The 43,120-nt window shown below is 73.0% G+C and carries 38 protein-coding genes and 1 riboswitch; of the genes, 12 read left to right on the top strand and 26 right to left on the bottom strand.

Features of this window, described 5'->3' with window-relative positions:
• Nucleotides 1–530 precede the first annotated feature (530 nt).
• The 7 genes from nadD to rplU all read right to left on the bottom strand — a co-directional run bounded on the left by nadD (nucleotide 531) and on the right by rplU (nucleotide 6,558).
• Nucleotides 531–1,136: a nicotinate-nucleotide adenylyltransferase gene (gene nadD, locus HGK34_RS17350; protein WP_201849707.1), complete on the bottom strand. Its 606-nt coding sequence runs from the start codon at nucleotides 1,134–1,136 to the stop codon at nucleotides 531–533.
• Between the two features lie 23 nt (nucleotides 1,137–1,159).
• On the bottom strand, nucleotides 1,160–1,348 hold the full coding sequence (locus HGK34_RS17345; RefSeq protein ID WP_307816046.1) for a hypothetical protein: 189 nt from the start codon (nucleotides 1,346–1,348) through the stop codon (nucleotides 1,160–1,162).
• A gap of 105 nt (nucleotides 1,349–1,453) precedes the next feature.
• Complete coding sequence (locus HGK34_RS17340; protein WP_201849705.1) at nucleotides 1,454–2,806, bottom strand: glutamate-5-semialdehyde dehydrogenase; 1,353 nt, start codon at nucleotides 2,804–2,806, stop codon at nucleotides 1,454–1,456.
• A gap of 75 nt (nucleotides 2,807–2,881) precedes the next feature.
• Nucleotides 2,882–4,099 carry a glutamate 5-kinase gene (proB, locus tag HGK34_RS17335; protein ID WP_201849702.1) on the bottom strand — a complete coding sequence of 406 codons (1,218 nt, stop codon included), beginning with the start codon at nucleotides 4,097–4,099 and terminating at the stop codon, nucleotides 2,882–2,884.
• A 153-nt stretch (nucleotides 4,100–4,252) separates the two neighbouring features.
• Nucleotides 4,253–5,770: a GTPase ObgE gene (gene obgE, locus HGK34_RS17330; RefSeq protein WP_201849700.1), complete on the bottom strand. Its 1,518-nt coding sequence runs from the start codon at nucleotides 5,768–5,770 to the stop codon at nucleotides 4,253–4,255.
• A gap of 68 nt (nucleotides 5,771–5,838) precedes the next feature.
• A complete protein-coding gene (gene rpmA / locus HGK34_RS17325) occupies nucleotides 5,839–6,099 on the bottom strand; it encodes a 50S ribosomal protein L27 (RefSeq protein ID WP_123813642.1) in 261 nt (86 codons plus the stop codon).
• A gap of 150 nt (nucleotides 6,100–6,249) precedes the next feature.
• Nucleotides 6,250–6,558, bottom strand: coding sequence for a 50S ribosomal protein L21 (rplU, locus tag HGK34_RS17320; RefSeq protein ID WP_201849697.1), 309 nt, complete (start codon nucleotides 6,556–6,558; stop codon nucleotides 6,250–6,252).
• A gap of 268 nt (nucleotides 6,559–6,826) precedes the next feature.
• On the opposite strand from rplU, the gene HGK34_RS17315 reads away from it, so the two are divergent.
• Nucleotides 6,827–7,399: a protein-L-isoaspartate O-methyltransferase family protein gene (locus HGK34_RS17315; protein ID WP_201849695.1), complete on the top strand. Its 573-nt coding sequence runs from the start codon at nucleotides 6,827–6,829 to the stop codon at nucleotides 7,397–7,399.
• A 201-nt stretch (nucleotides 7,400–7,600) separates the two neighbouring features.
• On the opposite strand, the gene HGK34_RS17310 is transcribed toward HGK34_RS17315, so the two are convergent.
• Nucleotides 7,601–11,242 carry an Rne/Rng family ribonuclease gene (locus HGK34_RS17310; RefSeq protein WP_201849693.1) on the bottom strand — a complete coding sequence of 1,214 codons (3,642 nt, stop codon included), beginning with the start codon at nucleotides 11,240–11,242 and terminating at the stop codon, nucleotides 7,601–7,603.
• Nucleotides 11,243–11,654: 412 nt separating this feature from the next.
• Between HGK34_RS17310 and HGK34_RS17305 the strand changes: the two genes are divergently transcribed.
• Both HGK34_RS17305 and cydB read left to right on the top strand, forming a co-directional pair.
• A complete protein-coding gene (locus tag HGK34_RS17305; protein WP_201849691.1) occupies nucleotides 11,655–13,154 on the top strand; it encodes a cytochrome ubiquinol oxidase subunit I in 1,500 nt (499 codons plus the stop codon).
• An 11-nt stretch (nucleotides 13,155–13,165) separates the two neighbouring features.
• Nucleotides 13,166–14,230 carry a cytochrome d ubiquinol oxidase subunit II gene (cydB, locus tag HGK34_RS17300; protein ID WP_201849689.1) on the top strand — a complete coding sequence of 355 codons (1,065 nt, stop codon included), beginning with the start codon at nucleotides 13,166–13,168 and terminating at the stop codon, nucleotides 14,228–14,230.
• Nucleotides 14,231–14,302: 72 nt separating this feature from the next.
• On the opposite strand, the gene HGK34_RS17295 is transcribed toward cydB, so the two are convergent.
• Genes HGK34_RS17295 through HGK34_RS17285 form a run of 3 tightly spaced genes read right to left on the bottom strand, consistent with a single transcriptional unit; the run spans nucleotide 14,303 to nucleotide 16,724 of the window.
• The gene (locus tag HGK34_RS17295) at nucleotides 14,303–15,193 is read right to left on the bottom strand and encodes a hypothetical protein (RefSeq protein ID WP_201849687.1); all 891 of its coding nucleotides are present in this window, start codon (nucleotides 15,191–15,193) and stop codon (nucleotides 14,303–14,305) included.
• Nucleotides 15,190–15,891: an N-acetylmuramoyl-L-alanine amidase gene (locus tag HGK34_RS17290; protein ID WP_201849685.1), complete on the bottom strand. Its 702-nt coding sequence runs from the start codon at nucleotides 15,889–15,891 to the stop codon at nucleotides 15,190–15,192. The genes HGK34_RS17295 and HGK34_RS17290 overlap by 4 nt, the downstream gene beginning before the upstream one ends.
• A gap of 2 nt (nucleotides 15,892–15,893) precedes the next feature.
• On the bottom strand, nucleotides 15,894–16,724 hold the full coding sequence (locus HGK34_RS17285; RefSeq protein ID WP_201849681.1) for a hypothetical protein: 831 nt from the start codon (nucleotides 16,722–16,724) through the stop codon (nucleotides 15,894–15,896).
• Between the two features lie 429 nt (nucleotides 16,725–17,153).
• Between HGK34_RS17285 and cydD the strand changes: the two genes are divergently transcribed.
• Both cydD and cydC read left to right on the top strand, forming a co-directional pair.
• Nucleotides 17,154–18,998: a thiol reductant ABC exporter subunit CydD gene (gene cydD / locus HGK34_RS17280; RefSeq protein WP_201849678.1), complete on the top strand. Its 1,845-nt coding sequence runs from the start codon at nucleotides 17,154–17,156 to the stop codon at nucleotides 18,996–18,998.
• A complete protein-coding gene (cydC, locus tag HGK34_RS17275) occupies nucleotides 18,995–20,911 on the top strand; it encodes a thiol reductant ABC exporter subunit CydC (RefSeq protein WP_201849676.1) in 1,917 nt (638 codons plus the stop codon). Before cydD ends, cydC begins: the two co-directional genes overlap by 4 nt.
• Before the next feature lie 27 nt (nucleotides 20,912–20,938).
• Here cydC and HGK34_RS17270 read toward each other — a convergent pair whose 3' ends face one another.
• Nucleotides 20,939–21,466 carry a mycothiol transferase gene (locus HGK34_RS17270; protein WP_201849674.1) on the bottom strand — a complete coding sequence of 176 codons (528 nt, stop codon included), beginning with the start codon at nucleotides 21,464–21,466 and terminating at the stop codon, nucleotides 20,939–20,941.
• Between the two features lie 188 nt (nucleotides 21,467–21,654).
• A riboswitch (cyclic di-AMP (ydaO/yuaA leader) is annotated at nucleotides 21,655–21,812 on the top strand.
• Between HGK34_RS17270 and HGK34_RS23630 the strand changes: the two genes are divergently transcribed.
• The gene (locus HGK34_RS23630) at nucleotides 21,810–22,679 is read left to right on the top strand and encodes a C40 family peptidase (protein ID WP_201849672.1); all 870 of its coding nucleotides are present in this window, start codon (nucleotides 21,810–21,812) and stop codon (nucleotides 22,677–22,679) included. (Overlaps the previous riboswitch by 3 nt.)
• 205 nt (nucleotides 22,680–22,884) lie before the next feature.
• Nucleotides 22,885–23,895, top strand: a complete 1,011-nt coding sequence (locus tag HGK34_RS17260; RefSeq protein WP_307816044.1) for an NAD(P)-dependent oxidoreductase — start codon at nucleotides 22,885–22,887, stop codon at nucleotides 23,893–23,895.
• Here the strand turns inward: HGK34_RS17260 and mutM are convergent.
• The 9 genes from mutM to HGK34_RS17215 form a co-directional block, all read right to left on the bottom strand.
• Complete coding sequence (gene mutM, locus HGK34_RS17255; RefSeq protein ID WP_201849670.1) at nucleotides 23,840–24,811, bottom strand: bifunctional DNA-formamidopyrimidine glycosylase/DNA-(apurinic or apyrimidinic site) lyase; 972 nt, start codon at nucleotides 24,809–24,811, stop codon at nucleotides 23,840–23,842. The genes HGK34_RS17260 and mutM overlap by 56 nt on opposite strands.
• Nucleotides 24,804–25,646, bottom strand: coding sequence for a ribonuclease III (gene rnc / locus HGK34_RS17250; protein WP_201849667.1), 843 nt, complete (start codon nucleotides 25,644–25,646; stop codon nucleotides 24,804–24,806). The genes mutM and rnc overlap by 8 nt, the downstream gene beginning before the upstream one ends.
• Nucleotides 25,646–25,840: a 50S ribosomal protein L32 gene (gene rpmF, locus HGK34_RS17245; protein ID WP_201849665.1), complete on the bottom strand. Its 195-nt coding sequence runs from the start codon at nucleotides 25,838–25,840 to the stop codon at nucleotides 25,646–25,648. Before rpmF ends, rnc begins: the two co-directional genes overlap by 1 nt.
• A 2-nt stretch (nucleotides 25,841–25,842) precedes the next feature.
• Complete coding sequence (locus HGK34_RS17240) at nucleotides 25,843–26,469, bottom strand: YceD family protein (protein WP_201849663.1); 627 nt, start codon at nucleotides 26,467–26,469, stop codon at nucleotides 25,843–25,845.
• A gap of 171 nt (nucleotides 26,470–26,640) precedes the next feature.
• Nucleotides 26,641–27,123 (bottom strand): pantetheine-phosphate adenylyltransferase, encoded by a 483-nt coding sequence (gene coaD, locus HGK34_RS17235; RefSeq protein ID WP_201849660.1) that lies wholly within the window; start codon nucleotides 27,121–27,123, stop codon nucleotides 26,641–26,643.
• A 10-nt stretch (nucleotides 27,124–27,133) separates the two neighbouring features.
• Entirely contained in the window at nucleotides 27,134–27,736 is a 603-nt protein-coding gene (gene rsmD, locus HGK34_RS17230) for a 16S rRNA (guanine(966)-N(2))-methyltransferase RsmD (protein WP_201849658.1), read from the bottom strand.
• Nucleotides 27,737–27,845: 109 nt separating this feature from the next.
• Entirely contained in the window at nucleotides 27,846–29,036 is a 1,191-nt protein-coding gene (locus HGK34_RS17225) for an endonuclease/exonuclease/phosphatase family protein (RefSeq protein WP_201849657.1), read from the bottom strand.
• 44 nt (nucleotides 29,037–29,080) lie between these two features.
• Nucleotides 29,081–31,360 (bottom strand): ATP-dependent DNA helicase RecG, encoded by a 2,280-nt coding sequence (locus HGK34_RS17220; RefSeq protein WP_201849656.1) that lies wholly within the window; start codon nucleotides 31,358–31,360, stop codon nucleotides 29,081–29,083.
• Entirely contained in the window at nucleotides 31,357–33,021 is a 1,665-nt protein-coding gene (locus HGK34_RS17215; RefSeq protein WP_201849654.1) for a DAK2 domain-containing protein, read from the bottom strand. Before HGK34_RS17215 ends, HGK34_RS17220 begins: the two co-directional genes overlap by 4 nt.
• A gap of 375 nt (nucleotides 33,022–33,396) precedes the next feature.
• On the opposite strand from HGK34_RS17215, the gene rpmB reads away from it, so the two are divergent.
• Complete coding sequence (rpmB, locus tag HGK34_RS17210) at nucleotides 33,397–33,594, top strand: 50S ribosomal protein L28 (RefSeq protein WP_192864674.1); 198 nt, start codon at nucleotides 33,397–33,399, stop codon at nucleotides 33,592–33,594.
• Between the two features lie 234 nt (nucleotides 33,595–33,828).
• Entirely contained in the window at nucleotides 33,829–34,341 is a 513-nt protein-coding gene (locus HGK34_RS17205) for a GNAT family N-acetyltransferase (RefSeq protein WP_201849653.1), read from the top strand.
• A 19-nt stretch (nucleotides 34,342–34,360) separates the two neighbouring features.
• Here HGK34_RS17205 and HGK34_RS17200 read toward each other — a convergent pair whose 3' ends face one another.
• Together HGK34_RS17200 and HGK34_RS17195 are read right to left on the bottom strand one after the other, a co-directional pair.
• Nucleotides 34,361–35,131: a TetR/AcrR family transcriptional regulator gene (locus tag HGK34_RS17200; protein ID WP_201849649.1), complete on the bottom strand. Its 771-nt coding sequence runs from the start codon at nucleotides 35,129–35,131 to the stop codon at nucleotides 34,361–34,363.
• Complete coding sequence (locus tag HGK34_RS17195; protein WP_307816043.1) at nucleotides 35,128–35,610, bottom strand: DUF3515 domain-containing protein; 483 nt, start codon at nucleotides 35,608–35,610, stop codon at nucleotides 35,128–35,130. Before HGK34_RS17195 ends, HGK34_RS17200 begins: the two co-directional genes overlap by 4 nt.
• A 149-nt stretch (nucleotides 35,611–35,759) precedes the next feature.
• On the opposite strand from HGK34_RS17195, the gene HGK34_RS17190 reads away from it, so the two are divergent.
• Nucleotides 35,760–36,800: a thiamine-phosphate kinase gene (locus tag HGK34_RS17190; RefSeq protein WP_201849648.1), complete on the top strand. Its 1,041-nt coding sequence runs from the start codon at nucleotides 35,760–35,762 to the stop codon at nucleotides 36,798–36,800.
• Between the two features lie 88 nt (nucleotides 36,801–36,888).
• Here the strand turns inward: HGK34_RS17190 and HGK34_RS17185 are convergent, their stop codons facing one another.
• From HGK34_RS17185 to HGK34_RS17175, 3 genes are all read right to left on the bottom strand, one after another.
• The gene (locus HGK34_RS17185) at nucleotides 36,889–37,428 is read right to left on the bottom strand and encodes a DUF6232 family protein (protein WP_201849646.1); all 540 of its coding nucleotides are present in this window, start codon (nucleotides 37,426–37,428) and stop codon (nucleotides 36,889–36,891) included.
• Complete coding sequence (locus HGK34_RS17180) at nucleotides 37,398–38,225, bottom strand: MBL fold metallo-hydrolase (RefSeq protein ID WP_201849644.1); 828 nt, start codon at nucleotides 38,223–38,225, stop codon at nucleotides 37,398–37,400. The genes HGK34_RS17185 and HGK34_RS17180 overlap by 31 nt, the downstream gene beginning before the upstream one ends.
• Before the next feature lie 83 nt (nucleotides 38,226–38,308).
• Entirely contained in the window at nucleotides 38,309–39,481 is a 1,173-nt protein-coding gene (locus HGK34_RS17175) for a D-alanine--D-alanine ligase family protein (protein ID WP_201849642.1), read from the bottom strand.
• 176 nt (nucleotides 39,482–39,657) lie between these two features.
• Here HGK34_RS17175 and HGK34_RS17170 point away from each other — a divergent pair, with 176 nt between their 5' ends.
• Nucleotides 39,658–41,358, top strand: coding sequence for an aldehyde dehydrogenase family protein (locus tag HGK34_RS17170; RefSeq protein ID WP_201849640.1), 1,701 nt, complete (start codon nucleotides 39,658–39,660; stop codon nucleotides 41,356–41,358).
• 125 nt (nucleotides 41,359–41,483) lie between these two features.
• The gene (locus tag HGK34_RS17165) at nucleotides 41,484–43,061 is read left to right on the top strand and encodes a 4-coumarate--CoA ligase family protein (protein WP_201849639.1); all 1,578 of its coding nucleotides are present in this window, start codon (nucleotides 41,484–41,486) and stop codon (nucleotides 43,059–43,061) included.
• Nucleotides 43,062–43,120 lie beyond the last annotated feature (59 nt).

Raw genomic sequence — 43,120 nt, 5'->3', positions numbered from 1 at the left:
GGGCTCGGAGATGTGTATAAGAGACAGGGGTACCCGGGGTCCGGGGCGTGAACGGGCTCTGCGGACCGGTCGGGCCACCAGCCGGATCCACACCACCACGACCAGGAAACGGACTCTGCGAACCCGTCGGACCACCAGCCGGATCCACACCACCACGACCAGGAAACGGACTCTGCGAACCCGTCGGACCACCAGCCGGATCCACACCACCACGACCAGGAAACGGCGACGGAGCACTTCCTGCCGGCGCGGCGCCGCCTCGTGGCGGGAACGCCGTCGGGGCGTCAGCCCCTGCCGCCCCGCCCTGCTGCTGGACGGGCGTGAGCCGGCCGGCGGCATCCACACCACGCGTGCCGGACGCCTGCGGCGGACGCGCGACCGGCGGGGGTTGCACCGGGAAACCGCCCGGCTGTGGCGCCCCGCCTCCTTGTGGCGGACCACCCGGGGCCGGGGCACCGCCCTCCGCGGTCGTCCGCGCCGCAGCCTCTCGCTCGCGGATCTCGCGCCGTGTCAGAGGCCGGCCGTTGTTGTCACTCATCCTGAAGACCTCGATACAGTCCGTGCTTCGCGATGTACTGGACCACGCCGTCCGGCACCAGGTACCACACCGGCAGCCCGGCGGCCGCACGACGACGGCAGTCGGACGACGAGATCGCGAGGGCCGGCACCTCCAGCGTGGTAACCCCATGCGGTGGCAGACCTTCCACGGTCAACCGGTGCCCCGGGCGTGTGACCGCCACGAAGTGTGCCATGTCCCACAGCTTGTCGGCATCCTTCCACGTGAGGATCTGCTGGATGGCGTCGGCGCCGGTAATGAAGTACAGGTCGGCGTCGGGTCGCTCGATCCGCAGGTCCCTCAGGGTGTCCACCGTGTAGGTGAGGCCCGGCCGGTCGACGTCCGCGCGGCTCACCGTGAACCGCGGGTTGGACACGGTGGCGATCACCGTCATCAGATAGCGGTGCTCGGGTTCGGTGACCTGCTGGTGGTGCTTGAGCCACGGCCGACCGGTGGGGACGAAGATCACCTCGTCCAGGCCGAGCTGGAAGGCGGCCTCACTCGCTGCCACGAGATGGCCGTGATGGATGGGATCGAACGTCCCGCCCATCACGCCGAGGCGAGGCCGCTGAGCTGACACCGGTACCGGTCCGACCTGTGCCCTCAGTGACCGGCGTCGTGGGTGGCCGGGACCTCGGCGTGCCGGTTGTTCACGTTGCGGAACGCGAAGGTGAAGAGGAGACCGGCCACGAGCGTGCCGAAGGCGAGCAGGCCGAACCCGATCGGGGGGAAGGGCAGCTCAGCGGCGTGCTCGGTGGTGGTCTCGGCGATCTGAACCGCAGTGTGCAGCACGGATGTCCTCCTGGTGGTTCGTGCTCAAGTGGGGCCTAGTGTCTCACGCCGGGCGCCGCCTACCGCATCCGGACCGTGTACGGGCCGGGAGAGATCCGGGGAAGACTACGGCTTGACGTGACCGTCGCCGTGCACCACCCATTTGGTCGTGGTGAGTTCGGCGAGTCCCATGGGCCCGCGGGCGTGCAGCTTCTGGGTGGAGATACCGATCTCGGCCCCGAGACCCAGCTCGCCGCCGTCCGTGAAGCGTGTCGAGGCGTTGACCATGACCGCGGCGGAGTCCACCTCGGCGACGAACCGTTCGGACGCGGCGAGATCGCGGGTCACGATGGCCTCGGTGTGTCCCGAGGACCACGTGCGGATGTGGTCGATCGCCTCGTCCAGGGAGTCGACGACCTTCACGCCCAGCTCCAGCGCGAGGTACTCGGTCGCCCAGTCCTCGTCCGTCGCGGGAACGGCCGTCGCGCCCTGCGGCGCGTACTCCAGCGCGCGCGGATCGCCGTGCAGCACGACGCCGGCTCCGGCCAGTGCCGTGAGAGCCGCAGGCAGGAACGCCGGGGCCGCGTCGGAGTGCACCAGCAGGGTCTCGGCCGCGTTGCACACGCCGACGCGCTGCGTCTTGGCGTTCATGGTGATGTCCACGGCCATGTCGACGTCAGCGGTGGCGTCGACGTATACGTGCACGTTCCCGACGCCCGTCTCGATCACGGGCACCGTCGACTCCGCGACCACGGTCTGGATGAGGTCGGCACCGCCGCGCGGGATCAGGACGTCGACCAGGCCGCGGGCGCGCATCAGGGCTCGGGCGCCCGGCCTGCCGTACGCGTCGATGGTCTGCACGAGATCCGCGGGCAGGCCCGAACGCTCCAGCGCGGAGCGCAGCACGTCCACGACGACCCGGTTCGACGACGCCGCCGCGGAGCCGCCGCGCAGCACCGCCGCGTTGCCGGACTTCAGCGCGAGCACCGCGGCGTCGACCGTCACGTTCGGGCGGGCCTCGTAGATCATCCCGACCACGCCCATCGGCACCCGGAGCTGCCGCAGCCGCAGACCGTTCGGCAGCGTCTGACCGCGAACGACCTCCCCGACAGGATCCGGAAGCCCTGCCACCTCCCGGGTGGCGGCGGCGATCTGCCCGATCTTGTCCGGGGTCAGCACCAGACGGTCCAGCAGGCCGGGCGACATGCCGCTGTCGCGGCCGCGTTCCATGTCCTGTGCGTTCGCCGCCACGATCCGATCCGCCTGGGCGATCAGGTCATCGGCGATCGCGCCGAGCGCAGCGTCCTTCGTGGCGCGGTTCGCCGTGGCCAGCGCCCGCGACGCGACCTTGGCGCGGCGCGCGATCTCACGCACGGCCGTGTCACCGTCCGACGACGCAGGCGCACCCCCGGCCGTACGGGCAGCGGACTCCTCCGCCTCGCGAGAGGCGGACCCCGTGTCAGGTGCAAGGCTCGTCATGTCCACGAGCCTACGTCTGGTCGCGGACGCGCGGCAGCGGCTATCCACAACCTGGTCGGCGGGCCGCGCTCCGGCTCACGGGGCGAACCCGTTGTCCTCCAGCACCAGGTCGTCGCGATGGACCACCTCACGGTCGTAGCCTTCGCCGAGCTCCTCGCGCAGGGCGTGCGTGGTGCGGCCGAGCAGGGCGGGCAGGTCGGCGGAACCGAAGGCCACCAGGCCGCGCCCGACGACGACGCCGTCGGGCCCCACGAGCTCGACGGGATCACCCGCGTCGAACGTCCCCTCCGCCTTCGTCACCCCTGCGGGCAGCAGCGAGGCAAGGCCTCCACGGACCGCGCGGACCGCGCCGTCGTCCAGGTGGATGCGCCCCTCGGTTCCGGCGGCATGCGCGATCCAGAGCCGCCGCGCCGTCGTGCGTCGGCCCGTGGCCGCGAAGAACGTGCCGGTGTCCTCACCGGCCAGCGCGGCGGCCGCGTCGGCCGCCCGCGTGAGGACCACGGGGATACCGTCACCGGTCGCGATCCGGACCGCCTGCAGCTTGGTGAGCATTCCCCCGGTCCCGACGGCGCTTCCCCGGGCGGTCACCTCGACGCCGGCGACGTCCGACAGCTGCGCCACGTGCGGTATCCGCCGCGCGCCGGGCCGTGAGGGCGGGCCGTCGTACAGCCCGTCGACGTCGGTCAGCAGCACGAGCGCGTCGGCCCGCACCAGATGCGCCGCGAGGGCAGCGAGCCTGTCGTTGTCGCCGAACTTCAGCTCCGCCGTGGTCACGGCGTCGTTCTCGTTGATGACGGGGACGACGCCGAGCGCCAGCAGCTTCTCCAGCGACCGCTGCGCGTTCGCATAGCGGGAGCGGCGCACGGTGTCCTCGGCGGTGAGCAGCACCTGGCCGACCCGCAGACCGTGGCGGGCGAAGGCCTCCGTGTAGCGGGCCACGAGCTGCCCCTGCCCCACCGATGCCGCCGCCTGCATGGTGGCGAGGTCGCGCGGGCGGACGGGCAGCCCGAGCGGGCCGATCCCCGCGGCGACCGCACCGGAGGTGACCAGGACGATCTGGCTGCCGTCGCGTGCGGCGACCGCCGGACCGTCGGCCGCGGAACCGGCCACCCGGGCGGCGAGCACGTCCACGAGTGCACGGAGCGCGCCCTCGTCGAGGTGCCCGTCCGGGCGGGTCAGCGAGGAGGATCCGATCTTGACGACGATGCGGCGTGCGGCGGGCAGCGCGGCACGGGACGAAGCGGGGGCCACTCCCCCATCATCACCGGCCACGCCTCCCCGACGCGCGCTCATTTCGCCAGGCGGAACCTGCCGCACTACGGTGAGCGCCCCCACTGCCACTCCCTGTCCCGGCCGCCACGGCCGGTCCGGGCCGCCGGAACCACCGCGGCCACAGGCGCGCTCGGGCCCCGGCGAGACCGGGCCCGGAGGCCCGGCAGAAGACCATCAGTCCTGGTCCGGGTCCGTCCAGATGCCCGACTCCCGTTCGGTCCACAGCTCCCGGCGCGCTTCCGCCTTCGCGTCCATGCGCTCGGTGAACTCGCGCCGCCGCTGCGCGCGGGTCGGGCGCGCGGTCTCCTCCAGGCGCAGGTCCGTCCCCCGGGCTCCGAGCAGTTCGGGCCCCGTGGTCAGCGTGGGCTCCCAGTCGAAGACCACGGCGCCCGCCGGATCACCGATCCGGACCTCGTCGCCCGCCACCGCACCGGCCTTGAACAGCTTGTCCTCCACGCCGAGCCGCTCCAGCCGGTCAGCGAGGAACCCGACCGCCTCGTCGTTGTTGAAGTCCGTCTGCTTGACCCAGCGCTCCGGCTTCGAGCCCCGCACCTCGAACCAGTAGTCGTGCTCGCCGCCCTTGCGGGCCACGGTGAATCCTGCGGCGTCCACGGGCTTCGGCCGCAGGACGATGCGCTGCGGCTCGGGCTCCGGCGCCGCGGCACGCGCCTCCTCGACGATCTTCGCCAGCGCGAACGTCAACGGGCGCAGCCCCTCGTGGCTCGCGGTCGAGACCTCGAAGACACGCAGCCCCCGGGCCTCCAGGTCCGGCCGGACCATCTCCGCCAGGTCGCGCGCGTCGGGCACGTCGATCTTGTTCAGGACCACGATCCGGGGACGTTCCGTCAGCGGCACGCGCCCGCCCTCGATGCCGAGGTCTCCCGCGTACGAGGCGAGCTCCGCCTCCAGGACGTCGAGGTCGCTGACCGGGTCACGCTGCGACTCCAGCGTGGCGCAGTCCAGGACGTGCACGATCACCGCCGTGCGCTCGATGTGCCGCAGGAACTCCAGCCCCAGCCCCTTGCCCTCGCTCGCACCCGGGATGAGGCCGGGCACGTCCGCGACCGTGTAGCGGGACTCCCCGGCCTGGACCACCCCGAGGTTCGGTACGAGGGTCGTGAAGGGATAGTCGGCGATCTTCGGCCGTGCGGCCGAGATCGCGGCGATGAGCGAGGACTTCCCCGCACTCGGGTAGCCCACCAGGGCGACGTCGGCGATGGTCTTCAGCTCGAGGACGACGTCGGCCTCCTCGCCCGGCTCACCGAGCAGCGCGAACCCGGGTGCCTTGCGCTTCGGCGACGCCAGAGCCCGGTTGCCCAGGCCACCCCGGCCGCCCTGCGCGACGACGTACTCGGCTCCCGCCCCGACCAGGTCCGCGAGGACCTTTCCGTCGCGGTCCTTGACCACCGTGCCGTCGGGAACCCCCAACGAGACGTCGGCGCCGTTGGCACCGTCACGGTCGTCACCCATGCCCTGGGTGCCGTTGGTGCCGTGGCGGTGCGGCGAGTGGTGGTAGTCGAGAAGTGTGGTCACCTGCGGGTCGACGACCAGCTTGACGGAACCGCCGTCACCGCCGTTGCCGCCGTCGGGGCCGGCGAGCGGCTTGAACTTCTCGCGACGGATCGACGCGACGCCGTGCCCGCCGTTGCCGCCCACGGCATGCAGGACGACACGATCGACAAAGCTGGCCATGGGTCCATCCTCTCAAGACAGGACGAGGGGGCGCGCCCGCCGGGCGCGCCCCCTCGTGGGTACCGGGATCAGGCCCCGGCGGGCTCGACGATGTCGATGACCTTGCGGCCACGGCGCGTGCCGAACTGCACGGCGCCCGCGGTCAGGGCGAACAGCGTGTCGTCGCCACCGCGACCGACGTTGTTGCCCGGGTGGAAGTGCGTGCCGCGCTGGCGCACGATGATCTCGCCCGCGTTCACGACCTGGCCACCGAAGCGCTTGACGCCGAGACGCTGGGCGTTCGAGTCACGACCGTTGCGCGAGGAGCTCGCGCCCTTCTTGTGTGCCATCTCTGCTGACCTCTTTCGGGGAGTTACTGGAAGTACAGACGCCGGAACGAGCCCGGCGGAAGCTTGGTCTCGTACCGACGCTCCTCGTGCTCGGCTCCGGGCGAGTGCCTCGTTCCTCGGCCCTCACCCTCCGTCGAGCACGTCGTCGCGTCAGTTGATCCCGGTGACCTTCAGGCGCGTCAGCGGCTGGCGGTGGCCCTGGCGCTTGCGGTAACCGGTCTTGTTCTTGTACTTGAGGATCGTGATCTTGGGGCCCTTCTCGTCCCGCACGACCTCGGCGGTGACCTTGACCTTGGCCAGCTTGGCCTTGTCGGTGGTCACCTTCTCCCCGTCGACCAGCAGCAGAGCGGGCAGCTCCACCGACTCGCCCGGCTGCGCCGGGACCCGGTCCATGACCACGATGGATCCGACGGAAACCTTCTCCTGCCGGCCACCGGCCTTGACGATCGCGTACACCACGTTGAACTCTTCTCCTCGTCTTGGCGTGCGCGCACGACGTCGGTCACCGGCTTTGCTGTAACTCTCACCGCCGCAGCGGTCGAGTGCGGTGCGCCATGGGCACGCGGGACAGGTGCGCAGAACGCGCACCGACGTCCAAGATTACGGGATGCGGCCACCCCGTTCAAACCACGCGGCCTGTGAGATGGCCGACGACGACCGTCCGGCCCCTCGGCGGGCGCCCCCGTCCGCCGGGACCCGTGACGGGCCACGGCCTACCCTGTGAGGTATGGCCGACGACACCGTCGCGCGCGCCATGCAGGCCGTGCCGCGCACCGGCTTCCTTCCCCATGGCCAGCGTTCCCTCGCCGGCTCCGACCACCCGCTGCCCATCGGGCACGGCCAGACGTCCTCGCAGCCCAGCACCGTCGCCGACATGCTGCGCCTCCTGCGCGTCCCGCGCCGCGCACGCGTGCTCGACATCGGGGCCGGCTCCGGATGGACGACCGCCCTCCTGGCTCACCTGACCGGCCCGAACGGCGAGGTGCTCGGCGTCGAGAGGCATCCGCGCCTGGCCGAGTGGGCGGGCGACAACGTGGCGGCGACCGGCATGGGCTGGGCACACGTGACGCGGGCGGAGCCGGGTGCGCTCGGCGTCCCCCGGCCCGGCGGCTGGGACCGGATCCTCGTCTCGGCGACGGCGAGCCGCCTGCCCCGGGAACTGGTGGACCAGCTGGCGCCGGGTGGCCTGATGGTGATTCCCGTGCGAGGCCGGATGCTGCTCGTGGAACGCCGCGGGGACGGCGAGGTACGTGTGAGCGAGCACGGCGGCTACCGGTTCGTCCCCCTGGTCGAGGACTGAGCCCGCGACGCCGCCGCACGGTTCCCGCCGCCGGGCACGCGTCCGTTCCCCGCTACCGCATGAACCCCGTGTTCCCGGCACGACACGGTTCCACGCCTGGCCACGGCACAGGGCCGCCACCCCTGGGCGGGGTGACGGCCCTGTGCGGGAGGTTCTCAGCGGCCCAGCAGCCTGGACCAGAATCCCTTCCTCTGCTGGTTCTCAGGCGACCTCGTCGCCGGCTCCTTTGGCCGGCTCGGACGCGTCACCACCGTCCGGCGTACCGTCCTCGGCCTGCTCGCCGGTGTCACCCGCCGAGCCGTTCGCGGGCACTGCCGCCGGCTCGGCCTTCAGCGACCGGTCCGGCAGCACGATCGCGTCGAGCGAGGCAGCGGGCATCGTCGTGGCCCGCTCGCCCGCGCCACTTCTCGGCTCCGGCAGGCTGATTTCGAACCTGTGCTCGGACCTGGGGGCCGGCTCGGGCTCGGCGGCCGGCACGGCGTCCGTGTCCTGGTCCGCCCGCGGCGCGTGGTCCGCACCGGCAGCCAGGTCCGTGGCGTCCTTGGCCTCCTCGCCCTCGCCCTCGTGGGCGTGCTGCGCGGCGGCGGCGATCGTCGCCAGCCGCGCCTTGACCTCCTCGCGCTGCTCGGAGCTCTCCTCGGGGAGTACCGCCGCGGCCGGCGACGCCGGCCCCGCCGACTTCGGCGGTGCCGCGACCTCGGGGCCACCGCCCGACTTGCCGCCCCGCTTGCGGCGCTTGCGTGCGCTGCCGCCGGAGCCGCCGTCGGACTGTTCGCCGCCGGACGGTCCGCGCTCGACGGGGTGGTCGTGGACCACGAACCCGCGGCCGTTGCAGTGCTCGCACGTCTCGCTGAACGCCTCCACGAGGCCCTGCCCCACACGCTTGCGCGTCATCTGCACGAGACCCAGGGACGTCACCTCGGCGACCTGGTGCTTCGTCCGGTCGCGACCCAGGCACTCGACCAGGCGCCGCAGCACCAGGTCCCTGTTCGACTCGAGCACCATGTCGATGAAGTCGATGACGATGATGCCGCCGATGTCGCGCAGCCGGAGCTGGCGCACGATCTCCTCGGCCGCCTCGAGGTTGTTCCGGGTGACGGTCTCCTCCAGCGTGCCGCCCGCCCCGGTGAACTTCCCGGTGTTGACGTCCACGACGGTCATGGCCTCGGTGCGGTCGATCACCAGCGAGCCGCCGGACGGCAGCCACACCTTGCGGTCCATGCCCTTGGCGAGCTGCTCGTCGATCCGGTGCTCGGCGAAGACGTCGCCGGCCTGGACCCACTTCGTCACGCGCTCACGCAGGTCCGGCGCGAGCTCGTCGACGTAGGAGGAGATCTCGTCCCAGGCACGATCGCCTGCCACGACCAGGGAGGAGAAGTCGTCGTTGAAGATGTCGCGCACCACGCGGATCGCGAGGTCCGGCTCACCCTGGAGCAGCACGGGCGCGGACTTCTTGGAGCGGTCCGCCTTCGTGGTGATGGCGTTCCACTGACCCTGCAGGCGTTCGACGTCGGCCCGCAACTCGTCCTCGCTGGCACCTTCCGCGGCCGTGCGCACGATCACGCCGGCGCCTTCGGGCACCACCTCGCGCAGGATCTTCTTGAGCCGGTTGCGCTCGGTGTCGGGCAGCTTGCGGCTGATCCCCGTCATGCCGCCGCCGGGCACGAACACCAGGTAGCGCCCCGCGAGCGTGACCTGCGACGTCAGGCGGGCACCCTTGTGCCCGATCGGGTCCTTGGTGACCTGGACCAGCACGGTGTCGCCGGACTTGAGCGCCTCCTCGATGCGGCGGGGCTGACCGTCCGCGATACCCGCGGCGTCCCAGTTCACCTCGCCCGCGTACAGCACGGCGTTGCGCCCCTTGCCGATGTCGACGAACGCGGCCTCCATGGAGGGCAGAACGTTCTGCACGCGACCCAGGTAGACGTTGCCGGCCATCGACACCTGCGACTGCTGCGAGACGTAGTGCTCCACGAGCACGCCGTCCTCCAGCACGGCGATCTGCGTGCGCCCGTCCTGCTCGCGCACCACCATCGACCGCGTCACCGACTCGCGGCGCGCCAAGAACTCGGCCTCGGTGACGATCTGCCGGCGACGACCCGCGTCCCGGCCCTCACGCCGACGCTGCCGCTTGGCCTCGAGCCGGGTGGACCCCTTCAGGGCCGTGACCTCGTCGGACGACCCGCGGCTGCTGCGAGCCGCCTCGGCACGCTCCGCACGGTTGCCGCGCCGACGACGACGCCGGCGACGGCTGCCCGGCTCCGCGTCGTCGTCCGCCACGTCCTCGTGGGTGTCGGAGGGCTCCTCCTCGGCCGACGTGTCGTCGGCCTGCTCGTCACCCTTGCCCTGCTCGCCCGGCTCGTCGTCCCCGCGATCGTCGCGGGTGCGCCCGCCCCTGCGGCCCCGGCCGCCGCGGCGACGGCGACGGCGGTTGCCGGAGCGCCCGTCGTCCTCGAACTCCTCGTCCTCGTCCAGGTCCGCCGGGGCCAGTTCGGTGAGCTCGACGCCCTCGGCGGCCAGTTCCTCCTCGATGACGCCGACCTCGTCCACGGCCGCGGCGTCGTCCGCGCTCAGCTCGGCGGTCTGGAAGCGCGGTGCGGGGACCGCCTCGTCGGCCACGCCGGCGGCATCGTTCTCGCCGGCGGACCCGGCCGGCTTCCGGCTCGGCGCCTCGGCGCCTCCGGGGGCGCGCTTCCCGGCGGCGGAACGGGTCGAGGACCGGGACCCCGCCGGGGCCGAGGACTCGGCGCTCTCCGGCTCGGCGACCGTCTCGGACGTGTCGACGTCCTTCGTTGCGGTGTCCGACACCGTCGTGCCCGCACCGGCCATCGTGAGTTCAGGCTCACGACGTGCACGCTGCACGGCCGTCAGGTCGGGCGCCTGGAACAGCAGCGCCGTGGTGGCCAGGCGCGGTGCGGTGCGGGGCTTGTCGTCCTTCTTCTCCGCCCGCCCGCCGTCACCGGCGTCCGGCGTCGTGCCCGACGACGCGGCGCGGGTGCGCCGAGCGGTCCGGGTGCGGGACGCGGGCTCCTGCGTGCTCGGGGCCGTGGAGGCGGCCGGCTCGCCGGACGCCGGCTCGTCCGGTGCGGTCCGCCCCCGTCGGGCACGCTCTGGGCGAGCCGGCTCGGGCGGCGCCTCCGCCGTACCGGAACCGGTCTCGGCGGTGGCCGCCCCGGCCACGACGGCGTCGCCCGCGGCAGCATCGGCCGCGACATCCTCAAAGGCGCCGGAGCCGGCGGCGGTCGCCGGCTTGCGACGCCCGGCCGTCCGCACGTTCTCCGCCGCACCCGCTGCCTTCGTGGCGCGGCGCGAACGGCGCTTCGGCGGCGCCTCCTGCTGCTCGGTGGCCTGCTGCTCGGTGGCCTCGGGACCGCTCGCGTCCCCGGCGGGGATCGCCTCGACCGGGGCCGGGACCTCGGCCGACTCGGCCACGGGGGCTGTCTCCGCCGACGAGGCGGGCGACGTCGCCTCGGGCGACGTCGCCTCGGACGGGGCCGCGTCGGACGATGCCGTCTCGGACGCGGTCACCTCGGACGCGGTCACCTCGGGCGCGGTCGCCTCGGGCGGCGTGACGGGCGCGGCCGAACCGCGTGTGGCCCGGCGCCGCGGGCGCATCGCGGAGCCTGTCCCGGCCGTCACGCCCGACACCGGCGCGGGAGCGGTCGACGTCTCCGTCGCCGGGGTGGACTTGATGACGATCGGCGCCGCCGCCTTGGCGGGCGCCGAGGTGGTACGCGTGGCGCGCCGGCGGGCGGGCTTGCCAGTCGTCACAGAGGCGGCGGCCTCGCCGTCGTGATCGTTCTGTGACCCGGCGGTCGGACCAGTGGTAGAGGGAGTCGTCACGGGGGTTGCTCCTGTGCTGGGGTCCGTCCCACATCGGCGGACCGCCAGGCGGTCGGTCGTCCTGTGACACGGCGCCTCGAAGCGCCGCGCCGGACAGAAGTCTCGGTTGCGGCCCCACGTGCCTCATCTTCGCGGACGCCTGCGACCGCGGATCCCTTTCAATCTCCGCCGTCGCGGCACCGCGGCGGACGCGGCCCTGCGGGCTCTGCAACCCTCACCAGGATGTGGTCCGGCAAGGGCAAAGCCATTATCGCACAGGGACTTCGGCCTTGGCCGGGCCGACGCGCCCGGAAGTTGCGACACTCTGACAAGTGGCCGATGTCACGCAACACGTCGTCAAGGGCGACTCCCGACGGGCATAGGCTGCTTGTGAAGAAAAGAACAAGCACCGATCCGACCCGCAGGAGCCCCAGTGGAAGCACTCGATCTGGCGCGATGGCAGTTCGCTGTCACCACGGTCTATCACTTCATCTTCGTCCCGCTGACGATCGGCCTCGCACCGCTCGTCGCGATCATGCAGACAGCCTGGGTCCGCACCGGGAACGAGCGCTGGCTGCGACTGACGAAGTTCTTCGGAAAGCTCTTCCTGATCAACTTCGCGATGGGCGTCGTCACCGGCATCGTGCAGGAGTTCCAGTTCGGCATGAACTGGAGCGAGTACTCGCGGTTCGTCGGTGACGTGTTCGGCGCCCCGCTCGCGATGGAGGCCCTGGCCGCGTTCTTCGTCGAGTCCACGTTCCTGGGACTGTGGATCTTCGGCTGGGACCGCCTGAACAAGAAGGTGCACCTGGCGTGCATCTGGGCCGTGGCCGTCGCCGTGAACCTGTCCGCGTTCTTCATCCTGGCCGCCAACTCCTGGATGCAGCACCCCGTGGGCACACGGTTCAACCCGGAGAGCGGGCGCGCCGAGATGGAGTCCATCTGGGCGGTCCTGGCGAACAACACCCTCTGGGCCGCGTTCCCGCACACCATCGCCGCCGCGTTCCTCACCGCCGGGACGTTCGTGGCGGGCATCGCAGCGTGGTGGATGGTCCGGCTCGTACGCACCGGCGAGGAGCACAAGGTGTCGCTCGCCCGCGACGTGTACCGGCCCGCCGTCGTTCTCGGCACCGTGACGATGCTGATCGCCGGGGTCGGCGTCGCCCTCTCGGGCGATGTCCAGGGCAAGCTCATGTTCCAGCAGCAGCCCGGCAAGATGGCCTCGGCCGAGGCCCTGTGCGACGGCTCGGAATCGGCGAACTTCTCCATCCTCACCATCGGCGACCTGTCCAACTCCTGCGAAGGGGTCCGGCACATCCTCGAGGTACCGGGCCTGGCCAGCTATCTCGGCACCGGCCACTTCAGCGGGCCGGAGAGCTTCCTGCCCGGGGTGAACGACGTCCAGGCGGAGTACACCGAGCGCTACGGAGACACCGACGCCGCCGGCAACCCGGTCGTCTACACCCCGAACCTCGCCCTGACCTACTGGTCGTTCCGGCTCATGATCGGCTTCGCCGTCGGCTCGGCCGCCCTGGCCGTGCTCGCCCTGTGGCTCACCCGGCGCGGACGGGTCACCGACAACAAGTGGTTCGCCCGCATCGGGATCTGGGCGATCCCCACCCCGTTCCTGGCCTCCTCGTTCGGCTGGATCTTCACCGAGACCGGCCGGCAGCCGTGGGTGGTGGCCCCGAACCCGACCGGCATCGACCAGATCCGCCTGCTCACCGAGCGCGGCGTGTCCACGGTCGTCAGCCCGAACCTGGTGCTCGCCTCCATGATCGTGTTCACGGTCGTGTACGGCGTGCTCGCCGTGGTGTGGGGCCGCCTCATGCACCGGTACACCATCGAGGGCGTGCCCGACGTCGTCCACGACGAGTCGCCGGAGGCACGGACCGGCGACGACACCGACCGCCCGCTCTCCTTCGCCTACTGAGGAACCGACACATGGATCTCGCAATCTTCTGGTTCGTGCTCATCGCGGTCCTGTGGACCGGCTACCTGGTCCTGGAGGGCTTCGACTTCGGCGTCGGCATGCTGCTGTCGATCCTGCCCCGCGGAGGCGCCGCACACGGCGGTCCGGAGAACCGCGACAAGGAGCGTCGCGTCCTGATCAACACGATCGGGCCGGTCTGGGACGGCAACGAGGTCTGGCTGCTCACCGCGGGCGGGGCGACGTTCGCCGCCTTCCCCGAGTGGTACGCCACGCTCTTCTCCGGCTTCTACCTTCCGCTGCTGATCATCCTCGTGGCGCTCATCGTGCGCGGCGTCGCGTTCGAGTACCGCGGCAAGATCTCCGACGAGACCTGGCGGCGGCGCTGCGACCTGGCCATCCAGGTGGGGTCGTGGGTACCGGCCCTGCTGTGGGGCGTGGCGTTCGCCAACCTGGTCCGCGGGGTCCAGCTGGACGACGCACACCAGTACGTGGGCGGCTTCTGGGCGCTGCTCAACCCGTTCGCCCTGCTCGGCGGGCTCGTCACGCTCGTGCTGTTCCTGCTGCACGGCGCGGTCTTCGTCGCGCTCAAGACCAGTGGTGAACTGCGCGAACGCGCGTGCCGCCTGGCCTCCGGGCTGTCCTACGTCGCTCTGGTCGTCGCGGGCGGCTGGGCCGTCTGGGCGCAGGTGGCGTACTCGGCCACGTGGACGTGGGCCGTGGTGGTGGTCGCGGCAGGGGCGCTGATCGGCGTCGTCGTGGCGACCCGGCGCTCGCGCGAGGGGCAGGCGTTCGCGCTGTCGGCAGTCGTACTCGTCGCGGCCGTGGCACTCATCTTCGGCTCCATGTACCCGGACGTGATGCCCGGGCTCGACGGCGGCCCGTCGCTGTCCATCGCCGACGCGTCGTCGACGCCGTACACGCTCGGCGTGATGACCGTGGTCGCCCTGATCCTGACGCCCCTCGTCCTCGCGTACCAGGCGTGGACCTACTGGGTGTTCCGGCGCCGCCTGTCCGTGCGGGACATCCCCGCACCCGCCGGCCTGACCTGGCAGCGGGTCAAGGACGCGGCGTTCTGACGCGGTGCCCTACGGCTCCCTCGCGCGTCCCGCCCGAGGGAGCCGTAGGAAGGATCACCGGCGGCCGCATGATCACGGGGCCGTGTCGAAGGTGACCGCCGCGATGCGCTCACCCACCACCCAGGGCGCGCCGATCGCGCAGTCGGCAGGCTGCTGAACGCAGTCGACGTACTCGTCGGCACGCTCGCCGTCGGACCTCTGGAAGAGCGGGTACGCGGCCACGTCCACGCGGAAGGTGCCGTCGTCGCCGGCGACGGCCGCCGTGCCGTACTCGTAGAGGCAGTCCGCGCCGTCGACCCCCGAACCGTCCGCGGCGGCGGGGCACTGCGACAGGTCGACGTCGGCCCCTGGCTCGAAGCCGCTGCCGCGGACGACGGCGCTGCCCGTGTTCCCCGCGACGTCGTAGGTCCACGACTCGATGGCCAGCCGGGGCGCATCGGGCAGCACGACGCCGTCGGGCAGCTCGTACGGGGCGACCGCCCGGACCGTCCGACCGCCGGTGACGACCCCCAGCACGCAGCCGGTGTCGCACAGCACCTCGTGCCCGTTGATCTTCAGGTACGGCTCGGGGTCGACGGTGGTGTCCAGGGTGCCGTCGGCCGATGTCCGCACGGCGACGCCGGCGTCCGAGTTGAACGAGCACATCGCGTCGGCGTCACTCCCACCCGCGCGCACGAGCCCGGCCGAGCACGGAAGCACCTCGACCAGCTCGCCGGCGGGCAGCCCCTGGGCCGTCACCCGGAGGCCTCCCCCGGCCTCCAGCACCTGGAGCCCGGCACCGCCCTGCGCCGTGGGCCCCGCGTTCGTCGGCGCGGTGCCGGTCGGCGCCGTGCTCGTCGGTGTCCCGCTTGTTCCAGGGGACGAGGACGGGTCCCCGGAGCCCTCCGCCGGATCGCAGCCCGCGAGCGCGAGGACGGCCGCCGCGGCCACGAGCGAGGTGGTGAGTCTCCGGGCGACCCTCACGGGTATCCGAGGTACTCGTCGATGGACCGACCCACCCGCCAGGAGTAGTTCTGCTCACCGATCAGCCAGTTCCTGCCCTTGCGCCAGGTGTGGAAGTCCATCTCCAGGTAGCACGCCACCGCGGTCGTGTTGTTCAGCTCTCCCAGGTTGGACCGGTAGGCACGCACGTCGTTGGTGCCCGGGCTCCCGGGGCCGAACCAGCGGACGAACGAGTCCGAGCAGCGTCGGCCCGCCTTGGAGACGTACATCATGAGCGTCCCGTGCTTGCTCCTGGTGGTGTCCCCGCACTTCTCGGTGCGGGCGTTGGAGTGGATCGGGATGTGCAGGTCGGCCCCGTAGTTGTTGGAGCTGTTCACGTTCTGGTTGAGCGTGCCCGTGCCCCGGCGCACGCGGTAGCCGCGCTCCAGCAGGTTCATCCTGTTGTCCCTGACGCCGTTGATCGCGTGCAGGGCGGTCGCGTACGACTGCGCGTTCTCCGAGTAGTCACGGCATCCGTGGTTCGTGATGCAGGAACCGCCGGGTACGCCGTCGTTCCCGTCGTGGCAGGCCTGGGACAGGTAGATGCGCTTGCCGTTCCAGTTCCCCGGGTTGTAGTCGGTGTCCGCGGAGGCGGGTGGAGCACCGGCGGCCGCGGCCAGGACGGTGACGATCAGGGCAGCGCCGGCCCTGCCGAGGAACGGCCTGATGCGAGCGGTCATGGTCACTCCTCGGCGTCGTCGGGGTCGAGCGCGACGGGAAGCGGCACCGTGGTGCACATGTCACCGTCGACGGCGGTCGCGTAGGCCAGGCAGTCACCGGCCACCCGGAAGCGGACCGAGTCCAGGGCGCCGTTGCTGTAGGCGGTGAAGATCAGGGCACGGTCGATCTCGTAGGCCGGCACGGGAGCGCGCGCCGCCGCCTCGGGGAAGCCTGCCGGAAGATCGACGACGGCCCGGCCGCGGGCCACCGACGTCCTGGCCGGCGCCATGTCGGCGCCCGGGATCATCTCGGCGAGGACCGTGTCGACGGCGGCACCGAGCGAGTGCCGCAGGCCTCCCCGGACGGACGCGGCGGCCGGCTCGTGCCCGGTGGCCGGGTCACAGCCGAGATAGGGCACGGTGGTACGGCCGTCGGTCCGGGCTCCCGTGGGCACGTCCGGGCACGACTGCGGCGCGACGGGCCGATCGCCCTCGGCGTCCGAGGCTGCCGCGTCGAGGGCGGCCCGCGCCTTGCCGTCCGGAGCGTCCAGGCCGGCGACCTCGATGGTCCAGCCGTCGAGATCCTTGCTCACCTCGTCCATCCAGGCGTAGACGGCATCCGGTTCACGCGACATGTCGACGGTCACCGTGCGGGCGGACGTGTCGACCCCCGTCACGAAGGACCGCGCGAGCACCGAGGTGGCGAGGCCCTCCGAGGAGCGCCCGGACAACTGGCCGGCAGGTGGTCCCTCGGCGGGCGCCGCCCGGCCGGAACCCGCGACGGCGCCCGGCCGGGTGGCCGTGAGCGTGCCGATCACTCCGGCGAGCAGCAGCAGGACGAGGAGGCCGGCCACAACACGAGGGGCGCGCCGCCGTGAAGGCGGCTCATGGGCCGCACCGGCCGGGGACGCCCCGAGAGGCATGAGAGCTTTCCTGAGAACCGTCATCTGTCACTCCGTCGTCGAGTTCACTACGTGCGGGAACGACGTGTCTGGGGTGGTTCGGTGTCGATATCTCGCTACCTGCAATGAAAGTGTGCACAGGAGGGGGTGAATTCGGCAAAAGATAGGCCTGTGTGGTCGGGGCCTCGGCGTGTGGTCGGTCGATCACTTGACCGACCACACGCCAAACCCCCGACCACACACTGCCGGGCAGCGATGGCGCGGGCAGCGGCGGCGCGGGGGCGGTCACGGGAGGGCCTCCGGGCGGCAGGCCAGGAACCCGGTGTGATTTGCGAGGGATGGGGTATCCCGTCCGGGGCCTCGACGCGCAAAGATGGACCCGTGCGTCCCCTCGATCCACGGCTCCGGCACATTCGGCCGGCCCGTTCCTACCTCCTCCTGACCGTCGGGCTGGGGCTCGCCTCGGCCGGGCTCGTCGTCGCGCAGGCACTGTTGATCGCGGCGCTGCTGGCCCCCGTGATCCAGGAGCCGGGCACGAGCCCTCCGGCCGCGCTGTTCGTCGGCCTCGGCATCGCCGTCGCGGGCCGCGCCGTGGTCGCCTGGGCCCAGGAGCGATACGCGGTGCGGGCCGCGTCGCGCACGATCGCCGACCTGCGGGAGCAGGTGGTCGCCGCGGTCGCGACGCGCCCGCCCCGTGGCGCGGGCGGAAGACCGGACGGCACCGGGGTGACCACCCTGGTCACCCGTGGACTCGACGACCTCGAGCCCTACCTGGTCCGCTACGTGCCGCAGCTGGTCCTGACCGCCCTGCTCACCCCGGCGCTCGTGCTCGTGGTGCTCTGGCTGGACTGGGTCTCGGCGGCCGTCGTGGCGGCGACGCTGCCGCTCGTGCCGCTGTTCATGGTGCTCGTGGGGCGCCTCACCGCAGGCGCCTCGCAGCGGCGGCTGGCGACGGTCGCGCGGCTCGGTGACCAGGTGCTCGATCTCGTGGCGGGGCTGCCCACGCTGCGTGCGTACGGGCGGGCGGCCGGGCCCGCCGCCCGGGTCCGCGCGCTCGGTGACGCCTCGCGGGCAGCGACGATGGGGACCCTGCGCGTGGCGTTCCTGTCGTCCATGGTGCTGGAGCTGCTGACCACGCTGTCCGTCGCGATCGTCGCCGTCGGCGTCGGGCTGCGCCTCGTCGAGGGTCAGATGGACCTGCAGCCGGCGATCGCGGTCCTGGTACTGGCGCCTGAGGTCTATCTTCCCCTGCGCCGTGTGGGCGCCGAGTTCCACGCATCGGTCGACGGCGTGGCGGCCGCCGGACAGGCGCTGGATCTTCTCACGTGGGCGGACGGCGGGACCCGCGCGCCCGGACCCGGTTCCGGAGAGCTGTCGGGCCGAACCGCCTCCGCGCTCGTGTTCACCGATGTGAGCGTCCGTGCGGGCGACCGCGCCGTGACCGCTCCCGCCGGGCTGACCGCACGCATCCCGCTGGGCACCGGACGCCCCGGCGACGGTCGTGTGGTGGCGCTCCGCGGGCCGAGCGGCTCCGGGAAGTCGACGGCCGTCCTGGTCGCGCTCGGCCTGGTCGAGCCCGACTCCGGACAGGTACTCCTGGAGCTCTCGGCAGCCGAGGATCCCGGGCACGCACGCGGATCGGGGGACGCCCCCACGGGGACGGTGACCGTGCCCCTGGGCGAGGCCGGCCTGGAATCCTGGTGGCAGCAGGTCACCTGGGTCCCTCAGCGGCCCGCGATACCTCCGGGAACGCTCCGGGACATCCTCCACGCACCGACCGGCGGGTCACGGGGGGCGGCAGACACCCCCGTCCCGCCGTCACGCACCGTGCGGGTCGCGAAGGCAGCCCGCAAGACCGGGCTCGACGGCGTGCTGCGGGTGCTGCCGAACGGGTGGGACACGCGGATCGGGCTCGGCGGAACCGGCCTGAGCGTGGGACAGCGACAGCGGGTCGCGCTCACCTCCGCCCTGCTGGACGACAGCACCGCCCGTCCGCTCGTGATCCTGGACGAGCCGACCGCGCACCTGGACTGGCGCTCGGAGGAGCAGATCCTGGATGCGGTGCTCACGTGGCGTGACGAGGGCCGCACGGTGCTCGTCGTCGCGCACCGCGCCTCCCTGCTGGCGATCGCCGACCAGGTGGTCGACGTCGAGTCCCGACCCGTCCCCGACACCTCTCCGACCGACACCTCTCCGACCGACGCCGACCACGGAGCCGCCCGATGAGCGCCGCACGCCGCCCACAGCCGCCGACGGAGTTCCCCCCGGGCGCCACGCTCCCGGCGGTGTCCGCGCACGCCGCATCCTCGCGGGCTCCGGCACCGGAACCCGCTCCTCCCGCCGGCGCCCCGCCCCGAGCGACGCCGGCCACCGCGACGTCCGGCACCGCGACGTCCGGCACCGCAACATCGGACACCGCGGCATCAGCCGCAGCGGCGTCGGACACCGCGGCATCCAGCACGGCGATATCAGGCACAACGACATCCGACACGGCAACATCCGACACGGGGGCGTCTGCCCGGACGACGCCGGACCCGGGCTCGCCGGGCGGTGCGCCGACCGGACGGGCGCTCCGTGCCCTGCCGCGGGGCGTCCGGCGTGACCCGCTGTGGCGGCTGCTGCCGCTCCTGGAGGTCCGGCCCCGACGCGTCGCGGCCGCGATCGGGCTCGGCACTCTCACCCTGGTCTGTGCGATCGGCCTCGCGGCGGTCGCCGCCTGGCTCATCGCGCGGGCCTCGCAGATGCCTCCCGTGCTGACCCTGTCGGTTGCCGTGGTCGCCGTGCGGGCGTTCGGCATCGGGCGCGGCGTCCTGCGCTACACCGAGCGCCTGGCGTCGCACGACGTCGCGCTGCGCGGCATGGCGGCGCTGCGGGCACGCGTGTACGCCGGGCTCGCGGACGCCCCGGGAACCCCGTCGGTGCGCCGGGGCGACCTGCTGGCACGACTCGGCGCCGACGTCGACTCCGTGGGCGACGTGGTGGTGCGGGCCGTGATCCCGGCGGGGGTGGCCCTGGTGACCGGCGCGGGATCGGTCCTCCTCCTCGCAGCCTTCCTGCCCGCGGCGGGCGGAGCGCTGGCGGTGTGCCTGGTCCTGGCCGGCGTCGTCGTGCCGTGGCTGGCGGCCCGGGCCGCCGCCCGGACCGAGGCCCACGGCGCGGCGGCGCGGGGACGGGTCAGCGGGCTTGCTCTCGAGCTCCTGGAAGAAGGCACCCAGCTGCGCGTCGCGGGCAGGTTCGACGACCGCGCGGCAGACCTGCGGGCCGCGGACCGTGAGCTCGACGCCGTGAACGACACGAGCGCCCGGATCTCCGGTCTCTCTGCCGGGCTCGCGTCACTGGCCCAGGGGCTCGCCGTCGTGGCGGCGCTGGCGCTGGGGATCCCCGCGGTGGCCGCGGGCAGGCTCGCGCCGGAGGAACTGAGCGTCGTCGTACTCACCCCGCTGGCCGTGTTCGAGACGACGTCCGGGCTCCCGGCCGCGGCCGTGCAGTGGCACCGGTCCCGGGAGGCCGCGCGGCGGCTGCTCGGCCTGCTGGACCACGGCTCGGGGGAACGCGTCGGGGAGACCCGCCCGGACCTGCCCGGCATGTCGCTCGACCTGACGCCCGGAACGGTGACCGTGGTGACCGGGCCGTCGGGCTCGGGGAAGACGACGCTGCTGATGCGTTCGGCGGGACTCCTGGCGGAGGCGCCGGCGGGCGGGGCGCCGGGGGTCCTGTTCGTGGCCGAGGACGGTCACGTGTTCGGGACCACCGTGCTGGAGAACCTCCGGGTGGCGCGGGGAGACGCCCAGGAGCACGAGGCCCGCGCGGCACTCCGTGCCGTCGGGCTCACGCCCTGGCTCGACGCGCTGCCGGACGGGCTGGACACCATGCTCGGGACCGATGCGACGAACGTGTCGGGCGGCGAACGGCGGCGCCTGCTGGTCGCGCGGGCGCTGCTGGCGCCGGCGCGGGCGCTGCTCGTGGACGAGCCCGCCGAGCATCTCGACGCGGACGCCGCGGACGACCTCGTGCGGCTGCTCGCCGAGCACGCGCGCCGGACCAGGACCGCCGTGGTCCTGGCGACGCACCGCCCGGTGCCACCCGGCCTGGCGGACCACGAGATCGCCCTCGCTCCGGGGGCCGGCGCCGCGCGGTGACCAGCGCGCGGTGACCAGCGCGCGCCGTCACTCCCCCGTCATGCCGTCGATCAGCTCGCGGGCCGCATCCAGGTGGCCCGCGTGCCGGGCGTACTCCTGGAGGACGTGGAACCCGATCCACAGCAGGGTCGGTGGCGTCTCTCCCGCGGGGAACCTGCCCCCGGTCGCTCCGCGCTCGGCCAGGTCGTGCGTGGCCAGCACCTGGCCCGTACGGACGCCGCCGTCCTGGAGCCGGCTGAGCCAGTCCTCGGCGTCCGAGCCGCCGGCCGGGACCTCCCACGGTCCTTGCGGATCCCCGCCGGCGTGGTCTCCCCACGGATCGGGCACGGACTCCGCCAGAAACCCCCACAGGAACCACCGCCGTTCCATGTGCACGAGATGCACGAGCAGCTCCAGCGGTGACCACCCCGACGCCAGGGGGCGTGCGTCGAGCCGCTCAGGCCCGAGACCTCGGATCTTGCGTTCGACAGCGCCCCGGTAATAATCCAGGTACGCCCGCAACTGGTCGGCGGTGTCGGTGGAGTCCAGGCGCGGTTCGACGTCGGAAAGAGGCATGTCGCCACCCTAGGAGATCTCCTGCCAGGGCGTGGTTTCGATAGCTTCACCTGCGATGACATGGCGTTTCCGGCACGCCTGACATGCGGGCGAAAACTGTCGCGTAACCAATTCGTGACATCCGGCGCGATCATCTGTACTGTCATCTCCGAGCCGCAGACCCAGACTGCGGCCTCAGGTCCGGCCGCCGAGCCCCGCCACCGGATCTGACCAGCGAGAACTTGGCGGGGACGGGGGAACCAGGTAGTACGGGCCACGGCCCTTGGGGTGAAGCCTCCTTCGGGAGGCCGGGTGATCTCCCATCCGAACCCGACAGCTCACCTCGCAGGCGTCGGAGGAGAAAGTGGCTACGATCACGCCCGAAACCCACCGCCCGTCCGGCCGCGGCCGCCACCGCGCGGAGCGCCCCGCCGTCACCCCGCTGTCCGGTGTGGGCGAGGCAGCCGCCAGGACCGGTGCCATCGCCGTCGTCACCGGCGGCATGCTCGCCTCGGTGTTCTCGTCGAGTGCGGGCGCCGCCCCCGCCGCCCAGACCAGCAAGCAGACCGTCGACTACGGCAACCCGAACACCACCTTCGCCGACGCCCTGGCCGACGAGCTGGTCGACCAGGTCCACGTCACCAAGAAGGCCGAGACCTCCGTCGAGTCCCACACGGTCAGCGTCACCCCGTACGCGGAGACCCCGGAGGGCAAGGCCGAGGCGAAGCGCATCGCCGAGGAGAAGCGCCAGGCCGAGCTCGAGAAGCAGCGCCAGGCCGAGCTCGAGGCCCAGCGTCAGGCGGAGGCGAAGGCCGCCGCCGAGGCCGAGGCCAAGGCGGCCGCCGACGCGAAGGCCGCGGCCTCCACCGCCACGACCACCACCTCGACGTCGAGCGCCTCCACCACGGGCCAGCAGGCGGTGAACCTCGCGATGGAGCTCGTCGGCACGCCGTACGTGTGGGGCGGGTCCACCCCGTCCTCGGGCCTGGACTGCTCCGGCCTGATCACCTACGTGTACGGGAAGCTCGGCATCAGCCTCCCCCGCACGTCGAGCGAGCTGCACTACGCGGGCACCGCGGTCTCGAACCCGCAGCCCGGCGACATCGTGTGGACCTCCGGACACGTCTCGCTCTACGCGGGCAACGGCATGATCGTCGAGGCGGTGCAGCCGGGCACCCCGCTGCGCTACACGACGATGTGGCAGTCCAACCCGACGTTCGTCCGCGTCGCCTGACGCCGCGCCTCCTCCCTCCCTGGCGCCGAACTGTCCCCGATACCCCGGACCCACCCGTCGAACAGCCGGCTGGTCCGGTTCAGCGGCCTCGAGGCCGGGTGCTGGTGACCGTTCGGCGCCTGGGCCGTGCCCAGGCGCCGATGCCGGGGGCCGACGCGGAGGCGTGCCCGGGAGTCGGTGGCCGGGTGGGAGTTAGAGTCCCCGCGTGAAGATTCTCGTGCCCGAGGTCGCGTTCGATCTCCGGTTCCGGCAGCTCCTCGACGACGACACACGACGCGTCGTGGCCGCGGGCGACGTCGTGCCCTACTCCATGCGCGAGCCCGTCCCCGACGAGCACGAGGACGCCGACGTGCTCGTCACCTGGGCCAACCCTCCCGAGCTCGTCGCGGACGCGGCACGCCGCCTCCCGCGGCTGCGCTGGGTCCAGACGCTGTCGGCAGGTCCCGACGTGGCTCTGGCCGCAGGTTTTGCGGACGACGTCGTCATCTCCTCCGGGCGGTCCCTGCATGACGAGACCGTGGCCGAGCACACCCTCATGCTGATCCTCGCCACCGTGCGGCGGCTGCCGGAGGCACTCGCCGCCCAGCGCGAGCATCGCTGGGCGGGAGAGATGGCGGCCGCCCAGGCAGACCCCGCCACCGACGGGCACTGGACGCTGTCCGGGGCTCACGTCGTGCTGTGGGGCTTCGGCTCCATCGCGGAGCGGCTCGCGCCGATGCTCGGCGCCCTCGGTGCGCGGGTCACGGGTGTCGCGGGATCGGCGGGTACCCGTGGCGGGTACGACGTCGTCGGCCCCGACGGCCTCGCCGGCCTGCTGCCCGGCACCGACCTCCTGGTCTCCCTGCTGCCCTCCGTGCCGAGCACCCGGCACGCGCTCGACGCCGCCGTCCTCGCCAAGCTCCCCACGCACGCGCGGTTCGTCAACGCCGGGCGCGGCTCGACCGTCGACGAGACCGCCCTGGTGGACGCCCTGCGGTCCGGCAGGCTGGCCGGGGCGGCCCTCGACGTCATGGAGACCGAGCCGCTTCCGGCCGACTCGCCGCTCTGGGACTGCCCCAACCTCGTCCTGACGCCGCACGTCGCTGGAGGGCGCCCGCGCGGCGCCGCCGGGTTCCTCGCGAACCAGATCGGCGCCTGGCTGCGCGAGGGGTCCTCCGGGCTCAGGAACGTGGTGCGCGCTGGCAGTCCGGGCAGAAGTACGACGAGCGGTTCATGAACTGCTCCCGCCGGATCTCCGTCCCGCAGCGGCGGCAGGGTTCGCCCTCGCGGCCGTACACGTTCAGGGACCGCTCGAAGTAGCCGGACTGTCCGTTCACGTTCACGTACAGGGCGTCGAACGACGTGCCGCCCCTCGCCAGCGCCTCGCTCATGACCTCGGTCGCGGCGTCCAGCACGCGAAGGACGTCCGCCTGCCGCATCCGGTCGGTCGCGCGGCGTCCGTGGACCCTGGCACGCCACAGCGCCTCGTCGGCGTAGATGTTCCCCACACCGGAGACCACCGTCTGATCCAGCAGGGCGCGCTTGACCTGCGTCCGGCGTCGGCGTACGCGCCGCGCCACGTCCTCGGGGCGAACGTACGGGTCCAGCAGATCGCGCGCGATGTGCGCCACGGGCTCCGGCAGGAGCGGCAGGTCACTGCCCTGGCCCGCCGGATTCCCCGAACCGTCCGGAACCAGGTCCTGGACGCTGAGATGCCCGAACGTGCGCTGGTCGACGAAGTCGAGGAAGCGGGCGGGCACGCCGTCGACGACGGGCGCCTCCTCCAGGTGGAGCCGCACCCGCAGGTGCGGGTGCCGCCAGTCGTCGGCGCTCACCCCGCCGCGGACCAGGAGCTGTCCGGACATGCCGAGGTGGGCCAGGAGCGCCTCCCCCGGAGCCCGGGCCGGATCGTCGGCCCGGTCAGGGGCCGCGCCGGGGCCGGCGTCGTCCGTCAGCGGCAGCCAGAGGAACTTGCCGCGACGGACCGCGGCGACGAGACGCTGACCGGCCAGGCGCCCCGCGAAGTCGGACGGGCCGGCCGCGTGCCGTCGCACGCTGTAGTCGCGGAAGACCTCCGCGCGACGTACCACGGCACCCACGACGAGACGTTCGAGACCGTCCCGGACGGTCTCGACCTCGGGCAGCTCAGGCACTCGGCGCGCGCCGCACCTGGTCGGCGGGGCCCGATGCCGGGCGCCGGCTTCCTCGACCGTCCGGAACCGGCTCGGTCGCTGCCTTCCCGGCCGGCTGGCCGGCACCCGCCCCGTCGGTCTCCTGCGCCGGGAACTGGGTGATCAGGGCCTTGTACGCCTCCTCGGCGGCCTCCTGCTCCGCGTGCTTCTTGGCCGAACCGGAACCCTGGCCGTAGCCGACGCCGTCGATCACCACCTCGGAGTGGAAGATCCGGGCATGCTCGGGGCCCTCGAAGGTCGCCAGGTAGTCCGGGGCGCCGAGGCCGCGCTCGGCTGCCGCCTCCTGCAGCGACGTCTTCCAGTCGAGCCCTGCCCCCAGTCCCGCGGCGACGTCGAGCTGCTCGTCGACCAGGCGGTGCACCAGCTCGCGCGACGCCTCCAGCCCGTGCGACAGGTAGGTGGCGCCGATCAGCGCCTCCACCGTGTCCGACAGGATCGAGTCCTTGTCGAAGCCGCGCGTACGGATCTCCCCCTTGCCGAGCAGCACGTAACGACCGAGCCCCAGCGTCCGAGCGATCTTCGCCAGGGACCGCTGGGAAACGGTGGCCGCGCGCATGCGGGCCAGGTCGCCCTCGCTGGTCCCGGGGTGACGGCGGTAGAGCGCCTCGGTCACCACGAGCCCGAGGACCGTGTCACCCAGGAACTCCAGGCGCTCGTTCGTCGGGATGCCACCGGCCTCGTGGGCGAACGAGCGATGCGTCAGGGCGAGCACGAGAAGCTCGGGGTCGAGAACGACCCCGAGCTTCTCCAGCAACTCGCCCGGCTCCGAGGGGGTCGGAGCGGCGCGGCGGGCCATCAGCCCGCGTTGACGGTCTTCAGGGCGTCGCGGTAGGTACGACCCTTGTAGGTGCCGCACGTGGGACACGCGGTGTGCGGCAGCTTGTCAGCCTGGCACGACGGGCAGGTGGTGAGGGTCGCCGCGGTGGTCTTCCACTGCGAACGGCGCGCACGGGTGTTGCTGCGCGACATCTTGCGCTTCGGAACAGCCACGGTCAGCTCTCTTTCGTCTCGTCGGACACGCTCGTGGATTCGAGCATGCTCTGCAGCGCCGACCAGCGAGGGTCGACCTGATCATGATGATGGCCGGGATCGTCGGCCAGGCGTGCACCGCACTCGGAGCACAGGCCCGGGCAGTCCGGACGACACAGCGGTTGAAATGGTAGTGCAGTGACCACCGAATCACGCAATGCGGGTTCGATGTCGGCGAGGTCTCCCTCGAGGACCGACTCCTCGTCCTCGACCTCCTCGTCGCCGGCAGCGGCCTCCGCCTCGGCCCGCTCGGGGTAGGCGAACAGCTCCTGCAGCGGCGCGTCGACCGCGACCCGGACCTCGTCGAGGCACCGGGCGCACTCGCCGACTGCCTCGCCGCGGACCGACCCGGAGATCAGGACGCCCTCCATGACGGCCTCGAGCCGGAGGTCGAGCTCCAGGTCACGGCCCTCGGGGACTCCGATCACGGGGGTACCCACCGCCGACGGCACCTGCACCGTGGCGCTGTGCGTGCGCATGGTGCCGGGACGCCGGGACAGCTCGTGCGTGTCGAGCACGAGCGGCGAGCGCGGGTCGAGTGTGATGGCAGGCTCCGGAAGGACGTGGCCGAATGCGGGAAGGTGATCCATACAGGACCAGCCTGCAATCTTACGGCATCGATCCGGTTCCTGTCGGCCTCGGTCGGGTGTGATCCGCCACGCCCGTCCCGCCCCCGCCCGTGCCGACCGGCTGGCCGCCCTGGCCGTGCCGCCGGTGCGGCCGGTGCCGCCCGCCTCGACCGGCCGCGCCGGCCGGCCGCGTCAGCGGACTGCCGCGCGGACCGCGTCCCCGATCCCGTCCGGCACCAGGTCGTCGATCTCGCCTCCGTGCCGGGCGATGTCCTTCACCAGGGACGACGCGACGTGCGCGTACGCCTGGTCGGCGACGACGAACACCGTCTCGACGCCCGACAGGTGCCGGTTCATCAGCGCCATGGGCAGTTCCGCGTCGAAGTCCGCACCACCGCGCAGCCCCTTGACGACGACGGTCGCGCCGACGTCGCGGCAGAAGTCGACGAGCAGTCCCTCGGCGATCCCGACCTCCACGTCCGCGGTGGCCGGGTCCGACGCGACGGCCGCACGCGCCAGGGCCGCGCGCGTTTCCGGGTCCAGGAGACCCGACTTGCCGGGGTTCTTGGCCACGGCGACGATCACACGGTCGTACATGCTCCGAGCCCGCCGCACCACGTCGAGATGGCCGAGGGTGATCGGGTCGAAGGACCCAGGACACACAGCGATGGTCATGGCCATCACACTAGCCCGGGGCGTGCACCGTCTCCGCCGGCTCGACAGGCTCCGCGTAGTGCACGACCGTCTCGCCGTAGGCCTTGCGCCCGAACGGCGACAGACTGTCCGGCCAGGCCGGCTCGGGGCTCCGGGCGGACCGTTCGACGACGACGACGGCTCCGGACGCCAGGACTCCCGGGGCGGCCAGGTCGCCCAGCACCTGGGCGAGATCATCGTCCGACAGGTCGTAGGGCGGGTCCAGGAACACCAGGTCCAGGGCGGTGCCCGACGCCGGCGGCGCGGTCGCGAGCGCCGCCGTGTACCGCTCCACGGGACCCGCGACCACCTGAACTCCGGACCCGAGGCCGAGCGTGGCGACGTTTCCGCGTGCCGCGGCGACGGCTCCGCGGGCGGAGTCCACGAGGGTCACGTGCTGCGCGCCGCGGCTGGCGGCCTCCAGGCCGAGGGCGCCGGATCCCGCGTAGAGGTCGAGGACGCGGGTTCCGTCGAGCACGTCGAGGTGGTCGAGACGGGAGAAGATCGCCTCGCGCACGCGGTCGCTGGTGGGCCGGGTCCCCTTCGGCGGCACCACGAGCGTCCGTCCGCCCAGCCTGCCCGCGACGATCCTCACGGGCCAGAGTCTACGGGCGCCGCGCCCGAGCCGGTCCGCCCGGCGGAGGCAGCACCCGCGGCGGTCCACCCGGCAAGAGCCACGCCCAGGGCAGCTACGACCAGGGCAGCTACGACCAGGGCAGGTCCACGAATGCCACGATCGGCAGGTGGTCGCTTCCGGTCCGGTCCAGCGTCCGGACCTCGGTGACGGCGGCCCCGCGGGCGAGCACGTGGTCGATCGGGACCATCGGGAACCGTGCCGGGAACGTGAGCCCGAACCCGTGCCGGGGCTCGGACACGAGCGCTGTCACCGGGTCCAGCGCCTTGTCGTCGAGAGACGCGTTCAGGTCTCCGGCCACGACGACGGCATCGGACTCGTCGGCCGCCAGCGCCTGGGCGAGCAGGCCGATGCTCTGGTTCCGGGCGGTGACGTCGAGACCGGTCGGGCTGAGCCTCGTGGAGGGCAGGTGCACCGCGTACACGGTCACACCCGGGTCGTCCCATGCTCGGAACACGGTGACGCGCATCCCGCGGCTCCAGTCCTCTCCGACGCCGTCGGGCCTCAGGTCCACCGCCGCGGCGTCGCGCAGGGGATGGGCCGACCAGACGCCGACCGTGCCCCGACGCTCCCGGTACGGCAGCGCGTCGCCGAACTCCCACGTGTACTGCGCGGCGAGCAGCGGTGTGACCTCTTCCAGGACGACGACGTCGGGCTCCGCCGCGAGGAGCACCTGCACCGTCTCTGCGAAGTCCCGGTTCTCGTCGCTGACGTTGTGCTGGACGACGGTCAGGTCGTCACGCACGACGGGCTCGTCCGTGAGACGCGGCCAGAAGGCCCACCCCCAGGCCGCGACCGGCAGCAGGAAAGCGAGCGCCGCGATCGCCGACCGGCGCACCAGCGCACCGGCGAGGAACAGCAGGGCGACCACTCCGAGCCACGGCAGGCCCGTGGACAGGAGACTTCGAAGCCCGTGGGCTCCCGGGAGCTGGTCGTGGAACAGCAGGGCACCCGCGAGCAGGAGCTGGAGGGTCAACAGCACGAGGCCGCGTGTCCACGGGGTGCCGGCCCGCCGCCGGGTGGAAGCACCGCCGGCCCGTCGGGTCGATGCAGCGTCGGCCCGCCGCCGGGTGGAGGTGGGGTCGGTCGACGGCCTGGGCACGTGGTGCGGCCCGTCGGCGACCACGTCGTCGAACGGCACGTGTGCGCCCGCGTGGACCGGGCCGGAGCCCGTGGGGCTCGGGCGGGCCGGGTCGGGGGTGGGGCGCGGGTCTGGGTCGGGCTGCGGCGAGACCGGCCGGCTGCCGTGGTGGTCGCTCACGGGCGCGGACTCTACCGGCCATCCGGCGGGCTGGGTCACAAAAGCTAGGCCCGTTCCAGGAACTCCTCCTGCTCGGCGTCGAGCTGGTCGGCGATCGCGTCCGCGAGCTCGGGGGCGTAGTGGAGTTCCGGGTCGGCCGTGACGATGCCGATCGCCTCGGTGCGGGCCTGCTCGATGAGCTTCGCGTCCTTGACCACGCGCAGCAGCCGCAGGGAGCTCGACCGTCCGGACTGGGCCGCGCCGAGCACGTCGCCCTCGTTGCGCAGCTCCAGGTCGGTGTTCGCCAGCTCGAACCCGTCCGTGGTCCGCACCATCGCCTCCAGGCGCAGGCCCGCCGTGCTGCCCGGCGGCGCCTCCGAGACGAGCAGGCACAGGCCCGGCGCGGCGCCTCGCCCCACGCGCCCGCGCAGCTGGTGCAGCTGGGACAGGCCGAACCTGTCGGCGTCGAGGATCACCATGACCGTCGCCTCGGGAACGTCGACGCCGACCTCGACCACCGTGGTGGACACGAGAACCGGGGACTCGCCGGACGCGAACCGGGCCATGGCGTCGTCCTTGTCGGGGGGCGCCATCTGCCCGTGCAGGACGCCGATCTCCACGCCGGCCAGCTGTTCCCGTCCGCGCAGCTCCTCGACGACCTCCAGGACGGCACGCAGCGGTGTCCCGGCACCCTGCTCGCCGGGATCAGGGACGACGGCGCCCGCCGCGGCGTCGCCGGGCTCGGCCGCGGACGCCGGGACGGTCTCCATCCCGTCCTCGCCGCCACCGTCGTCATCGGGGTTGATCCGGGGACACACGACATAGGCACGCCCGCCCCGGTCGATCTCCTCCCGGACCCGCGCCCAAGTCCGGTCCATCCACCGCTCGTTGCCCGCGGGAACCACGTGGGTGGAGACCCCCGCACGGCCCGCGGGCACCTGGGTGAGCGCCGACGTCGCCAGATCTCCGAACACGGTCATCGCGACCGTGCGAGGAATCGGGGTGGCCGTCATCACCAGCAGGTGCGGCGCCGCGCTCGCCTTGTCGCGCAGCCGGTCACGCTGTTCCACGCCGAACCGGTGCTGCTCGTCCACCACGACCAGCCCCAGATCCGCGAACCGGACGTTCTCCGACAGGAGTGCATGCGTGCCGACGACGATCCCCGCCGCACCGCTCGCGGCGGCCAGCAGCGCCGCCTTCTTCGCCTTCGCGCCCAGGGAGCCGGTGAGCAGCTCGATGCGGGTGGCGTTCTCCGCGCCGCCGAGCATCCCGCCTTCGGCGAGGGGCCCGAGGAGCGCGCGGAGGGTGCGGGCGTGCTGGGCGGCGAGCACCTCGGTGGGGGCGAGCAGCGCCGCCTGGCCGCCGGCGTCGACCACCTGGAGCATCGCGCGCAGGGCCACGACGGTCTTGCCGGAGCCGACCTCGCCCTGCAGGAGGCGCTGCATGGGACGCCCGGTGGACAGCTCGCCGGCGATCTCGGCACCCACCTCCTGCTGTCCGGCCGTCAGTTCGAACGGGAGCCGAGCGTCGAGCGCCGCGAGCAGGCTTCCCGCAGCCTGGGTGGCGGGCGGGCGGGGTGTCGCGGGCCGTCCCGTGGCGAGCGCTCGCCGCTTGGCCAGCGCGGCCTGCAGCACGAAAGCCTCCTCGAACCGCAGCCGGTGCTGGCCGGACCGGACGTCCGCCATCGTGTCCGGCCGGTGCACCTTGCGCAGGGCGTCGAGCCGTTCGGGCAGGCCCTCTCTGGCCCGCACCTCCACGGGCACCGGATCGGGGACGTCGTCGCCGGTCAGGGTGTCCAGTACCGTGCGCACCGCCTTCGCGATCCGCCAGCTCGGGACGGCGGCCACCGCGGGGTAGATCGGGATGGGCCGCGCCGCCGCGGCGAGCAGGTCCTCGTCCGAGTCCAGGTCCTCCTCGCCCATCATCATGAACGCCGGGTGCGTGAGCTGCCGTTCGCCCCGGTAGAGCCCGACCGTCCCGGTGAACAGGCCGGTGCTGCCCGGAACGAGCCGCTGCTCGTGGGCGTAGAGGGAGCCGCGGTGCTTGCCGAAGAACGTGAGGGACAGCCGGTGTCTGCCGTCGGTGATGACGGCCTCCAGCAGGGCACCCCGGCGGTTGCGCATGGAACGCACCGTGGCCTGGACCACGCGTGCCATCACCGTGACGTGCTCGCCCGCGCGCAGCATGCTGATGTCCGTCAGCCGTCCCGGATCGTCGTAGCGCCGCGGGTAGTGGCCGATCAGGTCGCCCACGGTCTCCAGGCCCAGCTTGGACAGCGGGTTCTTGCCCCGCGCCTGGCCCAGCGCGCGAGAGAGCGGCTCGTCCAGCCGTGCCCCCGCCGTCACGCGCCCTCCCGGGGAGTCCCGTGCTCGGCCCGGCCCGCCGTGACCGGCGTGCCGGGGTCCGCCGTCCCGTCCGGCGCCTCCGGGGCGGGACTCACGGCATGGGCGGGCTCGGCTCCGAGCCGCACCGCCGTTCCCGGCCGGCCCGTCGGGAGCACGACCAGTTCCGCGGCGGGCGCCTCCCGGGCGAGGGCGGCCGTGAGCTCGCCGGCGACGTGGGCCGCGTCGTCGTCCAGGAGTGCCGTGACGACCTCCGGCGGCTCCGCGGCCCCGGCCAGCCGGACGAGCGCCGCCACGGCCTCGGGCGCCGCGACCGGGCCGGCCACGCGCAGGCCGTCCAGTGCCGCGCGGACCACGTCGTGCGGGTTCGCGGTGTCCGGAGCGGTCCCGAGGGCCGCGAGTCCCACGACGACGTGCACGTCGGTGGGGGCGTCCAGCACGACGATCTCGTCGAGATCGCCGCCGTTGTCCCCGGAACGGGGTTCGAAGGTGTCCGGGGACGCCGGCGGGAGGTCGCCCAGGACCAGGGCCCGGCGGGCGCCGGTGGACGCCGCGGCACGCTGCACGTCGTCGGGGGTCACCGCGTCGAGCCGGGCGTCGAACCCGCCCGTGAGCAGGACCACCGCTCCGGCGTGCGCGAGGTCCGCGGCGAGCGCCGGGGCCGCGGCGAGCGCGACGACGCCCCACTCGTGCGGGTCGGCCGCCTCGAGGTTCCGCACGTGCACCTGGGCCAGCGTGCCGTCACCGGTGGAACCGGCGGCCACGGCCAGCGCGTCCGGCAGCCGGTCGGTGTGCACGTGCGCCTGCCAGACCGCCGTGCCGCCTCCCGTGTCCCCGCCGACCACGACGACGGAGTCGCCGACCTCCTCGAGCCGGCTCCGCAGGCGCGGTGCGACGTGCCCGGCACCCCGGACGTCGCGGGTGAGGACGAACATGAGCTCCAGCGCGCCCGGGCCCGCGCCCGGGCGGGGCGCCGAGGCGGCCGGTTCCGGTGCTGTGTACGCCGCGGCGCTCCGCGGCCGGACGACGAGGTCGAGACTCACGGGCTCCATCGTGCCCGGGCTGTCTGACACCGTGGCCGCGAGGAACGCGCCGAGCACGAGGACCAGGCCGCACGCACCGGCGTCGAGCACGCCGGCGGCGGCGAGCACGGGGTGCTCGGTCATGCTGGTCCGGGCAGCGGTCCGTGCCGCACCGACGGCCGCGCGGGTCACCGCTCCGGGGCCTCCCCCGGCGTCCTCGGTGGTGCGGCCCGCGGTCGCGGCGGCGTCGGCGGTGGTGAGGATGGTCCCGTCGGCGGGGCTCGCGACGGCCGCGCGCGCGGACCGGGCCGCCTCCTCGAGAACGGTGGCCGCGGTGGCGTCCTCGCGCGCCGCGAGCGCCGCGCCGCGCAGCCACTCGGAGAGGATGACGCCGGAGTTGCCGCGCGCACCGAGCAGGGCCGCGCGTGCGGCCGTGGCGAGCAGGTCGACGCCGCTCGCGTCGCCGGGTGCCGCGCGGACCGCGTGGTCGCTCTCACGGATCGTGAGGTACATGTTGGTCCCCGTGTCGGCGTCGGCCACCGGGAAGACGTTGACCCGGTCCAGGGCGGCCCGCTCCCGCCGCAGCGCGTCCGTCGCACCCCGGACCCACCTGCGCACGAGCCCCGCGTCGATCTGAGTCACCCCTGCCCCCGCTCGGTTCGATCCGCCGCACTCATCGCCGTCTCCTCACGTTCCGCTCCGGGGCGGACGGCTCGTTCCGCGGCGTGCATACTGCTGTGCGCACCGCGTCGTCCGGGCACCCGGTCGGCATCCACCGTACCGGCGCCGGTGCCCGGGAGGCGGCACGACGGCGGCCGGGATGTGACGCATCCCCGCTCGCGGAACGCCGGTACGGTTTGAGCGGCGAAGTACGGATCAGGTACGCTCTTGTGGTTGTCCGACGGCGATCCGCGGTTCCGGAGTACCGGATCAGCGGCCGGAGGGCAGATCTCTTTCAACGACCACTCACCACGTCCTGCTCGTGTGCACGGACGTGCACGACACTCAGGAGACACCGTGGCTGCCAACTGCGACGTCTGCGGCAAGGGCCCGGGCTTCGGGCACAACGTCTCGCACTCCCACGTGCGGACCAAGCGCCGCTGGAACCCGAACATCCAGCGCGTGCGTGCCGTGGTGAACGGCACCCCGAAGCGCGTCAACGTCTGCACCTCCTGCCTCAAGGCCGGCAAGGTGCAGCGCCGCGTCTCGGCCTGACGCCCAGCATCCGTAGCGGCGACGCCCGCCCGTGGTTCCGGCCACGGGCGGGCGTCGCCGTCTTCGTCGCCGGTCGCGACGGGGGCTCACGCCCGGTCGCTGACGGCGGCAGGCGGCGGGGCCGTGGTCGCGCCGCCATCGCATGAGTCCGCATAGGCTTTGCGTGGACCTCGGCCTTGACGTGTCGTACGAGGCCTGTTGCACTCACGATCCCGACGGTGAAAAGGTGAGGTCATGGCGGCTCAGCTCGACGAGGTGTCCATCCGCCCCGCGAGGGCCGAGGACGCCGATGACATCGCCCGCGTCGATATCGCGTCGTGGCGTGGTGCGTACTCGGAGATCCTTCCCGGCTCCTACCTCTCCTCCCTCGATGCCGAGGAACGCGCGACCCTGTGGCGTGATGCGGTCGCCACCGAGAGCACGCGGATCCTGGTGGCGGAGACCGACGAGGGCACCGTCGGATTCACGAGCGTGGGTCCGTCGCGTGACGAGGACGCCGATGACGGCGACCTCGAGATCTACGCGATCTACCTCCACCCGGAAGCCTGGGGCAGCGGCGTCGCCCGGGAGCTGATGCGCCAGGTCCTCGGAAGCGTGCCACGTGGCGCGTCGGTGACCCTGTGGATCCTCGAGGAGAACAAGCGCGCCCAGCACTTCTACCGTCGCCACGGCTTCGCGCCCGACGGTACCGAGCGCATCGACGAGATCGGCGGCAGGCCGATGACGCAGGTGCGCTACCGGCGCTGAGGCCCGGGGCCCGGGCGCCTCAGTCCGTCTCGTCGCTGAGCACCGTGCGGTCGCTCGGCTCCAGGCCGAACATCCGGACCGCCTGCGCCATCATGTCGTCGAACATCCCCTGGAAGTCGCCGTAGGCGAACGACAGGTGACCGAACGCGGCCATGCACATCACGCCGAAGAAGTTCCGCCAGGCGGTGCCCCAGAGGAAGGCCAGCCCGAGCGGGACGTCCATGTCCGGCGCGATCGTGCGGGCGTGTTCGAGGACCTGGTCACGCAGGGCCTCGGGAACCTCGTCGTCGGCCGGCATCCAGGATGTCGTGGCGGACCCCTCCAGGTGCCTGACGAATGCCGGCAGGTACGCCCCGCCGATGATCGCCGCGATGTCGCGGTCCGTCTGCTCGGCCCCCTCGCGGACCTCGTGGAAGTCCGGCCCCATGAGCAGCGAGAACTCGCCGGGGTGGGCGAGGGACCAGGAGAACACCGTGTGGGTGAGGGCATAGAGCTGCGCGCTCACGTCATCGCCCGGCTGCCGGTCCCGCGCCACGCCCATCCGCGCGGCCAGGTCCTCCGTCACCGCGTGGTGCACGGCTCGCAGCAGTTCGACCCGCCCGCCGGGGAAGTACCGGTAGAGCGCCGGAGAGGTGAACTTCAGCGCCTTCGCCACCGCCGCGATCGTGACGTCGCGGGTACCGCCCTCCCTGACCATGATCGCGCGGGCGGCGGCCACGGCCTGTCGCCGTGCCTCGGCGTGGCGGCCGCTCTGGACCGGATCGTTGGTCGGGGCGTCGACAGTGCTCACTGGCAGGTCCTCTCTGCTTCCACCAGCGACACGGCACCGGCGAGGTCGATGACGAACGCCGACGTGTGGTCCTTCATGACCGTGGGTGGCACCACGACCTCGACCGCGGGGTCGCGCCCGTAGGTCGTGAAGGACCAGGTTCCCTCGTCGTCCGTGGCCACGATCCAGTCGACCGTGGTGCCGTTCGCGCTCTCGACGCTCTGACACTGGGGTGACGGCCCGGGAGGCTCCACGCCGCATCGCAGGGTCACGGCGGCTCCGGGCGCACCCCAGGCCGCGGTGGCCTGCGAGTTCGTGTGGACCCGGGGCAGGTCCTGTGCCAGCTCGTCGGGCAGCGCCAGCACCACGGACGCACACTGCGGGTCTGCCGCGTCGGGAGCCACGGCGACGCCGATCGTGGGCGTACAGGCAGCGGTGGCGAGCACGGCGGCCGCCATCGGCAACGCGGTGACCAGTCGTGCCCATCGGCGGAAAATCACGCCGCAACGGTACCTGGTTCACGAGCCGTGTGTCGGCGGTACCCGGATGCCGGCCGTCCCCCCGGCGCGTTCCGGGCGGCGACACCGTCGCGACCCGTGGACGAGACCCCTGGTCAGGGCTTCGCGTGGCGGTGTATAGGGTTGTCCCCGTGACCGAGCGGGTGCGTGACGTGAACGAGGACGAGCTGCTGCGGCGCATCTTCCCTCTCCTGCCGGTCGGTGGATCGACGCAGGTCGGGCCGGGTGACGACGCGGCGATCATTGCCGCGTCCGACGGCCGCTTCCTGGTCTCCTCGGACGTCCTCGTGGAGGACCGGCACTTCCGCACCCGGTGGTCGTCGGGGGCCGACGTCGGGCACCGGGCCGCCGCGCAGAACTTCGCCGACATCGCGGCCATGGGCGGGCGCCCGACCGCCCTGGTCATCTCCCTCGTCCTGCCCGGCGACACCACCGTCGACTGGGTCGAGGGGCTCGCCCGCGGGCTCGCGGAGGCGAGCAAGCCGCTGCGCGCGGGCGTCGTCGGCGGCGACCTGGCGGGCGGCGACATCATCGTGGTGAACGTGACCGTCCACGGGACGCTGGACTGGCGCGAGCCCGTGCTGCGGACGGGTGCACGCCCCGGCGACGTCGTCGCGCACGCGGGGGCTCGCGGCCGCTCGGCCGCGGGGCTGGCACTGCTCGAGTCCGGCCTGGTCCGTCCGACGATCAAGCATCCTCTCGTCGGCGCCTACCTGCGTCCCGACCCGCCGCTGGAGGCGGGACGCAGCGCGGCTCGCGCGGGCGCCACCGCGATGCTCGACGTCTCGGACGGCCTGCTGCGCGACGCCGGGCGCATCGCCGTCGCCTCCGACGTGCGGCTGGACCTGGACGAGGAGGCGTTCGACGAAGACCGGCGCGCCCTGTCCGACGCGGCCCTCGTCGTCGCCCAGGCTGCCCTGCGCGAGGGCGACGCCGGCGACCTGGTGGGCGACCTCGGCCAGGCGGAGGCGGCCAACCGCCTCGTGAACCAGTGGATCTGGTCGGGGGGCGAGGACCACGGCCTCCTGGCGACCTTCCCCCAGGAAGCCCGCCTGCCGGAAGGATGGCTCCGGATCGGGCAGGTCCTCCCGCCCTCGGGCTCGGCACCGCGCGTCCTGATCGGCGGCCGCCGGCCCGCGGTCGCGGCTGGCTGGGACCACTTCGAGCAGTAGCACTCCCGGTGGCACGCCAGGCAGCGGTTCCGGCGCCGGGACGCCGACGCCGGCCGGTCCGGGGCCGCGTCACTTCACGATGTCGACGTCACTTCACGATGTCGACCTTGTCCGGCGCACCGCCGAGATCGCAGAAGTCGTGCGCGTTCTTCAGCAGCTTCATCGGCTCCGAGAACTCGTGCGACGCGTCACGGTGCCCGTACCCGACGGCGTCGCGCAGCCGCTCCAGCTCACCGTCCTCGTTGCGGGAGAAGACCCGGACCACGTAGCCCGTGCTGGACTCGATCTCCAGGCACGCGAACGGCGGGCAGGGTGCGCCGAACTGGCCGTAGGCGAGAAGCACGGCCGCGGCGGCGAGCAGCAGCGCCGGCCCCAGCCAGTAGAGCGGCTCGAGCAGGCCGAACAGCAGGAAGCACGCCCATGCCAGGGCGCACAGGACCACGACGCCCGCGGCCTGCCCGGGCCAGCCGCCGGGCATGCGGCGCCGGGGCTTGCCGATCCGGTGGATCCTCGCCCGCTCCAGGTTCCCGAGCGGGAACATGATCCCGCTGACCGTGAGAATGCCGCGGCTGACCCGCGGATTCCAGGTCGTCTCGCTCAGCCCTTCGAGCTTCCAGAACGCTGCCACGTTCTCGCCTCCCTCACGCTCGCACCGCGACGCAGGCTCGCGCCCGCGCCGTCCGCCCGCCATCTCGCGATCCGCGTCGCCTCGCCCAGCGATCCGCGCCAGACCGGTCCGTGTCCCGGCAGGACGACGTCGGCGTCCAGCCCGGACAGCACGTCGAGCGACGCGTCGGCGGCGCCCGGATCGTGCGCGAAGAACCCTGGGGACAGCTGCGGGCCGGTCAGGCGGCCCAGAGGGTGGGCGGTGATCAACGCGTCACCCGTGGCCAGCAGGCCACCCGGCAGCATGTAGGAGGTCGAGCCGGGGGTGTGGCCGGGAGTCGCGACCGGCACGGGCCCGCCGGGCAGGTCGAGCGGCTCCCAGGAGTCGCCCTCGGGCAGCGGGACCGCCCCCGGCAACGCCCGGCGCCGCAGCGCCCCGGCCCTGGCCACGTCGACGGCCCAGCGCGCGGCGCCGCGCTTGCCGAGCCGGCGGACGACGTCGCGGATCCTCGGGCGCTCCAGGTCCCCGTTCGCGGCGCGCGCGGCATCGGCCGTGGCCATGTGCACGGGCGTGCCGTACTCGCGGCGGAAGTGCAGGGCGCCGCCGAGGTGGTCGGCATGGGCGTGCGTGATCACGATCGCCCGCACGTCCCGCGGGTCGCACCCGATCGCCACGACGGAGGCGACGACGGCGGCGGTGTCACCGGCCCAGCCCGCGTCGATCATGGTCAGATGCCTGCCCTCACGCAGCAGGTACCAGTTGACGTGCGTGCCGGTGCACCGGAACACGTCCGGTGCCACCCGGCTGACCGCGACCATCCCGGACCCCCTTGACCTGCGATGACATCCTCAATAAGGGTGCCATCCAGACAATCAGGAGTAAAGGATGAATCCGACGACGGTCACCGCAGCCCGACAGGCCGTTCCAGGGCGAGCTGGATCAGTTCGTCGATCAGCTCCGGGTAGGGCACGCCCGACGCGGCCCACATCCGCGGGTACATGGAGAACGGCGTGAACCCGGGCATCGTGTTGATCTCGTTGACGACCACGCGCTCGTCCGGCCTCACGAACACGTCCACGCGGGACAGCCCCTCCGCCCCGACCGCCTCGAAGGTGCGGATCGCGACCTCCTGGATCTCCTTGATCACGTGGTCGGGCAGGTCCGCCGGGCAGGACAGCTCCACGTCGGCCTCGGCGAGGTACTTGGCCTCGAAGTCGTAGAACTCGTGGTCGCCGGCCGTCACCTCGATCTCGCCCGGCAGGGATGCGCGCGGGCGCTTCCCGGCCCTGCCTCCCAGCACGGCGCACTCGATCTCCCGGCCGTCGATACCGGCCTCGACGATCACCTTCGGGTCGTGCTCGGCGGCGGCCCGGACGGCGGCGTCCAGCTCGTCGAGCGAGTCCACGCGGGAGACACCGAGCGACGATCCGGCCCGTGCCGGCTTCACGAACAGCGGCAGGCCGAGCCCGGCCACCTCCGAGAGGATCTCGTCCCGGCGGGCGTCCCAGTCCCCCGGGCGGATCACGGCGTACGGGCCGATCGGCAGGCCGTGGCCGGTGAACACCATCTTCATGAAGTGCTTGTCCATGCCGACCGCGGAGGCCAGCACGCCCGACCCGACGTATCGCACGTCCGCGAGCTCCAGCAGGCCCTGCACGGTGCCGTCCTCGCCGTACGGCCCGTGCAGCAGGGGGAAGACGACGTCGACCTCACCGAGCACTGACGGCACCCGGCCCGCCTCGATCACGCGCACGTCGCGCGAACCCGCCCGCAGCGGGAGCATGACCTCACCGGCGGCGGCGGGCACCTCGGGCACCCGGCCGTCGGCGATGGCCCAGCGGCCGGCGTCGTCGTCGGCCACGACCCACTGCCCGTCAGGGGTGATGCCGACCGGGACGACGTCGTACCTGTCCCGGTCGATGGCGCCCAGGACGCCACCGGCGGTGGCCACGGAGATCCCGTGCTCGCCGGAGCGTCCCCCGAACAGGATCACGACCCGGGGCTTGCGGCCGCGATCGGGCGCGGGGGCCGCGGGCTCGGGTGCGGAAGGCTGGGAATCGCTGCGGTTCGACATCGGCCCCGACACTACCCGACACGGGACGGACGGGACCGCGCGAGACACCCACGTGCGCAGGCTCGCCGGCCCGCGTGACGCCGGGACCTGGCGCTCGTGGCGTGGAGCAGGGCACAATACCGACCAGGAGCAACTGACTCTCACTGCAACAGCCGGCAGTCGAAGGAGACCGCAGGATGAGCGTGACCGACGCACCCCCCACCCGGCCGGAGCTCGACCGGGCGCTGCGCGAGCTGCGCGCCGGCGCCGAGCACTGGGCAGGCCTGCCCGTCGCGGCACGGGCCCAGGTCTTCCGCGAGGTGTTCGACGCCGTGGCCGGTGTCGCGCGGGAATGGGCCGAGACGGCGTCGCGCGTCAAGGGCATCCCCACCGGGTCGCGTCTGGCCGGCGAGGAGTGGATGAGCGGCCCGTACGCCGCCCTCGAGTCCTCGGCCTCGTACGCCCGGGCGTACGAGGCGATCGCCCAGGGCGGGTCCCCCGTCGACGGCAGCCCCACACGCTCCGCGCCCGGCGGCCGCACGGCAGTGCGCGTGCTGCCGCTCGACGCGCGGCAGCGGGTCCTGTTCCACGGGTTCTCCGCCGAGGTCTGGATGCCGCCGGGCGTCTCCGCGGAACAGGTGCGCCGTGAGGCCGGGCTGGGCGCCGGCACGGTGGGCACGGTCGGCGGCGTCGGCCTCGTGCTCGGCGCGGGGAACATCACCTCGATCGCCCCGCTCGACGCGTTCTACGAGCTGGTGTCCGCGGGCCGCACGTCGCTGGTGAAGCTCAACCCGACGTTCGCGGACCTGCTCGGGGTGTACGAGCGGGCGCTGGAACCGCTCATGCGCATCGGCGCCGTCCGGGTGGTCAACGGTGACGGCGTCGTCGGCGCCTACCTGACGGCGCACGACGACGTCGGCCACGTGCACATCACCGGATCGCAGACCACGCACGACACCATCGTGTGGGGACGCGGCGCGGAGGCGGACCGCCGCCGGTCCGACGGCGACCCGCGCCTGGACGTCCCGATCACGAGCGAGCTCGGCGGCGTGTCACCGATCATCGTCGTCCCCGGCCGGTGGTCCGACGCCGACCTGCGGTTCCAGGCCGAGCACGTCGCCACGATGCGGCTGCACAACGCCGGGCACAACTGCATCGCCGGGCAGATGGTGGTGCTCGGCGCCGACTGGCCGCAGCGGGACGCCTTCCTCGCCGAGCTGCGCCGCGCGTTCGAGCGGCTGCCCGCGCGCGACCCCTGGTACCCGGGCGCGACCGGCCGGATGCGGGAGGCAGTGGCCGCCCATCCGGGCGCGGAGACGATCAACGGCCGGGTGCTCCTGGAGTCCACGGGCGACGACCCGGCGTGCGACATCGAGTACTTCGCCCCCGTGCTCGCCTGGAAGCAGGTGCCCGGCACCGGCGCCGGGTTCCTGCGCGCGGCCGTGGCCTTCGCCAACGACCGGCTCGACGGCAGCCTCGGCGCGAACGTCGTGGTCGACCCGGCGGCCCGCAAGGCCATGGGCGGGGAGTTCGACGACGCCCTCGCGGAGCTGCGCTACGGCACGATCGCGGTCAACGCCTGGACCGCCGTGGGCTTCCTCCTCGCCGGGGCGACCTGGGGCGCCTTCCCCGGCAACGGCATCGAGGACGTCGGCAGCGGGATCGGCGTCGTGCACAACGGGCATCTGCTGTCCGGGCCGGAACGCACCGTCGTGACCGGACCGTTCCGCGAGTTCCCCCGCTCCGTGCTGGGAGGCGAGTTCTCCCTCTTCCCGAAGCCGCCCTGGTTCGCGGGCGCGAGCACCGCGGCCACCACCGGAGAGCGCCTCACCCGCTACGCGGCCTCCCCCTCCTGGTCCCGCCTCCTCCCGGTCCTCCTGTCGGCCTTCCGCGGCTGAGCCCGACACGTCGTGCCCGGGCGAGACGGCCGCGGCTGTTCCGCCCGGGCGCGGCACGTGATGGAATCGAGGGAGGCAGGTCCGCGGCGACGGAGCCACGGACCGGACGACGAAGGAGTGCACCCGTGGTCATCAAGTCCGTGTTCGACGATGTCGACATCCCCACCTCGAGCATCTACGACTTCCTCTTCGCCGGGCTCGGTGAGGCGGACCGGGCCAGGACCGCGATCATCGACGGCCCCACGGGCGCGGCCACGACCTACGGCGAACTCGTCGCGCAGGTCGACAAGGCCGCGGGCGGGTTCGCGGCGCGCGGCTTCGGGCTCGGGGACGTCGTGGCCCTGCACTGCCCGAACACGCCCGCGTTCGCGGTCGTGTTCCACGGGCTGATCCGCCTCGGCGTCACCGTGACCACCGTCAACGCCCTCGCGAGCGGCGAGGAGGTGGCCAAGCAGCTGTCCGACTCCGGCGCCAGGGCGCTGATCACCGTCTCACCCCTGCTGGCGGCGGCCACCGCCGGAGCCGACGGGGCGGGCCTGGCGGCGTCCGACGTCGTCGTGCTCGACGGCGCCGACGGCCACGACTCGTTCGCCGACGTGCTCGCCCAGGCCGGCCCCGTACCCGAGGTGTCCTTCGATCCGGCGACGCACCTGGCCGTCCTGCCCTACTCGTCCGGCACCACGGGCCGGCCCAAGGGCGTCATGCTCACGCACCGCAACCTCGTCGCGAACGTCGTCCAGAACACCAGCCTGGGCCTGCACCGGGACGACGTCATCCCCGCCGTCCTGCCCTTCTTCCACATCTACGGCATGACGGTGCTGCTCAACCTGGCCCTGCACACGCGCGCGACACTCGTCACGCTGCCGCGCTTCGACCTGGAGCAGTACCTCGGCGTGATCGCGACCCACCGCGCGACGTACCTGTTCGTCGCGCCGCCGATCGCGCTGGCGCTGGCCAAGCACCCCCTGGTGGACTCGGTCGACATGAGCTCGGTCCGCGCGATCCTGTCCGGCGCGGCGCCGTTCGACGAGAAGCTGGCGGCCGCGGTGTCCGCGCGGCTGCCCGGCTGCCGCGTCCTGCAGGGGTACGGCATGACCGAGATGAGTCCCGTCTCCCACGTGATCCCGTTCGACCGGGAAGACATCTCGTCCGGCTCGATCGGCCTGCTCCTGCCCAACATGACCGCGAAGATCGTCGACCCCGCCACGGGCCAGGAGATCGAGCAGCCCGCCGAGGGTGTCTCCGCGCCGGGCGAGCTGCTGTGCGAGGGCCCGAACATCATGACCGGCTACCTCGGCAACGAGGCAGCCACCGCCGAGACCATCGAGCCCGACGGCTTCTTGCACACGGGGGACATCGTGACCGTCGACTCCCACGGCGCCTTCTACGTCGTGGACCGGCTCAAGGAACTCATCAAGTACAAGGGGTACCAGGTGCCGCCGGCAGAGCTGGAGGCGCTCCTCATCGCGCACCCGCAGATCGCGGACGCCGCCGTCATCGGCGTGCCCGACGACGAGGCCGGGGAGCTCCCGAAGGCGTTCGTGGTGCGCGCCCCGGGGTCCGAGCTCACCGCCGACGACGTCATGACGTACGTGGCCGAGAAGGTCGCCCCGTACAAGAAGGTGCGCCTGGTGGAGTTCATCGACGCCGTCCCGAAGTCCGCGGCGGGCAAGATCCTGCGCAAGGACCTGCGCCTGGCGTGAGGCGGCGCCCGACGGCGGCCGGGGCGGGCAGGGCGGGCGGACCTGTCTCTTATACACAT

Source organism: Myceligenerans indicum (assembly GCF_016742955.1).
GTDB classification, from domain to species: Bacteria; Actinomycetota; Actinomycetes; order Actinomycetales; family Cellulomonadaceae; genus Myceligenerans; species Myceligenerans indicum.
This window is presented reverse-complemented; position numbering and strand designations above follow the sequence as displayed.

What these genes read in the sequence shown, in the direction of transcription:
- HGK34_RS17340 (WP_201849705.1), bottom strand. Translation starts at nt 2,806, where the DNA reads ATGACGAGCCTTGCACCTGACACGGGGTCCGCCTCTCGCGAGGCGGAG.
- proB (WP_201849702.1), bottom strand. Translation starts at nt 4,099, where the DNA reads ATGAGCGCGCGTCGGGGAGGCGTGGCCGGTGATGATGGGGGAGTGGCC.
- obgE (WP_201849700.1), bottom strand. Translation starts at nt 5,770, where the DNA reads ATGGCCAGCTTTGTCGATCGTGTCGTCCTGCATGCCGTGGGCGGCAAC.
- rpmA (WP_123813642.1), bottom strand. Translation starts at nt 6,099, where the DNA reads ATGGCACACAAGAAGGGCGCGAGCTCCTCGCGCAACGGTCGTGACTCG.
- HGK34_RS17315 (WP_201849695.1), top strand. Translation starts at nt 6,827, where the DNA reads ATGGCCGACGACACCGTCGCGCGCGCCATGCAGGCCGTGCCGCGCACC.
- cydB (WP_201849689.1), top strand. Translation starts at nt 13,166, where the DNA reads ATGGATCTCGCAATCTTCTGGTTCGTGCTCATCGCGGTCCTGTGGACC.
- HGK34_RS17290 (WP_201849685.1), bottom strand. Translation starts at nt 15,891, where the DNA reads ATGACCGCTCGCATCAGGCCGTTCCTCGGCAGGGCCGGCGCTGCCCTG.
- cydC (WP_201849676.1), top strand. Translation starts at nt 18,995, where the DNA reads ATGAGCGCCGCACGCCGCCCACAGCCGCCGACGGAGTTCCCCCCGGGC.
- HGK34_RS17270 (WP_201849674.1), bottom strand. Translation starts at nt 21,466, where the DNA reads ATGCCTCTTTCCGACGTCGAACCGCGCCTGGACTCCACCGACACCGCC.
- rnc (WP_201849667.1), bottom strand. Translation starts at nt 25,646, where the DNA reads ATGGCCCGCCGCGCCGCTCCGACCCCCTCGGAGCCGGGCGAGTTGCTG.
- HGK34_RS17240 (WP_201849663.1), bottom strand. Translation starts at nt 26,469, where the DNA reads ATGGATCACCTTCCCGCATTCGGCCACGTCCTTCCGGAGCCTGCCATC.
- coaD (WP_201849660.1), bottom strand. Translation starts at nt 27,123, where the DNA reads ATGACCATCGCTGTGTGTCCTGGGTCCTTCGACCCGATCACCCTCGGC.
- HGK34_RS17205 (WP_201849653.1), top strand. Translation starts at nt 33,829, where the DNA reads ATGGCGGCTCAGCTCGACGAGGTGTCCATCCGCCCCGCGAGGGCCGAG.
- HGK34_RS17180 (WP_201849644.1), bottom strand. Translation starts at nt 38,225, where the DNA reads ATGGTCGCGGTCAGCCGGGTGGCACCGGACGTGTTCCGGTGCACCGGC.
- HGK34_RS17175 (WP_201849642.1), bottom strand. Translation starts at nt 39,481, where the DNA reads ATGTCGAACCGCAGCGATTCCCAGCCTTCCGCACCCGAGCCCGCGGCC.
- HGK34_RS17170 (WP_201849640.1), top strand. Translation starts at nt 39,658, where the DNA reads ATGAGCGTGACCGACGCACCCCCCACCCGGCCGGAGCTCGACCGGGCG.